This is a genomic window from Cellulomonas sp. ICMP 17802 (assembly GCF_041295535.1).
Lineage (GTDB): Bacteria > Actinomycetota > Actinomycetes > Actinomycetales > Cellulomonadaceae > Cellulomonas.
The window spans coordinates 1-57671 of the sequence record NZ_JBGFQZ010000018.1; the positions used below are offsets into that span (position 1 = coordinate 1).

General features: G+C 72.2%; 36 protein-coding genes and 1 pseudogene (1 of these 37 running past the window's edge). 17 read left to right on the forward strand and 20 right to left on the reverse strand.

All coding sequences use genetic code 11. The annotated features are described in order from the left end of the window. From AB5970_RS13335 to AB5970_RS13350, 4 genes are all read right to left on the reverse strand, one after another. A partial coding sequence (locus AB5970_RS13335) for a multicopper oxidase domain-containing protein (RefSeq protein ID WP_370504436.1) occupies positions 1 to 2394 on the reverse strand: 2394 nt, incomplete at its 3' end. Positions 2395 to 2456: 62 nt separating this feature from the next. Then, on the reverse strand, positions 2457 to 3749 hold the full coding sequence (locus AB5970_RS13340) for a multicopper oxidase domain-containing protein (RefSeq protein WP_370504437.1): 1293 nt from the start codon (positions 3747 to 3749) through the stop codon (positions 2457 to 2459). Positions 3750 to 3808: 59 nt separating this feature from the next. Beyond that, positions 3809 to 5125, reverse strand: a complete 1317-nt coding sequence (locus AB5970_RS13345) for a multicopper oxidase domain-containing protein (RefSeq protein ID WP_370504438.1) — start codon at positions 5123 to 5125, stop codon at positions 3809 to 3811. A gap of 52 nt (positions 5126 to 5177) precedes the next feature. Next, complete coding sequence (locus AB5970_RS13350; RefSeq protein ID WP_370504439.1) at positions 5178 to 11756, reverse strand: SdrD B-like domain-containing protein; 6579 nt, start codon at positions 11754 to 11756, stop codon at positions 5178 to 5180. A gap of 318 nt (positions 11757 to 12074) precedes the next feature. Here AB5970_RS13350 and AB5970_RS13355 point away from each other — a divergent pair, with 318 nt between their 5' ends. Both AB5970_RS13355 and AB5970_RS13360 read left to right on the forward strand, forming a co-directional pair. Continuing rightward, positions 12075 to 12743, forward strand: a complete 669-nt coding sequence (locus tag AB5970_RS13355; protein ID WP_370504440.1) for a response regulator transcription factor — start codon at positions 12075 to 12077, stop codon at positions 12741 to 12743. Positions 12744 to 12756: 13 nt separating this feature from the next. Then, positions 12757 to 13854 (forward strand): sensor histidine kinase, encoded by a 1098-nt coding sequence (locus AB5970_RS13360; RefSeq protein ID WP_370504441.1) that lies wholly within the window; start codon positions 12757 to 12759, stop codon positions 13852 to 13854. Between the two features lie 55 nt (positions 13855 to 13909). On the opposite strand, the gene AB5970_RS13365 is transcribed toward AB5970_RS13360, so the two are convergent. The 7 genes from AB5970_RS13365 to AB5970_RS13395 form a co-directional block, all read right to left on the reverse strand. After that, positions 13910 to 14128 (reverse strand): ferredoxin, encoded by a 219-nt coding sequence (locus tag AB5970_RS13365; protein ID WP_370504442.1) that lies wholly within the window; start codon positions 14126 to 14128, stop codon positions 13910 to 13912. Continuing rightward, entirely contained in the window at positions 14125 to 15408 is a 1284-nt protein-coding gene (locus AB5970_RS13370) for an NADH-ubiquinone oxidoreductase-F iron-sulfur binding region domain-containing protein (RefSeq protein ID WP_370504443.1), read from the reverse strand. The genes AB5970_RS13365 and AB5970_RS13370 overlap by 4 nt, the downstream gene beginning before the upstream one ends. After that, on the reverse strand, positions 15405 to 16109 hold the full coding sequence (locus AB5970_RS13375) for a hypothetical protein (RefSeq protein ID WP_370504444.1): 705 nt from the start codon (positions 16107 to 16109) through the stop codon (positions 15405 to 15407). Before AB5970_RS13375 ends, AB5970_RS13370 begins: the two co-directional genes overlap by 4 nt. Continuing rightward, the gene (locus AB5970_RS13380) at positions 16096 to 17019 is read right to left on the reverse strand and encodes an FAD:protein FMN transferase (RefSeq protein ID WP_370504445.1); all 924 of its coding nucleotides are present in this window, start codon (positions 17017 to 17019) and stop codon (positions 16096 to 16098) included. Before AB5970_RS13380 ends, AB5970_RS13375 begins: the two co-directional genes overlap by 14 nt. A 570-nt stretch (positions 17020 to 17589) precedes the next feature. Further along, positions 17590 to 18093 (reverse strand): hypothetical protein, encoded by a 504-nt coding sequence (locus tag AB5970_RS13385; RefSeq protein ID WP_370504446.1) that lies wholly within the window; start codon positions 18091 to 18093, stop codon positions 17590 to 17592. A 105-nt stretch (positions 18094 to 18198) separates the two neighbouring features. Further along, positions 18199 to 19482 (reverse strand): sensor histidine kinase, encoded by a 1284-nt coding sequence (locus AB5970_RS13390; protein WP_370504447.1) that lies wholly within the window; start codon positions 19480 to 19482, stop codon positions 18199 to 18201. Further along, positions 19479 to 20159 (reverse strand): response regulator transcription factor, encoded by a 681-nt coding sequence (locus AB5970_RS13395; RefSeq protein WP_370504448.1) that lies wholly within the window; start codon positions 20157 to 20159, stop codon positions 19479 to 19481. The genes AB5970_RS13390 and AB5970_RS13395 overlap by 4 nt, the downstream gene beginning before the upstream one ends. A gap of 964 nt (positions 20160 to 21123) precedes the next feature. Here AB5970_RS13395 and AB5970_RS13400 point away from each other — a divergent pair. Both AB5970_RS13400 and AB5970_RS13405 read left to right on the forward strand, forming a co-directional pair. Then, positions 21124 to 22113: an SDR family oxidoreductase gene (locus AB5970_RS13400; protein ID WP_370504449.1), complete on the forward strand. Its 990-nt coding sequence runs from the start codon at positions 21124 to 21126 to the stop codon at positions 22111 to 22113. Between the two features lie 147 nt (positions 22114 to 22260). Beyond that, positions 22261 to 23100 (forward strand): DUF4118 domain-containing protein, encoded by an 840-nt coding sequence (locus AB5970_RS13405; protein WP_370504450.1) that lies wholly within the window; start codon positions 22261 to 22263, stop codon positions 23098 to 23100. 45 nt (positions 23101 to 23145) lie between these two features. Here AB5970_RS13405 and AB5970_RS13410 read toward each other — a convergent pair whose 3' ends face one another. Then, on the reverse strand, positions 23146 to 24162 hold the full coding sequence (locus tag AB5970_RS13410; RefSeq protein WP_370504451.1) for a LacI family DNA-binding transcriptional regulator: 1017 nt from the start codon (positions 24160 to 24162) through the stop codon (positions 23146 to 23148). A gap of 288 nt (positions 24163 to 24450) precedes the next feature. On the opposite strand from AB5970_RS13410, the gene AB5970_RS13415 reads away from it, so the two are divergent. Together AB5970_RS13415 and AB5970_RS13420 are read left to right on the forward strand one after the other, a co-directional pair. Beyond that, the gene (locus tag AB5970_RS13415; protein ID WP_370504452.1) at positions 24451 to 27489 is read left to right on the forward strand and encodes a glycosyl hydrolase 53 family protein; all 3039 of its coding nucleotides are present in this window, start codon (positions 24451 to 24453) and stop codon (positions 27487 to 27489) included. A 171-nt stretch (positions 27490 to 27660) separates the two neighbouring features. Then, a complete protein-coding gene (locus AB5970_RS13420) occupies positions 27661 to 28356 on the forward strand; it encodes a hypothetical protein (RefSeq protein ID WP_370504453.1) in 696 nt (231 codons plus the stop codon). Between the two features lie 32 nt (positions 28357 to 28388). Here the strand turns inward: AB5970_RS13420 and AB5970_RS13425 are convergent, their stop codons facing one another. Beyond that, complete coding sequence (locus AB5970_RS13425) at positions 28389 to 30779, reverse strand: beta-galactosidase (protein ID WP_370504454.1); 2391 nt, start codon at positions 30777 to 30779, stop codon at positions 28389 to 28391. A 47-nt stretch (positions 30780 to 30826) separates the two neighbouring features. Then, positions 30827 to 31720, reverse strand: a complete 894-nt coding sequence (locus AB5970_RS13430; RefSeq protein ID WP_370504455.1) for an AraC family transcriptional regulator — start codon at positions 31718 to 31720, stop codon at positions 30827 to 30829. Between the two features lie 68 nt (positions 31721 to 31788). Between AB5970_RS13430 and AB5970_RS13435 the strand changes: the two genes are divergently transcribed. Together AB5970_RS13435 and AB5970_RS13440 are read left to right on the forward strand one after the other, a co-directional pair. Then, positions 31789 to 35187, forward strand: a complete 3399-nt coding sequence (locus AB5970_RS13435; protein ID WP_370504456.1) for a DUF5107 domain-containing protein — start codon at positions 31789 to 31791, stop codon at positions 35185 to 35187. A 47-nt stretch (positions 35188 to 35234) separates the two neighbouring features. Then, positions 35235 to 36071: a glycosyltransferase family 2 protein gene (locus tag AB5970_RS13440; protein ID WP_370504457.1), complete on the forward strand. Its 837-nt coding sequence runs from the start codon at positions 35235 to 35237 to the stop codon at positions 36069 to 36071. 135 nt (positions 36072 to 36206) lie between these two features. Here AB5970_RS13440 and AB5970_RS13445 read toward each other — a convergent pair. The 3 genes and pseudogenes from AB5970_RS13445 to AB5970_RS13455 all read right to left on the reverse strand — a co-directional run. Then, positions 36207 to 37412 (reverse strand): annotated as a pseudogene (locus tag AB5970_RS13445) (MATE family efflux transporter); the annotation flags it as partial. Further along, positions 37409 to 38395 (reverse strand): phosphotransferase family protein, encoded by a 987-nt coding sequence (locus AB5970_RS13450; RefSeq protein WP_370504458.1) that lies wholly within the window; start codon positions 38393 to 38395, stop codon positions 37409 to 37411. The pseudogene AB5970_RS13445 and the gene AB5970_RS13450, both read right to left, overlap by 4 nt. A gap of 55 nt (positions 38396 to 38450) precedes the next feature. Continuing rightward, the gene (locus AB5970_RS13455; RefSeq protein WP_370504459.1) at positions 38451 to 39482 is read right to left on the reverse strand and encodes a LacI family DNA-binding transcriptional regulator; all 1032 of its coding nucleotides are present in this window, start codon (positions 39480 to 39482) and stop codon (positions 38451 to 38453) included. Positions 39483 to 39828: 346 nt separating this feature from the next. Here AB5970_RS13455 and AB5970_RS13460 point away from each other — a divergent pair, with 346 nt between their 5' ends. The 7 genes from AB5970_RS13460 (at position 39829) to AB5970_RS13490 (ending at position 51744) form a co-directional block, all read left to right on the forward strand. Further along, positions 39829 to 41148 (forward strand): ABC transporter substrate-binding protein, encoded by a 1320-nt coding sequence (locus AB5970_RS13460; protein ID WP_370504460.1) that lies wholly within the window; start codon positions 39829 to 39831, stop codon positions 41146 to 41148. An 89-nt stretch (positions 41149 to 41237) separates the two neighbouring features. Next, a complete protein-coding gene (locus tag AB5970_RS13465) occupies positions 41238 to 42218 on the forward strand; it encodes a carbohydrate ABC transporter permease (RefSeq protein ID WP_370504461.1) in 981 nt (326 codons plus the stop codon). Continuing rightward, a complete protein-coding gene (locus AB5970_RS13470; RefSeq protein ID WP_370504462.1) occupies positions 42211 to 43023 on the forward strand; it encodes a carbohydrate ABC transporter permease in 813 nt (270 codons plus the stop codon). The genes AB5970_RS13465 and AB5970_RS13470 overlap by 8 nt, the downstream gene beginning before the upstream one ends. Next, positions 43020 to 46031: a glycoside hydrolase family 2 TIM barrel-domain containing protein gene (locus AB5970_RS13475; RefSeq protein ID WP_370504463.1), complete on the forward strand. Its 3012-nt coding sequence runs from the start codon at positions 43020 to 43022 to the stop codon at positions 46029 to 46031. Before AB5970_RS13470 ends, AB5970_RS13475 begins: the two co-directional genes overlap by 4 nt. 115 nt (positions 46032 to 46146) lie before the next feature. After that, on the forward strand, positions 46147 to 48270 hold the full coding sequence (locus AB5970_RS13480; RefSeq protein WP_370504464.1) for a beta-galactosidase: 2124 nt from the start codon (positions 46147 to 46149) through the stop codon (positions 48268 to 48270). Next, entirely contained in the window at positions 48267 to 50273 is a 2007-nt protein-coding gene (locus AB5970_RS13485; protein ID WP_370504465.1) for a beta-galactosidase, read from the forward strand. The genes AB5970_RS13480 and AB5970_RS13485 overlap by 4 nt, the downstream gene beginning before the upstream one ends. Before the next feature lie 142 nt (positions 50274 to 50415). Beyond that, positions 50416 to 51744, forward strand: a complete 1329-nt coding sequence (locus AB5970_RS13490; protein WP_370504466.1) for a M15 family metallopeptidase — start codon at positions 50416 to 50418, stop codon at positions 51742 to 51744. Positions 51745 to 51775: 31 nt separating this feature from the next. Here the strand turns inward: AB5970_RS13490 and AB5970_RS13495 are convergent, their stop codons facing one another. The 3 genes from AB5970_RS13495 to AB5970_RS13505 form a co-directional block, all read right to left on the reverse strand. Beyond that, positions 51776 to 52993 carry a cation:proton antiporter gene (locus AB5970_RS13495; protein WP_370504467.1) on the reverse strand — a complete coding sequence of 406 codons (1218 nt, stop codon included), beginning with the start codon at positions 52991 to 52993 and terminating at the stop codon, positions 51776 to 51778. A 60-nt stretch (positions 52994 to 53053) separates the two neighbouring features. Continuing rightward, positions 53054 to 55789, reverse strand: coding sequence for an ATP-binding protein (locus tag AB5970_RS13500; RefSeq protein ID WP_370504468.1), 2736 nt, complete (start codon positions 55787 to 55789; stop codon positions 53054 to 53056). Between the two features lie 65 nt (positions 55790 to 55854). After that, complete coding sequence (locus AB5970_RS13505; protein ID WP_370504469.1) at positions 55855 to 56664, reverse strand: alpha/beta hydrolase; 810 nt, start codon at positions 56662 to 56664, stop codon at positions 55855 to 55857. 165 nt (positions 56665 to 56829) lie between these two features. Between AB5970_RS13505 and AB5970_RS13510 the strand changes: the two genes are divergently transcribed. Together AB5970_RS13510 and AB5970_RS13515 are read left to right on the forward strand one after the other, a co-directional pair. Next, positions 56830 to 57081, forward strand: coding sequence for a hexameric tyrosine-coordinated heme protein (locus AB5970_RS13510; protein WP_370504470.1), 252 nt, complete (start codon positions 56830 to 56832; stop codon positions 57079 to 57081). A 13-nt stretch (positions 57082 to 57094) separates the two neighbouring features. Next, positions 57095 to 57671 carry the 5' portion of an NADP-dependent oxidoreductase gene (locus tag AB5970_RS13515; RefSeq protein WP_370504471.1) on the forward strand. The gene runs 365 nt beyond the window's last position, so only the first 577 of its 942 coding nucleotides appear in the window; the start codon lies at positions 57095 to 57097; its stop codon lies beyond the right edge, outside the window.

The following is a 57671-nucleotide window of genomic DNA, read 5'->3' on the forward strand; positions in this document are numbered from 1 at the left end:
TGTGAAGGACAGGTAGGCGTGTGTCTCGTCGACTCGCTCGAGCCCGTCCACGTTCGCCGTCGCCGGGACCGCGTGCGTGCTCGCGTCGAACGTCCGGCTGAACGCGCTGCCGCTCCAGCCGTACAGGTCGGCGTCGTCCGCGGTCCCTGCCACGCCCGGCGGGTTCGTGTTCCCGACGGTGGAGAACGTCACGGGTGCCGTGACGACGAGGTTCGTGGAGCTGGTTGGCGACCAGTTGCCGGCGGCGTCCCGCGCCCGGACCACGAGAGCAGTGGTGCCCTCGGGCCAGGTGCTCGTGTCGATCGTCGCGGTTGCGGTGAACGGTCCAGCGCCCGCGACCGTCATGGCAGTCGCGTTCCCAGCCCCCGGGTCGGCACCGCGGTACCACTCGACGCGAGTGAGCGGGCTCGTGTCGGTGACGGTGACGCTCAGGGTGACCGTCCCGGCGCCGGCTGTGGGGTTCGGCGTGGCGCCCAGCGCGCTCAGCACGGGCTTGACCTTGTCCACCACCAGCGTGGTCGTCGAGGCCGGTCCCCAGGTTCCGGCCGCATCGCGGGCGTGCACGACGACGTTGTGCGACCCGTTGCTCAGCGCGGCCACCGTCGCGAGCGGGATGTCCGCGTAGGCGGCCTCGGAGGCGCTGGACAGCGTGCCGTCGACGGCCGCCATGGCGATACCGGTTCCGTTGGCGCCGGCGGTGTCGAGGAAGACCTCGGCCGCCACCACACCGGAGCCCGCGTCCGCCAGAGAGCTGCTCACGCGTACGGACGGGGTGCCCGAGCTGTACGACAGCGTGCCATTGTTCGGAGTCGGGCTCACGCTGGATCCCGAGACCGACGGCCCGGTCTTGTCGACGACCAGGTCCGCCGTGGCGACCGGTCCCCACGCGCCGGTGGTGTCCTGTGCGTGCACGAGCACGCTGTGCGTGCCCTCCGTCAGGGCGGCGACGGTCGCGGCCGGCAGCGCGCCGCTCACGGCGCTGATGGTGGCGTCCGACCCCACCGCGAGCGGGGTGCCCGCGCCGTCGGTGCCGCTGGTGTCGACGAACATCTCTGCCGCCACCACGTGCCCGCCCGCGGCCGTGTCGTCCGCCGTCGCGCTGACCGTGACCGCCACGGAGCCGTTGGTCGCCGAGGGCGCCAGACTGATCCCCGTGGTGGTGGGTCCGGTGGTGTCACCGCCGTCCACGAGGACCGACCCGAGCACGCCCGCGTTGGTCGCGGAGTCCGCACCGCGGACGTACACGACGTGTCGTCCGGGCGCGAGAGTGAGGTCGAGGGTCACGGCCTCGGTGGCGGAGTCGAATCCCGCGTCGCCGGCCGTCATGGGCGTGCCGGCTCCCACGAGGGAGTCCACCCAGGCGGTGGCGCCGGTGACCGTCGAGCCGCCGGTGGAGGCGTCGCTGATGGTCGCGGTCAGCGTGCCGTCGGCGAGGGCGACCGAGCTCGCGACGGGTCCCGCGGTGTCGCCGGTCGTCCCGGTGCCCGCGACGTCGACGAACGTGAGCATGCCGCCGAGCCCGGCGGCGTTGCTGTTGTGGAGGAGCATGCTTCCGTCGTGCAGCACGAGCCTGCGGTCGGGCGCGGCCGTGGACGGAGTCACCAGGACGTCCGTGGTCTGACCCGGCCCGAACGTGTCCGCGGCATACCGTCGCGGCAGGTCGAGCGGGCTGCCGTCGAGCGCGATCACGGTCTGATAGGCGCCCTGCAGCTCCATCGAGTGGTACTGGAGGCCGGCGTTGACGTAGCGCAGCAGGAGCTTCCCGCCCGCGGTGGTCGGGATCGATGTCGTGTCCGGGTAGGCCTTGCCGTTCACGAGGAAGTAGCGCGGCGAGTACTTGCGCAGGTCGTAGGTCGCCCGCGCGGCCGAGTTGTTCAGCGCGGGGTCGACCTCGCTGAGCACCAGCACCTGCTCCTGGTCGAATGCCGTCGCGGCGTCGTCGTAGGCCTGCCCGGCGGTCGTGGGCCGCACGACCAGGGCGCCGTACAGGCCCATGGCGACCTGGTACTGCGCACCGGGCACGAGGCCGGCTTCGTACAGGTAGGTGCCCGGGCGGGAGGCGGTGAACGTGTACGCCTTGGTGGACGCGGCCGCGGCGCCGGTCCGGTCGGGCGCTGTGCCCTGGCCCTGGATCAGCAGGGACGTGGCAGCAGGCAGGGCGTTGTGCAGGGTGATCGTGACGACGTCACCCTGGTCCACCGTGATGGTCGGACCGCCGGGTGCGGTCGGGGCCGCACCCGTCGTGGTGTATCCCCAGACCGTGACGGGCGTGGTCGAGCCCGGGAAGGTCACCGTCCCGCTCCCGGCGTAGAGGTCGACCGCCACCGGTGCCGCGGTGGCCCCGGTGGCCGTGGTCAGCACCGCGATGGACGTCGCCAGGGCTCCGGCCACCACAAGCGCGACGGTCTTCCGTAGCGAGCTCGTTGCGCGAGTCATCGTCGTCCCCACCTCTCCGCTCAACCGCACTGGTTCGGCTGGGGCGGGTTGATCCGCATGTACGTGATCGGGCCGGTCATCGTCGCGCCCCACGACGTGATCTGGAACAGGGCGTGGTTGTGGCTGATGATGTAGTACTCGCCGCACTGGTTGAGCGTCGGGGTGCCGGCGGGCAGGGTCTGCTTGGTGCCGAGGTACGGGCTCCCGGAGTAGAAGACGCCGATCACCTGGTTCGCCATGCTGGGTACGGTGACGGGTACCGGGTTCTGCGGGGAGTAGCCCTCGGCGTCGTACCAGCGGAACAGGACGTCCCACGTCTGGCCCGGTCCGATGTTGACGTCGAACTTCTCGAACGACAGGTCCTGCCCGCTCGGTCCGGCCAGCGGCACTCCGTCGCGCCCGATGACGAGCCCGTTGTTGCCGTGCGGGTGGAACGGGAAGTCCTCGGTGCCGACGTTGAGGTAGCGCGCGACCGCAGGGGGAGTGCCCCCGCCTGGATCGGCCGGGTAGACCGACGCGAGCGCGCCGTAGGGCTGCGTCGGGAGCCAGGACGCGTCGTTGTCGGCGATGCTGTCGGGGAAGCCGCGTCCGTTGATGAGCCAGTAGCGCGGGTGGTAGGTGTTCATGTTGAACGACTTGCCCTGCTCGACCGCCTGGTGCTGGTAGGGGTCGATCTCGGAGAGCATGACCATGAACTCGTCGGCGGTGTCGAACGCGCTGTCGGGACGGTCGTAGACGTGGTCGGCGCCGAGCGCGGGCCGCACGATCAGCGCGCCGAAGAGGCCCATGTGCACCTGCTTGTCGGGGTCCGTCCCGGACTCGTACAGGAACGTGCCGGGGTGCGACGCGGTGAAGCTGTAGGTGATGGTGCCGTTGGCCGCAGCCGCGGTCGGCGCGAGCGAGGTCGCGCGGCCGCTGCCGTCCACCTCGGGCGTCGTCGGCAGGCCGTTCGCGAGCACCTGGTCCTGACCCGGGAAGACGATGGAGGACCGGTCAGGAAGCGTGTTGTGGAGGATCACCGTGACCTGGTCGTCCTCCTGCACGCAGAGCACGGGTCCCGGGTGCTGGAAGCCGTCGAACCCGTTGGAGTAGCCCCACATGAAAGCCGTGTTGCCGTCCGGCAGGCTGATGTAGCCGGTGCGGGTCGTGAGGTCGAACACGGGGCTGCCAGGAACGCCGCCCGACCCCTCCGTGCAGACGATGCCCACGCGCGGCCGATCGGCGGCTGCCGCCGGCGCCGCGTGCCCGGGGCCCACGGCGGTGGCCAGGGCCAGAGCGGCGACGGCCGACGTCGCCAGCATGAGCGTGCGCACGCGGGAGGACTTCCGGTGCCACCCACGAGCCAGGACTTCGCTTCGACTCCTCACGGCGCTCAGACTCCCCAGTCGTTGGGATAGGCCTGCGGCGCGACGCCGCCGGGGTAGACACGGATCTCGGTGGCCTGGCCGCCGAACCCGCCGGGCGCCCGGTTGTCGGAGCGCGCGTAGGCGCGGTTGTAGAGCAGGTACGTGTCGTAGGCGCCCGGGCCCTGGTACGGCGGTGCGGTCACGATGACGTCGTAGCTCTCGCCAGGACCGACGTTGATCGTGTCGGTCTCGTACGACGTGTTCGTGCCGTCCCGACCGAGCATCGGCGTGGCATCGCGGCCGACGACGCGCATGCGAAGGCCCGTCAGGGTCATCGCGGCCTCGCGGAAGCCCAGGTTGGAGAACCGCAGGGCGACCTTCTCGCCCGGGTTGCAGTTCACCAGCGACGAGTGCGGCTGGTAGCGCAGCTGCGGGAATCCCGGCGGTGCGATGAGGTCGCCTCCGGGATCCCGGACCGGGTGGAACGGGTCGATGGAGCCGTTCGGCGCGATCGTGTCCGGGTACACGCGGCCGTTGAGGAGGGCGAAGTCGGCTCGGTAGTCGCTCCACTCCGGCAGCTGGATGTGCGCGTCGGCCCAGTGGGCCTCGGCCCAGACCTCGGACAGGAACATCGCGAACTCGCGGTCGTAGCCGGTCGACCCGTCGCCGTCGTTGTACAGGTACTTGCCGCTCGGGTAGAAGGAGGTGTTCCCGTCCTGCAGCGGCCGGACGAACACCAGCCCGGTCATGCCCATGTGCACGTGCTCGACGTCCTCGACGTGGCAGTGGTACATGTACGTGCCGGGGTCGCGAGGTCGGTAGATGTAGGTGAACTCACGGCCCGCGGGCACCGACACGGACCCGGTCGGCTCGCCGTCGAAGAACGGGATGACGTTGCGGAACCCGTGCCAGTGCAGCGTGTGAGCGTCGAAGAGGTCAGGCCGCAGCTGCAGACCCAGGTTCGTCAGCTTCACCCGGAAGTCGACCGGGTGGGCCGGGTCGTACTGCTTCGTCCAGAACAGAGGCGCCGAGTGCTGAGCCTTGTTCTTCTGGGCCGACCGCTGGGCGTCGCTCAGGCCGGTCAGGTTGCGGAAGCCGAAGATGTAGGTGGTGAAAGGGCCGGGTGCCAGGACGTCGGGGTGGAACGGCGGGATGGCCGGCGTCGGCGGCAGGTAGATCCAGCCGTCCGTGCCACCCAGGAACAGGTCGGCGTCCCCCTCGGCCGCGGCCGCGATCTCCGGCATGAGCGTCCTGCCGGTCCACGCGGCGCCGCCGACCACCGCGACCGTGATGCCGGCGACGTGCAGGAACTGGCGACGGCTCAGGGCTGTCGTGTCGGTCATCGACTGGTCTCCGATCGGGTCGGGGAGGACGCGGAGCCGGCGGTCGCCGGCGTCACGGGACATCGAAGGCGTCCAGGTCCTGGTTGGCCGCGGTGAGTCCCGCCGCGGTGCCGTCGAAGAACGTCGACCAGGTCGTGCCCTGGAGCTGCACGACGTCCTCGTCCTGGACGCCGACGCCGCCGGGTGCGGTCGTGTCGCTGGCGTACGAGAGCAGGACGTGGGTCGCGTCGACCCACACGAGCCCGTCGACGTTCGCGGTCGACCAGCCGAGGGCGGAGGCGTCGGCGACCCGCGTGAACGAGCTGCCACCGTTCCACCGGTAGACGTCCGCGTCGTCGCCCGAGCCGCCCGCTCCCGGCGGCACGAACGTCGTGGCCGTCGAGAAGTAGAGCGTGCCGCCCGCATCGACGCTGATCGCGTCGAGATCGGTGGGCCCCACGCCTCGGGCGCTGCCGTCGAAGAACAGGGACCAGGTGCCCGCGTCGTATCGCACGACGTCCTCGTCCTGGACCACGAGATCCGGGCCTGGCACCGCGATCGTCACGCTCCCGTTGAAGGAGAGATAGAAGTGGGTGTCGTCGATCCGGGAGTAGCCGTCGACGTTCGCGCCTGCCGGCAGCGGCGCAGGCATCGCGCTCACGTCGACCGATCGGGCGAAGGCCGACCCGTTCCAGCTGTACACGTCGGCGTCGTCGGCGGTGCCGGTCACGCCGGGTGGGTTGGTGGACCCGAAGGTCGAGAACCACAGCACCGGCGCCGCCGGGCCGCCGCCGCCCGCCGTCGCGCCGGCTTCGTCCGCGCCCGCGTCGAAGCCGCCCAGCGCGGGCCGCGCCTGGTGGTCGATGTCGGTCGAGGGCGCTGCCAGGGTGGTGCCTGGCTGCTGGTAGGCGGGGACCGCCACGCTCGCAGCCCCGAGGTTGCAGGCCGACGAGCCGGGGCACGCCGACAGGTGGTAGTTGCCCAGCTGGTTCGCCGGGACCTCCACCGCGGACAGCGTCGCGTCGACGAACGCCGGGTTCTGCCGCCACGTGGCGAAGGAGACGGACAGGTCGTACGGGTCGACGACGCCTGGGTCGGTCGCCGTGTTGGTCCCGCTGACCGCGTACGGGTGCACGGCCGAGTCCTGCTGGACGACCGAGCTGGTCGGGGCGAGGGCGCCCGATCCGTCCGCGACCCCGAGGTCCCACTCGTCCACGGGTGCCGCATCGCCCACGAGGCCCAGACCACTGACGGTGGTGCCGCCCCGGGTGCCCGCGCGGTTGTCCCAGAAGATGTTGTTGAACAGGAGCGGCTTGCTGAACGCCGGAGAACCGGCAGGAAGCGTGGCCTGGAGCTGGTCGCTGTTCGCGCCGGTCGACAGCCCTGCGGGCGCCGGCTGGCCGTTCGACGTGACCGCCGTGGCCGTCGTGAGGTTCTTCATGATCGTGTTGTTGAACACCCGCACGTTCGGTGCGTCGTCGATGGCGATGCCACCGCCCTCGTGGGTCGAGACGTTGTTCGCGACGACGTTGTCGTAGACGTTGTCGGGGAAGTTGCCGGCCATGAGGAACCGGATGCCGCCGCCGTCGTCGTTGGCCAGGTTGGCCTGGATCTGGTTGCCGTAGATGTCCACGGGGCCGGTGCCCGGCGACAGGTCGCCGGCGGTGGCGGGCAGCTGGCCGGCGACCATGATCGCGCCGCCCTCGTCGTTCGAGGTGTTGTAGTAGATGCGGTTGTCGTGGATCTTCCCGTTGGGGCTCAGGCCGTAGACGCTCACGCCGCCGCCGTACTCGAGCGAGAAGTTGCCGCAGATGTCGTTGTCGGCGACGTCGTAGCGGTCGGCACCGGTGAACAGGCCCACGGCCCCGGCAAGGTTGGTCCCGGCGTTCGCGACGAGCCGGTTGTGCGCGATCCGGACGTCCTCGTTGTGCTGGTTGGTGTCGGGAGCCGGCAGGTCGGGCGTGCCGATCCGGATGGTGCCGTAGGCCCCGCCGTTGTTCTGCACGACGTTGTTGGTGATCTGCAGGTTGCGCACGTAGGCGTTGGCGTAGATGGCGCCGCCTTGGGTGACCACGTTCGCGGGCAGGCCGGTGGGGCCTCCGGTCACGTCGTTGATGTTGCCGGGGAAGCCCTGCTGGTCGCCGCCCCTGATGTCGAAGCCGTCGATGGACGCCGGGTAGGCCGCGGTGAACTGTCGCGCCGCGCCGGCAGCCGTCGTCGGGTTCTGGGACGCCAGCACGTACAGCGCCTGACCGTCGTAGACCGACTGGTTGCCGTCCCAGGTCAGCGTCCCGATCTTGGCGTACCACGCGGTGGCGAGGGCGGTGTCCCCGCCGAACGCGCCCGCATCGATGATCGAGCCGGGGACGAAGGTGCTGCCCTGGAAGCCCCCCGGGCCGACGCCCTGGAGCTTGATCGGCGAGGCCATGATGAGGTTCTCGTAGTACGCGCCTCGCGGGTTGCCGAACGGGTTGGCCAGGTCAGGCTGCCCGGGGTACACGACCACCAGGTCGTTGCCCGCGCTCGCGTACGCGGCGTCGATCGCCGACTGGATCGTGGCAAAGGTGCGGCCGGGCCCGACCTCGTACACGTTGGGCTGGTAGCCGGCGGCGCCGACGGTGACGTTGCCGCCGCCGAAGTCGTCGAGACGCACGTCGTTCGGGGGGGCGAAGGTGGCCGCGCCCGGGGCCACGGAGCTCAGGCCGATGCGACCGCCGGCCGCGCTCAGGGCCGCGGGCCACGGGTTGGCCGTCGTCCGGATGTTCACCGAGCCGACTGCCGTGCCGTTCTTGTACGCCGTCACGGTGCCGTCCGCGAGCACGCGGGCGCCGAGCCGGTCACCATCGGCGAACGTCACGCCTGGGAAGGTCGCCTGCGTCAGCGGCGCGAGCGCCTGGAGCGGGCTCGCCGACGTCGTCACGGTCACGGTGGAGCTCGTCGCGTTGTAGCGCACGGCGACGTAGGTCGTCGGGGCGCCCAGCACCAGCCCGCCGGCCTTGAGCAGCACACCGGCCTGCCGGTTGGCCGCGGCCGGGACGGTCTTGGTGAACGTGACGAAGGCGTCCTGGTTCGGTCCCAGCGCCGCGCCGCTGCTCAGGAACACGTTGCCTCCGCCACCGCGCAGCTGCGCCTGGTTCGCGGTCGCGGCAGGGGTGCTCGGCGTGATCCGGTAGTTGGCGTTGCTCAGAGTCAGTCCCAGGCCGCCCCATCCGCTGCCGAGCGCCTGGGTGGTGCTCGCGGTGCTGCGGTTGAAGGCGTCGAGCACGCCTCCCGCCGGGAAGGCGGGCACGGCGGGTCCGCTGAGCACGTGGAACGTCAGGCCGTTCACGGTGCTCATGCCGTTGTCGGCGCGGACCGCGAGCTGGTGCGGGCCCGGCGGTGTACCGGCGGGGACGGTGACGTCGATGTGCTTGTCGTCCCACGCCGTCGTCGGCAGCACGATCGTGCCGTCGAGGGTGACCGTGCCGGTGCCCTTGGTCGCGCCGAGCCCGGTGCCGGTGATCGTGAACGACCCGCTGCCCGAGACGTAGGGCTTCGAGACCGCCAGCAGCTGGGGCGCCACGGGATCCTGGGTGCAGAGCACTCCCTGCGGCAGGCCCGTGGAGGGTGAGGAGATGGTCGTGCCGACCTGCGTCGGCGCGAGGTCCGTGGGGATGATCAGGCCGGGGAGGGCCTCGAACTCGGTCGCGATGGTCCGATACCGCGGGTTGTAGTTCGGGTTGAGGCGCCCGGGTGCGCCGGGATCGTTGGCGACGAACCGGTACATGTTGGCGCAGACCCCGGACGGCGTGGGGCAGCTGATGTGGTTCGTCGACGGCAGGAGAACGTCGTAGATGCCGTTGAAGTCGGACTCGACGGTGTCGACGAGCCGGTTCGAGTAGTCGTAGATACCGACGGGCACGAACGGGACGCCGGCCTTCTCGCCGTACAGCGTCGTGCGGGGATCGGTCGAGTAGTTGATGTCGTCGACCACGAGTCCGCGCAGGCGGCTGGGGATCGGCACGTCGGTGAAGACGTTGAACGTCGGCACGATGGACTTGCCGTTGTTCACGCGGACGAGCTTGGTGTCGCACCGGGGCTTGGCGGTGCCCTCGAACGGGGAACCTCCGATGTCGAGGAATGTCGCGTTGTCGACCGGGTCCGACGCGGGCACGGTGACTCCCGCGGGCAGCTCGTTGGTCAGACCGCCGTCCCCGACGACGGCCGGGTAACCATCGGTGCCGTCGCCGGCGAGGTCCACGGTGTGCAGGGCGCCGGCGCAGGCCGGCGGCGGCACCTGGGGCACGATCTGGTCGCCGTTGCCGATGTTGATGTCTTCCTCGCGTGTGAACTGGTAGCTGGGGGTGCCGGACGCGTCCTCGGGGACGGACACGTGCACCAGGTAGTCGCCGACGCCCAGCGGGGTGAAGGTGCCGCCGTCGCACACCGGGGCGCTCGGGTCGGTGGCGTCGAGGGTGCCGTCGAAGCAGGCGTCGCCGAACCCGTAGTTGCCGTCCACGGCCGCGCCGAAGTTCGCATCGGGCGTGCCCTGGTCGGTCGGGTACGGGCCGAACTGGACCGACTGCAGCGGGCCGGACAGGCACACGCCGTCCGTGGACTGGTTCGGCACGAGCACGTTCTCGTCGACACCGTGGACCAGCGCGTTGCCGTCGACGTCGCGCGCGGTGCACCCCGTGGGACGGCTCCACGACTCGGTGACGTAGGTGTTCAGCAGCTTGCCCTGCGCGTACGACCCGTCGGGGGCGAGCTCGTACTGCTCGTTCGCGTCGCAGGGCGCACCGGTCGTGCCGCAGTCGACGGGCGCGAACAGCTCGACGGGAAGGTCGGAGACCCCGGGCTGCCAGTCCTCGACGGCCGCGTACTGCGGGTCCAGCTCGTTGCGCGTCGTGTCGTAGCTGACGGTTCCGACGATGCCGCCGTTCTGCGGGTCGATCCCCCCGTTGCGGCCGGTCGGGTCGTAGGCATGCACACCCCAGTCCATGCGCCCGCTCAGACCGATGATGTTGAGGACGCTGACGTCGACGCCGGCACCCTTGACGGTCGTCGGCTGCGGCTGGTTGTCCGCCTGGTAGGTGACGCCGGTCGTGTAGAACGAGTCGCTGTAGGCCTCCATGACGCTCCACTCGCCGAGCGGGTACGCCGCCTCGAACGAGTAGTGGCCCGTCGCGTCGGTGGTCGCGGACGTCTGCCCGCGGTCCATGAGCGAGTTCTCCTGGCGCCGCATGGTGAGCGTGAAGTTGGGTACACCGGGCTCACCGGGGTCCTTGGCCCCGTTCCGGTTGGTGTCGTTGAAGACGTAGCCGTCGTACGTGGTCCACCAGCCGTTGAGCGGCAGGTTCCCGAGGTCCTCGACCTGGCCGTCGTGCACGGTCACCTGCGTCATCCCCAGCAGGTAGTCCTGCGGTTCGTCCCACCAGCTCAGGGTGTAGTCGCCGTCGGGCACGCCGGCGATGTCGAAGGAGCCGTCCGCCGCGCCCCGACCGACCCACACCGCCTGGTCGCCGTTCTGCAGGTCGGAGAGGGACAGCCACGGGTACGGCATCGGCTTGTCGGCGCGGGTTCCGGTCTTCCCGCTCCAGAAGTCGAGCGAGCCGCCCTTCGGCGGGGTGTAGGCCTTGATCGTCTCGACGAGGCCCGTGATGTGCCCGCTCGCCGACGCGTTCAGCGGCTGACCGTCGTGGATCGGCTTGACGAACCCGAAGATCGGCTGCGGCACGGCCTCGCCCGCGAGGGTGAACTCGGTGTCGAAGCCGGTGGCGCCCTCCATCACCCAGGCGTCCCAGTCGTGGTTGCCCTCGAGGGTCGTCGTCTGGATCCACGTCTGGCCGTCGGGAGGCGTCACCGACAGCGCATAGCGGTTGCTGCCCAGGTGGGGGATGGTGAGCAGGCCGTCGGCGTCGCTCTCGCAGGTCCCGCCGGGGACGTCGACGACCGGCGCCATGTCGGCGTCCAGGCTGTCGAGCGGGATCTGGTGGGAGACCGGGTCCTCGCCGACGTAGGTGGTGCACAGCGGGTTGCCATAGACGTCGGTGGTGACGAGGCCGAGGTAGTCGTTGATGTGCCCGACGAAGTGCGCGAGCCCCGGGTCGCCGGCGTCGAGAGTGCCGTCCGTCGGGGAGATGTCGGCGAACACCTGGGCACGGAGCGTGCCGTCGGGGAGTGGGTCGGGCTGGAGCTCGACCACCACGGGGGCGGCGCTGTCCAGCGGCATCGTCACGTGGACGCCGTCGATCTTGTAGCCGTCGGCGAGGACCGAGATCAGGTAGCGCCCGTCGGGCAGGTCCAGCGTCGCGCCGCCGGCGAAGTCGCTCTGGTCGCCGTGCGTGTAGACCGTGCTCGCGTGCGGGACGTCCTGGATCGACGGCCACGCGCACGACGCGGGGTAGTCCGGGTCGGTGGAGGCGCAGCCGGTGCCGGGTGCGGGGGAGCGCTGCTCGGTCGTGCCGGTGTTGTCGACGCTGACCAGGTACGAGAAGGTGCTGACCTCCGCACCCTTCGCCACGCCGGTGCCGCCGAACGCCCGTGGTTCGGTGCGCGCGCTCACGACCTTCAGCGTGATGGCGTTGGTCGCCGCCGCAGCCGGTGAGGCCACCACCACTGGCGCCATGACGCCAAAGGCGACGACGAGGCCCAGGGTTGCAAGCGCCGCCACCCAACGGGTCCGCCCCCGCAAGCTGCCCCACAGTCCACGCATGATGCACTCCTTCGCGAGCCTTGTGCTCAGGGGACAAGGTGCGCCACCGCGGGGGAGGCAACGGACTTCCTTGCAACTTCTTCATCTCGCTTTCATGGAGTTGTCATGTGGAGCCCTCAGTTGGACGGTTGCCCGAACACAACGGGTGAAGTTGTCTGGATATGCGTGCATATCTCCCTGCCGGGGGAAGATGCTGACCTCGTTCCTCACAGGGAACGCGCAGACTCGCTGTCGGCGATGCGGCCGGCGCCTGCGGCGTCGGGGGCGGGGGTGTGGATGAGCACCGTCATGGTGGTCGATGACGAGGAACGGATCCGTAGCCTCGTGGCTCGGGCGCTCATGGCCGAGGGGCACGAGGTGGTGACCGCGTCCGACGGTCACTCGGCCCTGGACCGGCTTGCACGGGGCGGCGTCGACCTCGTGGTCCTCGACCTGATGATGCCCGACGGCAATGGCTTCACGGTGCTGTCGTCACTTGGCCTGCGCATGGACCTGACCCCTGTCATCGTCCTGTCCGCGGTCACCGACGTCCGGACCCGCGTCCAGGCGCTCGAGCGCGGTGCCGTCGACGTCGTCCACAAGCCGTTCTCGATCGTCGAGCTGCTGGCCCGTGCGCGACGCCACCTCGGCGTCGGTGCTACGCACGGGCCGTCGCGTTACGTCACAGCCGGCGGAGTCCGCGTCGATCTCGACCGGCGGCGTGTCCTGGTGGACGGCAAGGACGTCTCCCTCACTCAGCGGGAGGTCACACTCCTCGTCCACCTCATGCGTCGACCGGGTGAGGTCTGTCGGCGAGAGGACCTGCTGCGCGCCGTATGGGGGCTCGACATGGACCACGCCAGCAATGTCGTCGAGGTGTACGTACGTCGGCTGCGCCAAAAGCTCCAGCCCTTCCCTCCGATAGAGACGGTGAGAGGTGTCGGATACAGCTTCGAGGCCGAATGACCGGGTGGCAGGCGTGGCCGAGCGCGTTGGCGCTCGGACGCTCTTCACTGCGTGGCTCGCGATCGCGGCGGTGTGCACGTGGCTGATGTGGGTGCTGCCGGGGGACGAGACGATCCCGTACCACATCGCCTGGGCATCGTTCGCGCTGCTCTATGCGGTCGGGGACTGGCGCCTGAGCTGGGCCGTCGGAGGGCTCGTGCTCTGCACCGTGGCGACCGGCGCTGTGCTCATCAACTCGGTGCTGGATGAGCACATCGTCTGGCAGGAGGCGACCGAGATCCCGCTGATGAGCGTGCTCATGATCTTGTCCGTCTGGCATGTCCGTCGTCGGCAGCTTGCCCTGCTCACCGTCACCTCAATGGCACAGCAGGAACAGGAACAGGCGGCGAACCGTGAGCGCCTCACGCGCCTGACCTCGCACGAGATGCGCACACCGTTGACCATCGCCCGCGGTTACGTCGAGCTGCTGCACGACCGCACCGCCGACCCGGAGGAGCGTCGAGACCTCGCGGTGGTGGCCGACGAGCTGAGTCGGCTCACGCGCGTCACCGACCGCTTGCTGCGCGTGATCCGCCTCGAGGGCGGTGCGGACATGACGCGCGTGGACGTCGATGCAGTCCTGCAGGAGACCGCGGAGCGCTGGGCCCAGGTCGTGGACCGTCGTTGGGTGGTCGAGGCGGGTGCCGGTGACATCAAAGGATCGCGGGGGCGGTTGCGCGCCGCCCTCGACACTCTCGTCGAGAACGCGGTGCGATACACCGACGACGGGGACATCGTCCGGCTGACCGGCACCAGCAAGCCGGATGGGTGGGTCGAGATCGGCGTCGGCGACTCGGGACCCGGCCTGACACCGGAACTGGTGGCGGCGATCAACTCCGGCGCCGTCGAGCCGAGCCCCAACCAGGACGGCCTCTCGCAGAACGGGCTGGGCTTGGGGCTCGTGCGTGGCGTCGTCTCCGCGCGCGGGGGCCGGCTGCGGGCCGGCATCTCGCCGGACGGCGGTGCGCTGCTCGTCATGGAGGTACCGGCACGGCCTCGGTCGTTGGGCACGGTGCGAGCGTCGGACGAGGACGACGCGGGCCTCGCCGCCGCGGCCAGCCGGGGAGCGTGAGGGCGGCTCGGGTGTGTTCCCGACGGCGTCGCGAGGAGTGCGGCGGGTCGAAGGGCTAGGAGCGAGTCACCGGCTCGAGCCAGAGCGCGCGCCGAGGACACGCCCGCTGTGCACGTCTGGCAGCCCGCACATCGACGTCGCTCAGGAGAGGACCGATGACCGGATACCCCCAGCGGTCGAGCGTGACGGCGCCCGAGATCTGCGCGCACACACCGATGGCTTCGCACGCGACGGGGTCCACGCGAAGGCGCGGTTGCCTCCGGCTCTGCCTCACGGTGTGCCCTCAGGGACCGGGAAGGCGAGTGAGTGCTGGAGCGGGCAGGCGCGTCCCTGCACGTGCGCGGAGATCTCCTCACGGAACGTGGCGACTGCGGAGGCCACCAAGCGGGTCGCCCCGTCGGGGTGATGACACGCGCCGCGACCCTCGATCGCGCGCGCGTCCGCGAGCAGCCGGTCCAGCGCTCGGCGTGATGACGACCCGGCTGCCAGCGCAGCCAGGTGATCGGCCAGCGCGGGGAGCCCGAAGGTGCACGGGCCGCACTGGCGGGCGCTCATGCTCGCGAGGTAGGAGACGAGGGACGCGGTCTCCGAGATCCCGCACGTCTCGCGCGGCAGAGGGGCCAGGATCCCGGCGCCGAGGCTGAGGCCTTCGGAGCGCAGCGCGGGCTCGTCGACAGGCAGGTGGCGGATCCGGTCCCACGCGACCCACTGACCGCCGAACCCCCCGACGAGCACGGCCCGCGGCGGGGGGCCTTCGGCCCCTCCCGCGACGTCCGCGAGCACGTCCTGGACGGCCGTCGACCGCTCCACCTCGACGACGTGGCGCCCGCTCGGGAGCAGCACGGTGAGCAGCGTCGTTCCGGTCGGCGCGTGGCCGCGCGCGAGCAGCGCCACACGGGCCAACGTCTCCACGTTCTGCACCAGCGTGCGCCCGGAGTCCGCGCGGTCGGGGCGTGGGGTCGTCGGCAGCGCCGGCCCGCCGGACAGCGCCCGGGCGATCGCACTGGACTGACCGGCGAGGTAGTGACTCGGACCTCGCACGAGCTCGATCGCCGGCTCGGAGCGCTGTGTCCACCGACGCTCCGCCAGCGCATCGGCCAGCGCGCGGTGCGCGCCGCGGTCGTCGCCGTGGAGCCACACGACGACGCGCCGTGCACCCAGGGTCTCTGCCGCCAGCAGCAGCCCGTCGAGGACGAGGTGCGGGCGCTGCCGCAGCAGGATCGCGTCCTTGGCGCCGACGGGTTCACTCTCGGCACCGTTGGCCACGACGGTCAGCGGACCCTGTTCGGACAGGGTCCGCCGCCACCGCGAGGCCGTCGGCACGTGCGCGCCGCCCAGACCATGCAACGCCGCCCGCTCGACCTGGGCGAGGACCTCGGCCGAGCCCGGCGGACGCCGACCGAGTCGGGCCTCGTGCGCGAGAGCGTCCTCGACCGGTCCCTGTGGTGGGGGCTCGGCCGGGCCGGTGCGCGGCAGCGCCGCGGATGCCAGGAGCAGGTGTGGTCGGACGCTCGCAACCAGGACCGGGCGGCCCACCGTGGTGGTCGCGGTCATCGGCGCCGGCCCGCCGTGGCGCCCAGCGAGTCGGTCAGCTCAGCGAGCCGGTCGCCCGGAGTCCGGGAGGCGTAGCGCGTGAGCGCGAGGCCGAGCACCGCGCAGCCCGAGGCGAGGTAGAAGCCCCGGAGTGCGGCCAGGTCGGAGCCGGCCAGGACGCTGTGCGTCCAGATCAAGGCGAGCACGGTGGCGGACGCCTTGTGGATCGGCCACCAGGCCCGCAGGGTGAGCCGTCCGGCAAGGCGTGCGGTCAGGCCGGTCAGCAGTCCTGCCCAGAGCGCGATCACGCCGAGCGTGACGGCGACCGGTCGGTACGTCGAGGCCATCGGGAGGACGGCCCCACGCCATCCGACCTGTGCCCACGGGTCGGTCGCGAGCACCACGACGTGCAGCACGGTGAACACGAGCGTGAACGTCGCCAGGCCCGCGTGCAGGCGGAGCCGAACCGCAGGGGACGGCACGCCCAGGTGTCGCGCCCAGGGATGGGCCAGCACGAGGCCCGTGCAGACGAGTGCGACGAGCAGGACGTAGGAGGTGACCCCGCTCGCGCGCCCTAGCACCCAGGCAGCCGTGTCGCCGCCGCGCACGTCGCGCACGAGCGCCGAGACGGCGGCGACCGAGCCGATGGCCGCGAGCCCCAGGACCGCCAGTCCGACCCTCGCGAGCAGCGCGCGGTGCCGCTCGGCGTCACCCACGGTCACGACGCCAGACCACGAGCGGGTCCATGGCCCGCGACGTGCCGACCCGCCCCTCGGTCGTGACCCAGGAGGCGGCGAGGCGGTGGTCCTCGGCTTCGGCGCCGATCCTGTCGGCGCCCGTGAGGAACAGTGCCTTGGTCCACACCTCGGCCCACGCTGGGTCCGGTCCCACCACCGTCACCGCTGCCAGACCGGCACCACCGGGACCTCCCGAGCGTGGGTCGACGAGGTGGTGCACCGGCACGCCGTCGTTCGTCCACCGGCGCAGCGTCGTCGACGAGGTGGCGCAGGCGGCATCGCGGACGGCCAGCACCAGCACCAGCGTGCCGTTGTCGAGAGGGTCCTCGACCCCGACCTGCCAGCCGCGGCCCGACGGACCGGCTCCACCGAGGAACTCGTCGCCGCCCGCGTCCACCATCCAGGCGGCGCCCGACTCGGCCATCTCGATCGCCGCCCACCGGACGGCCAGGCCTTTGCCGATGCCGCCGAGGTCGATCGGCCGACCGCCGAGGTGCAGAGACGTGGTGTCGTGCTGCAGGAGGGCGGGTCGCCACGGCTCGACCAGGGGTGCGGGACGTCGCGGGGCGGACGATCGGGTGGTGGTCGTCAGGTCTCGGTCGGCGAAAGGCAGCGACCGGTCGTAGCCCATCGCGAGCAGCGTGTCGAGGACTCGCGGGTCGAAGAGGCCGCCGGTCTCCCGGTGCGCACGTTCCGCCTCGAGGACGACGTCGGCGAGCACGTCGGGCACCTCGTGCCACTCGTCGGGCGCTGCGTTGGCCTCGGACAGCGCGCTCGTCGGGTCGAACCGGCTGCAGTGGAGCTCGACCGTCCGGATCTCCTCCTCGGCACGGTCGAGGCACGCTTCGGCCTCCGGGCCGGGATCCACGACCCGCAGCTCGACCGGGCTCGCCATCGCGCGGAAGGAGCGCGTCAGAACCTCTGTTCCCGCCGGTGCCAGCGGCGTCGGCACGTTCATCCGGAGGCCTTGGTCACGGTGTCGACCGGAGGCGGGGTCGGGGGTGAGGCCGCGGGCTCTGGGACGGCCGCGACCGGCGCTGCCGGTACGGCGGGCGCCGGCGCAGCGGCCTCCGGTGCGGGTCCCGGGCCGGCGGTGCCTCCCGCGGCCCCGGGCGGGGCCGCGGCGGAGCCCGATGCCACAGAGGCCTCGGGCCTGGTCGCCGAGGTGTCCCGCGGAGACGAGCCTGTGGCTGGCGACGCCACCGCAAGAGCGTCGGCCGCCGCCTGCTCCGCACGTTGGTCCAGGACTGCCTGCAACGCCGCGACCCGCGCCTGCGCGTCGGCGACCTGGGTCTCGAGCTGCGTGACGCGAGGGTCCGTGGTCGTCGTGGGAGCCGACGGAGGTTCTGTCGTCGTTGTCGTCGTGGGGTCGTTGGCCTGCGCCCACGTCAGGCTGGCACCGAAGAGTCCCGTGGCGAGCGGGACGAGGGCCAGGGCGACCAGCCCGCGACCGGGCCGGGCCAGGTCAGTCATCGCCGCTCCCGTGGCTGGTCCCGGACCCGTCGGTCCCCGAGTCGTCCGTGCCGGAGTCGTCGCCGGAGTCGTGGGAGCCCGGGTGAGCTGCGCTGTCGGGCTCCGGTTCCAGGTCCGTCGTGTCCTCGGCCGGCTCGGCTGAGGCGGTCGGGGACGGGGTGGGGGACGGAGTCGTCTCGCCGGTGGCGGGTGTGCTGTGCCCGTCCTCGGTCAGGGTCTCGTCACCGCCGTCGTCAGGGCGCTGCCGGTGCGGGGTGGGTACCGGCGCCGGTTGCATCGTCTCCCGTGCCGAGGCGATCGCGGTCGGTGCGGCGGCGGCGGCCCGCTCGAGTGCGTCGATCTGGCCGTTCAACGAGTCGAGCGAGCGCGTGAGCTCAGCGGTGCCGGTATCCGGCACGCCGCCGACGTCGGCTGCGGGCGCTTGCGACGGCGTCGGCGCCGCAGCCACGGCCACCGTGCCCAACCCGACCAGGACGATCGCTGATGCGCTCGCCACTGCAGAGCGGACCTTCCGTGTCATCACGACTCCCCTCACCGTCGGCCCCCAGGGGCGAGGGGTCAACCGTGTCGATGCCCGCGTGAGCGTGACGGCAACCTGCGGCTAAGGCTTCGCTAAGGCCTCCGGCAGCTCGAGCGTGACGGACGCCCCGCCGGCCCCGGCTGCGGGTCGGATCATGAGCCGCCCGCCGCCCCGCTCCGCGGTGCGCCGGGCGACGTCGAGCCCGAGACCGGTCGAGCCGGCTCCGCTCCGCCCGCGCTGGGCGAGATCGCCGGTCGGGAGGCCGGGTCCGTCGTCTCCGACCTCGATGTGCACGAGGCCCCCCACGACGTTGACGGACAGGGTGAAGCCGGTGCGCGGCGGCGTGTGCCGGAACACGTTGTCGACCAGCACGTCCAGCGCCGCCCCGAGCTCGTCCGTCGCGAGGGAGACGGGTGCCGGCACGTCGGGCACCTGCACCCGGATCGTCCTGCCCTGGTCGACGGCCAGCACCCGCCAGAAGCGCCCACGGTCCTCGACAACCTGCCCGGCGTCCGACCGACCCGGTGACGAGGTGCCCCGTCGGCGCGCCGTAGCGATCGCCTCGTCGACGGCACTGACGAGGTCGTCGACGTGCGCGGCCATGCGTTCGCGCTCCTCCGGGTCGCCGAGGAGGTCGACGTCCAGGCGGAGCGCGGTGATCGGCGTGCGCAGCCGGTGGGACAGGTCGGCGACCGCCTCGCGTTCGTCGGCAAGGAGACCGGCGACCCGCTCGCCGAGGCTGTTGAGGACGACGCCCACCGAGGCGACCTCGGCTGGGCCGGAAGGGACGACGCGTGCCTCGAGGTCACCGGTGCCGAGCCGGTCGGCGACGCTGGCGAGGTCCTGCACCGACCGGGACAGCCGTGCCGCCACGCGGTCTCCGGCGACCGCCGCCCCCGCGAGCAGCGCGGCACCGACGCCGGCGAGGACGGCCCACGAGCGCAGCACACCGTCCGTGAGCATCGCGTCCGGGACGAAGGTCCGCACGACTGCGACGCCTGCCGTGCCGCCCACCGGGAGCAGGACCTCGACCCCGCCGTCCGTGCGGGCGGTCAGGGCACGCCCGAGAATGGCGAGCTCGACCGCGGGTGACGCCGCGACGTGCTCTCCGACGATCGTGCCGTCCGGCCGGAAGACGGTGGTGCGACGGTCGCCGTCGTTGACGTCCAGCACGGCCGCCGCCAGCCGGGTGTCGGACTGGCCGGGGCCGCCCGCAAACACGGCGACGCTCTGCGCGTCCTGTCGGGCGGCGGCGATTGCGCGGTCGGCGGTCAGCGAACGGGAAAGAAGGCCCAGCGGTACGAGGAAGGAGATCAGGACCACCGCGGCCATCGCGACGCCGTAGCGCACGAGCAGACCTCTCATGGCGGCGGGACGAGCTTCACGCCCACGCCGCGGACCCGGTGGAGCATGCGCGGCTGGTCGGCGTTCTCCCCGAGCTTGCGCCGGAGCCAGTGCAGGTGGACATCCACCGTCTTGTCCGCGCCCCCGTAGGGCTGGTTCCAGACCTTGGCCAGCAGCTCCCGCTTCGCCACCACCTCACCGGGTCGCTCCGCCAGATAGCACAGCAGGTCGAACTCCTTCGGCGACAGCTCGAGCAGCGCGCCGTCCAGCACGGCCGTCCGCGAACGCGAGTCGATCACGAGTGGGCCCACCACCAGGGGGACGTGTGGTCGAGACGTCTCCGAGCGGCGAAGCACCGCTCGGATGCGCGCCTCGAGCTGGTCGGCCGCGAACGGCTTGACCAGGTAGTCGTCCGCGCCGGCGTCGAGGAGCGCCACGATTTCGGGGCCGTCGTCGCGCGCGCTGACCACGATCACGGCGACGTCACTGACTGCGCGGACCATCGCGAGCAGGGATGCGCCGTCCAGGTCGGGCAGACCCAGGTCGAGGAGCACGACGTCCGGGGGATGGGCGACGAGCATCTGCAGCCCGTCGAACGCGGTCGGCGCGGTCATCGTCGAGTGCTCGCGAGCCGAGAGCGCACGCACGAGCGCCGTCCGGATGTTCGCGTCGTCCTCGATGATGAGCACATCGGCCACACCCCGGACGGTAGGCCATCACGGCAAGCCATGGGCTGGAGCGCTTCCCCTTGATCTCTCCTTAACCTCGTCTTTCCCGCTGTGTGGGGCACGATGCTGCGATGCGGACCGGGGAGACGGGACGCCCGCGCCGTCCCTCGCGCGCGGGCATCGTCGCGATGCTCGCGTGGACGCTCGCCGTCGTCGCGGGGGGCGCGATCGCGTGGCAGGCGCTGGCTGCCGTCGACGCCGGGGGACGAACGGGGGTTCTGAGCCAGTCGGAGGTCACCGCCGCCCTCGAAGCCGCACGCGCCACCGCCAGCGCCCCGCCGTCGGCACCGGCACCGACGACAGCGGCACCGAGACCGGATTCCGGCATCACTCCCACGCCGGCCGCGGACCCGGCGACAGCAACGCCGCCCCCCGCCCCCATGTCGCCCCCCGCGGCGACCCGCGCTCCCCACTCAACGTCCGAACCGGAGCCCGCCGGCACGACCGCGCCGACCGCTTCGGCCTCGACAGCGAAGGTGGTCGCGCGGACCTGGACGGTCCCCGGGGGCGTCATCGGGGTCTCCTGCAGCGGAGCAGCCATCACCCTCTTGTACGCGACGCCGTCGGACGGGTGGACCGTCGAGCTCGGCTCGACAGGTCCCCAGCACGTCGAGGTCCAGCTCCAACGGGACGGCGCCGAGACGACACTCACGGGGACCTGCGTCGCCGGGACTCCCGAGTCTCGGCTCGAGTCCGACGACGAGCGGTCCGACGACGGTTCGGGCCGTCGGAGGTCGGTCGATGCCACACCCTCCCCGAAGGGCGACAGCTGACGACGAGCCGGAAACCGCCGGGTGTGCGGGACCGACCGGCTCATCGGACGTGCCGACGTCACCGGATGGGGCCAGATCCCGCCCGGTAGTCCCAGCCGGCGTCTCGCCGAGGTCGCCACCCGAACCTCCCGCACGAGGCGCGATGCACCTAGCGTGGGCGCATGTCTGCACTCAGGGTTCTCTTCATCGGCGGCAGCGGCATCATGAGCTCGGCCTGCTCCCAGCTCGCGGTCGAGCGCGGCGTCGACCTCTACGTGCTCAACCGGGGCACCACCACCACCCGCCCCGTCCCGGAGGAGGCGACGCAGCTGCGGGGCGACATCCGCGACCCGGGCGCAGCGAAGGCGGCGCTCGGTTCACGGGAGTTCGATGTGGTGGTCGACTGGGTGGCGTTCACCCCCGACCACGTGCGGGCGGACCTCGACCTGTTCCGGGGGCGCACCGGGCAGTACGTGTTCATCAGCTCCGCCTCGGCCTACCAGACCCCGCCCGAGCGTGTCCCGGTCACTGAGTCGACTCCTCTGCGCAACCCCTACTGGCGCTACTCGCAGGACAAGATCGCGTGCGAGGACGTGCTCGTCCGCGCCTACCGCGACGAGGGCTTCCCCGCGACGATCGTGCGTCCCTCGCACACCTACGACAGGACGACGGTGCCGTTCGACGGGGGCTGGACGGCGTTGGCCCGGTTGCGCCAGGGCAAGCCGATCGTGGTCCACGGCGACGGGACGTCGTTGTGGACGTTGACCCATCACCGCGACTTCGCGCGCGGTTTCGTGCCGCTGCTGGGGCACGCTCGAACACTGGGCGAGGCGTTCCACATCACCTCGGACGACGTGCTGAGCTGGAACCAGATCGCGCGGAGCCTCGCCTCGGCGGCCGGTGTCGAGCCGCGGATCGTGCACGTCCCGTCCGACGCCATCGCAGCAGCCGACCCGCAGTGGGGTGCCGGTCTGCTCGGCGACAAGGCCCACTCCATGATCTTCGACAACACGAAGCTGCGCTCTGTCGTGCCGGACTACCGCGCGACCATCCCGTTCGAGCAGGGCGCGCGCGAGATCGTGGACTGGCACGACGCCGACCCGACGCGCCAGAACGTGGACGCCGCGCTGGATGCCGTGATGGACCGTCTCGTCGCGAAGTACCAGGTGTGACGGCGAGCTGATGGTCCGCCACGCGCGGTGGTGGAGTGGGTGCGCGCGGGGCCGTTGACGGGATCTTGACGGCGCTGCGGCAGGTCTTGGCGCGACCTTGGCGGCCGCAGCCAGTGCGGCGCGGCATGCTCGAGGAGGGCCGGTTTCGTGGCCCGAGCACGCCGGCGCGAGCGCACGATCCTCGTCGGCACCCGCATCAACGCGTCAGCCTCGGCAGGAAGAATGACGGTGGAGAACGTGTCGTACATCCAGTCGCACCGCTCCGTGGTCCTCGGCTACGCGCTGGTCGCGCCACTGGTCGTGTCAGCCGCGCTGGCCACGGTCCGTGGCGGCGTCACCAGCACGACCGCTGCGCTGGTGCTCGTGCTGGTGGTCGTCGGCGCCGCCGCAACCGGGCAGCGCGCCGCCGGGATCGTCGCCGCCCTGTCGGCCGGCGCGTGGTTCGACTTCTTCCTGACCGAGCCGTACGGCAGCTTCAAGGTCACCGACGGCAACGACATCCAGACCACGGTGCTGCTGCTGGTGGTCGGCGTCGCGGTCAGCGAGATCGCCCTGTGGGGCCGCCGCCAGCAAGCCCGAGCCAGCCGCCGCGCCGGCTACCTCGACGGCGTCCTCGGCACCGCCGACATCGTCGCCCTCCGGCAAGGATCGGCCGACACCCTCATCGACCGGGTCAGCCACCAGATCGTCGAGGTGCTCGACATCGACGCCTGCCGCTACGCCGCGCCCGGCACCGAGGTCCGCTCGGCGACGACGCTCGAGCGCGACGGCTCGGTCGCGCGCCGCGGCCGGTCGTTCGACGTCGACCGGGACGGACTGCCGACGGACGACCTCGTCACCGTGGACGTCACCCACCAGGGCACGAACCACGGCCGGTTCGTGCTGACCGCCTCGACCCGGACCGTCCGACCCACCGTCGAACAGCGCCGAGTCGTGGTCCTGCTGGCCGACCAGGTGGGGGCCGCACTTGCGAACCGTCCCGCGTGACGCCCCGGCTTGCCACCGGTGCGGGCGATCCGCCGCTCGGGGAGATCAGGCGCTGGCACGGACGACGAGCTCAGCCCGCATGGTGACGGACTTGGGCGGCGTCCCGGCGATCTGGTCGAGCAGGAGGTCCACCATCTCCGCGCTGATGCGGTCGAACGGCTGGTGCATCGTCGACAGCGGCGGGTCCAGCGTCTCGGCGAGGCCGGAGTCGTCGAAGCCGCCGACGGCGACGTCCTCGGGGACGCGCCGGCCGCTGTGGCGCAGGACGACCAGGGCACTGGCGGCCATGGTGTCGGAGGCCGCGAAGACGGCGTCGAGGTCGGGCACGCGCTCGAGCAGCTCGGTCATCGCCGCGTGTCCCGACTCGGAGCTGTAGTCGCCGTAGGCCACGTAGCGCTCGTCGTAGAGGTCGCCCAGCTCGGCGCGGTAGCCCTCGAGGCGGTAGCGGCCACCCGGGGTGTCCTGCGGGCCGGCGATCGTCGCGATGCGCCGCCGCCCGCTCTCCCGGAGGTGGCGGACCATCGTGCGGGCGCCACCTGCCTCGTCGACCGAGACCCAGGAGACCGGTCCGTCGTAGCCGAGGGGGATGCCGCAGGAGACGGTCGGGATGCCCTGGTCGCTGAGCCATCCGATGAGCGGCTCGTTCTCGTGCGACGAGATCATCAGGACGCCGTCGACGTGCCCGGCGCCGACGTACGAGGCGACGTTCTCGCGCTCGGCCGCGGTGCCCGCGACGAGGAGCAGCAGCGTCATGCCGCGGTGGGCGACCGCCGCGGCCGCACCGCGGAGCAGGATCGAGAAGTTCGGGTCGGTGAACAGCAGCCGCTGCGGCTCGGTGAGCAGGAAGGCGATCGAGTTGCTGCGGCCGGTCACCAGGCTCCGTGCGTGGTGGTTCGTGCGGTAGCCGGTGGTCCGGATCGCCTCCTCGACGGCGACCCGCGCGTCCTCGGAGACCCAGTGGCCACCGTTGATCACGCGCGAGACGGTGCCCCGGGACACCCCGGCGACGTCCGCGACCTCGCGGATGGTCGGTCGGCGACGCGGACCGGCGGAAGTGCTCACAGTCCCCGACGGTAAACCAGTCGACGGCCAAGATCGTGCAGGAACGAGCGGCGATGGACTGTGCACGGTCACAGTCCGATAACGACCGAGATGCCGGGCTTCAGCTCCACCGGTCGAGGCGCATAGCCTGTGCACGTTCACAGGCTGGGAGCGTGCACAGGTGCAGCTCCGCAGGACGCGACGAAGCGTCCCGTTCGTCTGCCTGCTCGACCGATTCGCGACACCAGCTCGACCCCCAGGTCGGCCACCACGTTCGACCGATGACGCTCGACACGAAGGGACAACGCTGTGTCTTCCTTGCCTCGTCGACTCAGGGCCGCCGCCTACCTGGCGTCCGGATCGCTCATCCTCGCGGCGGTCCCGGGAGCCGCGCTCCCGGCGGCCGCCGCCGACCGGGCCCCGGTGGACGCCGGGATCGTCGTGCAGAAGGTCGAGGGGATGCCCGAGGGCTTCATGCGAGGCGTCGACGTCTCCACCGTCCTCTCCCTGGAGGAGAGCGGGGTGACGTTCCGGGACACCCACGGCCAGGTCGCCGACCTGTTCGACGTGCTGGCCGAGTCCGGCGTCACCGACGTGCGCGTGCGCGTCTGGAACGACCCGTGGGACGCGCAGGGCCACGGGTACGGAGCCGGGAACGTCGACGTCGACCGGGCCGTGCAGATCGGCAAGCGGGCGACCGCTGCGGGCCTGGGCGTGCTGGTCGACTTCCACTACTCCGACTTCTGGGCGGACCCGAGCAAGCAGCAGGCCCCGAAGGCGTGGGCCGGGCTCTCGGTCGCCGACAAGGCCGCCGCCGTCGAGACCTGGACGGCGGACAGCCTGCAGGAGTTCGAGGACGCCGGGGTCGACGTCGACATGGTGCAGGTGGGCAACGAGACGAACAACGGCATCGCGGGCGTGACCGGCTGGGACGACATGGCCCAGATCTTCTCCGCGGGCAGCGCCGCCGTCCGGGACGTGCTCCCGGACGCCCTCGTCGCGCTGCACTTCACCAACCCCGAGTCGGCGGGCCGGTACGCCGGGTACGCGGCCGAGCTCGACGCGCGGCACGTGGACTACGACGTCTTCGCGTCGTCGTACTACCCGTTCTGGCACGGCACCCTGGGCAACCTGACGGCGGTGCTGAGCAACGTCGCGACGACGTACGGCAAGAAGGTCATGGTCGCGGAGACGTCGTGGGCGCGGACCCTCGAGGACGGCGACGGACAGCCCAACGTGATCCGCGAGGGCTCGGTCACCAACCCCGCCTACCCGTACTCGGTGCAGGGGCAGGCGAACGAGGTGCGTGACGTGATGCAGGCCGTCGCGGACGTGCCGGGCGACGCCGGGATCGGCGTCTTCTACTGGGAGCCCGCGTGGCTCCCCGTCGGCCCCCCGAGCGCGCTCGAGGCGAACAAGGTGCTGTGGGAGCGGGACGGCTCCGGCTGGGCCACGAGCTACTCCGCGGAGTACGACCCCGCCGACGCCGGCGCCCGCTACGGCGGCTCCGAGTGGGACAACCAGGCGCTCTTCGACGCCGCGGGCAACCCGCTCGAGTCCCTGCAGGTGTTCCGGTACGTGCTGACCGGTGCGGTCGCGCCGCGGGCGGTCTACTCGATCGAGTCGCCCAGCGTGACGGTCACCGACGGCGACCCCGTGGTGCTCCCGGGCACGGTCGCGGTCACGTACAACGACCTGACGGCCGTCGACGTCGCGGTGACGTGGAGCGACTCCGTCTCGTGGATCCGCGGCCCGGGGACCTACACGATCGGCGGGGTCACGTCCGACGGCGACGCCGTCACGGCAACCGTGCGTGTGCTGCCGGTCAACGTCGTGCCCAACGGCAGTTTCGAGAACTGGGGCGAGGGCTGGTCGCTCGACTGGAACGTCGCCAAGGTCAAGGACGAGGCGGCGAACGTGCACAGCGGCGCGATGGCCGTGAACTTCTGGAGCGGGACCGACGCCACGTTCTCCGTGAGCCGCCAGGTCACCGGGGTCGCACCCGGCGCGTACGCGCTCTCGGTGTGGAACCACGGTGCGCCCGAGGTCGGCGGCGTCAGCCTCTCGGCCGTGACGTCGGCGGGCTCCTGGTCCGTGCCGATGCCGCAGACCGGCTGGGCGCTCTGGGCGAACCCGACGGTCGACGACGTCGTCGTCGGGGCCGACGGTGTCGTCACCGTCGCCGTCGGCGGATCCGTCCCGGCGAACGGCTGGGGCTGGTTCGACGACGTCGTGCTGACCCCGAGCACCGGCACCGTCGCCCCCGACACCTCCGCGCTCGACGCCGCGCTCGCGGCGGCGGGTGCCGTCCACCGGGCCTGGTACACGGACGCCTCGCTCGCGGCGCTCGACCACGCGGTGGAGGTCGGGCACGTCGTGCTCGCCGGGAGCTTCGTCACCGCCGACGACGTCGCCGCGGCGACGGCGCTGGTGAACGACGCCGTCGCGGGGCTCCAGGTCAGCGCTCCCGCGGCCCCGACCGTCACAGCCACGCTGGCAGCGACCACGGTGAACACCGTGACGGCCGCGTCGGTCAAGGTGACGGTGCGCGCGGGCGCGTCGGCCGCACCGACCGGCCAGGTCACCGTGCACTACGGTCCGCAGTCCGTCGTGGCGACCCTCACGGCGGCGGACGCGGGTCAGGTCACCGTGCCGCTGCCCGTCCTGGCGGCCGGCACCTACGCGGTCTCCGTGGACTACTCCGGTGACGCGCTCGTCGCGCCCGGGACTGCCTCGGCCGGCACCCTCAGGGTGGTCAAGGTCGCGTCGAAGGTCATCGCGCACGTGCGCAGCGCCATCGTCACGACGAGCACCGCAGCCGTCGTCGACGTGACGGTCGGCTCGGTGCCGACGGGGACGGTCCCGACGGGGACGGTCACGGTCACCTACGGCACCGCGACCAAGGAGGTCGCGCTGACGCCGGCGGACGCGGGTCGGCTCGCGGTCGAGCTGCCCCGTCTGGCGATCGGCCTCTACCCGGTCAAGGTGGCCTACTCCGGCGACGCGGTCGTCGCCGGGTCCTCGGCCACGGCCGGGTTCGTCGCGGTCGTCCGGACACCGCCGGTCGTGAAGGCGCAGCTGGCGAGCGCCACTGTCACCCCGTCGCAGACGGCGAAGGTCGCCGTCACGGTGCAGGCGGCGGACTTCACGTCACCGACGGGGACGATCTGGGTCACCTACGGGTCGAGGTCGACGTCCGTGCCCCTGCGGGCGAGTGACAACGGGTCCGTGACGGTCACGCTCGCGAAGCTGCCCAAGGGGACGTACACCGTGCGCGTCGTCTACGTGAGCAGCGACAGCAGGGTCGGCAGCGGAGGCGCGGCACCGCTGTCGCTGACCGTGCGCTGACCCTGTCGGGACGACCGCTGGGGTGGCCTGACGATCCGGGCCACCCCAGCACGGTCGCCCCGACAACGGGTCGAACGGACGACCCGCCGAGAGTTTCCTCGGGGCAGGGGGTGGCGGCGAGCGCACGGCCGACGGACACTGAACGGACCCTTCCGGTCGGAGGTGATCGACGTGCGCAACGAGTCCACGTTCCCCGACGTTCTCCCGGTGCTGGCCGCCGGGAATCATCGGGACCCCCGCGAGGGGGGCTGTCTGATGGAGTGGGTGAGCCTGCTCGCCGGTGAGCGCTGGAGCGACCACCCCGCGTGCACCCATCCGCTGCTCGCCCACCTCGCTCGCTCGGTCAACGATCGAGTCAGCGACGCGTCCCGGCGTGCGCTCATCCACCTGCTGCCGACGCTCACCGGCCTGCGGAGCGACGACCGGTCGTGGTCTCTGGAGATCGCCGCGGTCACCGTGCGGCACGCCCTCCGCCGGGCGGGGGCGCAGGACGGGCCGGAGCTCGCTGTCGCCCTGCTGACGCTCGACCGGCTGCTCGGTCCGACGGACGGTCGCGCACCGGACGAGCGACGCGCGACGACCACCGAGGCGCTCGCGGCTGTCCCCGCCGCTGCCGCGTGGGCCACGGAGTTCACGCAGGCGATGGGCGCGCCGCACCACGTCCGCGGCCTGACCCGCGGGATGGTCGACGCCGCGGTCGCGACCGTCTCCGCGTCGTCCGACGCCGACGACGCGCTCGTCGCGATGCTCACCGACGCCGTCCTCACGTGCCAGGAGCTCGCGGTCGCCGCTGCGGCTGACACCTCTCGCGAGGCGGCGCCTGCGCGGTTCGATCGGACGTCGTCCCTGGCGGGCGCCACGGGCTGAGGCCTGCCCGCAGCGCCGTGAGGCGCGCCTCCCTAGTGCCTCTCGCTCGCGGTCAGCCGAATCGTGCCGACGCGGACGAGATCGACCGCCGCGACGTGCAGCCCGTCGGGGACCTCCCGCACCGTCGGGTCGACCCAGACACCGGTGCTGCGCTGCCACGGCAGGAGCTCGAACCGCACCCCGTGCCGGGCGACCGCGTCCGCCCACGGCGTGAGGTCGACGTCCCACTCGCGACCGTGCCAGAAGTGGTCGCTGATCAGCTGGTCGCCCACGTACGCGCGGCCGACGTCACCGGTCCAACGCACCCGCAGCAGCGCGCGGTCGACGCCGTCGAGCAGCTCGCGGGGGACCTCGAGCTGCACGATGGCGGCACCGGAGAAGTCGGTGGGAGCGCTGAGCCGGTTCAGCGGGCCGCCGCGCCGAGGGCGTGGGGCGGTCGCGTCGGGGCGGAGCCCGGAGACGAGCGTGCGGCGGCCGACCCGCGGCGCGCTCGCCCGCCACGACCGCCAGGGGCCGTCGTCGGACGGCTCGCCCAGGTCGGCGCCCTCGGCCCGGAGGGCGTCGGGAGCGGGGAGGAGCGAGACGGTGACGTCGGGGCTCTCCGTCTGCACGACGAGCTCGCCGTCCCGCGCGTAGAGCGGCGCCGAGGACAGCACGAGCCGTTCCCGGCCGTCGACCTCGAGCAGGTAGAGCCGGTCGATGCGCTCCTGGTCCAGGACGATGATCCGCGCACCCGTGAGCTCGACGACGCACGTCGGGCCGGCGGGTGCGGCGAGGGAGACGATCGTCGCGCCCTCGCGGTGCACGGCGACACCCGCACCGCCGACCTCGTGGTCACCGTCGAGGACGAGCTCGACGGGGATGCCGTCGTAGGCGCCCAGCACGACGACCTCGCGGTCGTCGACGGTGATGCGAGCCAGGACCCGTGCGGTGGCGCTCCGGAGGACGACGCCCGGAGCGAGCGGGTACCGCAGCGGCCACACCACCGAGACACCGGCCGGGATCGTGACGGGCCGGGTGGGCACCGTGACGTCCTCGCCGTCGAGGGTCACCGTGAGCCGCACGTCCCTCTGCTCCGGCAGCGCCGCCTTCGCGGGCTGGTACGTCGAGGCGAACAGGTAGCCGCTGCGCCCGTCGGACCGCACGGCCCACCGCAGGATCTCGGGGTCGACGCTGCCGCCCCCGACCGTCGTGGCCATGGTGGCGAGGCGGTGCCCGTCCTGCTGGAGCCACAGGTGCTGCGCCCGCAGGTAGTGGTGGTGGGGGCGGATCTGGCCGTGCTCGCCGATCGGGGCCGCGAAGTCGTAGGTCACGCGGGGGACGTCGTTGGGGTACCCGGTCGCGTGGGACTCCTGCTCGGAGCCGTGGGCGCCCGTGCGCTGCGTCCCGCCGGCGTACATGTAGTAGCCCTGCCAGATCGAGCCGCTGCCGAGCTTGGCGAGCGCGAGCGCGGCGACGTCGGCGGGCGCGACGATCGGCCGGCGGTGGTACGCGACGTGCATCCCTCCGCCGAGCTCGCACGTCGCGAAGGGCACGGCGTCGTCGTCCTTCAACGGCAGCGCGTCGGGGTCGAGGGTGATCCCGTCGAGAGCCTCGCGCAGGTCCGCCCCGACGGACAGGTCGTCGCGCACGGGGCTGTAGCGGAAGTGGAACGCGGAGAACTCGGGCCACTCGGTCTGCTCGTCGTCCCAGAAGCCGTCGCCGTAGGCGCTGTACACGGGCAGCAGCGTGTCGGGGACCTGCGCGCCGCCCCAGCCGGTCGCCGTCCAGATCGGGACCCGCAGCCCGAGCTCCTCGGCGAGCTCGCGCAGGCGTGCGAGGTGCTGCGGCTGGTCGTAGAGCTCGTTGTCCACCTGTGCGCCGACGATGGGCCCGCCGTCGGCGTGGGCCAGACCCTGGAGCTGCGCGATGGTCTGCGCGTAGAAGGCGTGCACGAGGTCGAGGTACCCCGGGTCGTTGGTGCGGGTGGCGAGCTTCCGCTCGACGAGCCAGTCGGGGAAGCCGCCGTACCGGGCCTCGCCGTGGGCCCACGGGCCGAGCCGGACGACGACGTCCAGTCCGTGCATCGCCGCTTCCTCGATGAACGCGCGCAGGTCGAGCTGGCCGTCCCAGCGGAAGACGCCGGGCTCCGGCTCGTGGGCCTGCCAGAACACGTAGGTCGCCACGGAGGTGAGACCGCCGGCCCGGGCGTGGCCCAGGACGTCCCGCCAGCGATCGCGCGGGACCCGCGAGTAGTGGATCTCGCCCGTGACGGGGAACCACGGGACGCCACCCCGCTCGACCCAGCGGCTGGTCACCTCGATCCGGTCGTCGCCCGCCGGCGGCTCGCCGACGCTCAGGTGGCCGCGGCGCGGGGCCGCCGGAGCCACGACGGTGAGGTGGTGCGGCGCCACGAGGGTTCCCGGGCGGACGGCGCTGGTCATGAGTCTCCTTGGAGCAATCCTGGATGCGTCGCTGAGCATGTCACTGCTCAGCCCTTGTCGTGCGAGCGGTACTCGGTCGGGCTCATGCCGTGGATCCGGTGGAACTGGCGGGAGAAGTAGAGGGGATCGCTGAACCCGACCTCGGCCGCGACGGACGCGATGGGGCGGTCGGTGGTGTCGAGGAGCTCGCGCGCCGTGCCCATGCGCAGACGGGTCTGGAACTCCAGGGCGCCGTAGCCCGTGGCCCGCCGGAACAGTGCGGCGTAGTGCGAGACGCTCAGCCCTGCCATGCCCGCGAGATCGGCCAGGGAGATGCGGGTGGCGACGTTCGCGCGAAGGTGCTCGATCGTCGCCGCGATCGGGTCCGACTGCTGCCTGCCGATCGTCGGCCGGTCGGCCGCCAGGAGCGCCATCGCGTGCCACGCGGCGCCGGCGGACGCCAGGAGGCTCGCCGTCGTCTCGTCGCGCTCCATGCGCCGGAGGATCGTGTCGACGAGGGAGATGACGCGGGCCGGGTCGCCGAGGCCGACCACCGGCTGGTCCGGCGTGGCGCCGGTCGCCGCCAGCAGGTCGGGCACCTGCTGGCCCACCAGGTGCATCCACCAGATCGTCCAGGGCTCGTCGGCGTCCGCCTCGTACCGGTGGGGCAGGCCGGCCGGGATCACGAGCGCCTGGCCCGCGTGCACCGGGTGCACGCCCGACGGCAGCGTGCAGGTCCCTCGGCCCGCAGCGCACACGATCACGATGTGCTCCGGGGCACCGTGCGCGCGGGAGCGCCCGTGGGTCGATGCCCGCGGGAAGTACCCGACGTCGGTGACGAGCAGCGGGGACAGGGGCCGCGTCCGGCGGGCCTCCGCGACGAGCGGGCGGGGGAGCACGCGCATGCGCTGCCCGGGGAAGCCCTCACGTCGGAGGGTCGGCGTCGCAGGCGCGAGGATCATCGATTCATCCATGTGTCTCGGAAGAATGCCCATTCTGCAGCATGACGACAGGACCGTAGCGTCAGCACATGCTCGATGACGAGTCCCGCCTCGACCTCCCCGCCGTGCCCGCCCACCTCGTGGGTCAGGCGGTCGCCGCGTGGCGCCAGCCGGTCACGATCGACACGTACCTGCCGGACCCGGCGGACCGCTACCCGGCGTTCCTGGAGAGCCGCGTGTACCAGGGCTCGTCGGGCCGGGTGTACCCGCTGCCGTTCCACGACCGCATCAGCCCCACCAAGGCGCCCCGCGCCTGGGACGCGATCCACCTCGAGAACCCCTGGATCCGGCTGATGATCCTGCCGGAGCTCGGGGGCCGCATCCACGTCGGGATGGACACCGCCAACGGGTACGACTTCTTCTACCGCAACAACGTCATCAAGCCGGCCCTCGTCGGGCTCGCGGGGCCGTGGATCTCGGGCGGCGTCGAGCTCAACTGGCCGCAGCACCACCGCCCGGCGACGTTTCTCCCGGTGGAGGCGACGATCGAGCACGAGGCCGACGGAGCCGTCACCGTCTGGTGCTCGGACCACGACCCGTTCGCCCGGATGAAGGGCATGCACGGGATCCGCCTGCGCCCGGACTCCTCGGTGATCGAGCTGCGCGTCAGGCTGTTCAACCGCACCGACGAGGTGCAGACGTTCCTCTGGTGGGCGAACGTCGCGGCGGCCGTCAACAACGACTACCAGTCGTTCTTCCCGACCGACGTGCACGCCGTCGCCGACCACGCCAAGCGCGCCGTGACGGCGTTCCCCGCGGCCGATCGCCCGTACTACGGGATCGACTACCCGGCCCGGAAGGCTGAGGCGCACCCCGACAGTGCTCCCGACCCTGACCGGATCGACTGGTACCGCAACATCCCGGTGCCCACGTCGTACATGGCGCTCGGGACGCAGGACGACTTCTTCGGCGGCTACGACCACGGCCGCCGGGCGGGCTTCGTGCACTGGGCCGACCACCAGGTGGCACCCGGCAAGAAGCAGTGGACCTGGGGCAACGGCGCGTTCGGCCGGGCCTGGGACGCGAACCTCACCGACACCGACGGGCCCTACGTCGAGCTGATGGCCGGCGTCTTCACGGACAACCAGCCGGACTTCTCGTTCCTGGCACCGGGGGAGACCAAGACCTTCAGCCAGTACTGGTACCCCATCCAGGAGACCGGTCCCGTCCACCAGGCCAACCTCGAGGCGGCCGTCCGCCTGGACGTGACGCCCGGCGCCGCAGGCACCGCCGTCCGGGTCGCGGTCGCGACGACGAGGGAACGCGCGGGAGTCGCGGTGCGCCTGACCGGCCCGGAGGGCGCGACGCTGTGGCAGGTCGACGCGGACTCGGGCCCCGACCGTCCGATCGTGCAGCACCTGACCCTCGACGCCGCCTGGGCTCCCGAGGACCTGACGCTCGTGGTCGAGCACGACGGTGCCGAGGTCATCTCGTGGCGACCCCGTGTGGCGCACGGCTCCCCGACGATGCCCGAGCCCGCGCAGGAGCCCGCGGCGCCCGCCGACGTCCCGTCCGTCGACGAGCTGTACCTGATCGGCGTGCACCTCGACCAGTACCGGCACGCGACCCGGTCGCCCGAGCCGTACTGGCTCGAAGCCCTGCGTCGGGACGAGGCCGACTACCGCTCGAACCTCGCGCTCGCCGCACGTCGCTACACGGAGGGCCGGTACGCCGAGGCCGAGCAGCACCTGCGGGTGGCGCTCGCCCGGCAGACCCGGCTGAACACCAACCCGGGCGACGGCGAGGCGAGCTTCCGCCTCGGCCAGGTGCTCGCGCGCACCGGCCGCCCGGACGAGGCGTACGAGGCGTGGGGCAAGGCGCGGTGGAACCAGGCGTGGCGCGGTCCGGCGCTCCTCGCGATGGCGCGGCTCGACGCCGCCCGCGGCAGGGACCGGTCCGCCCTGGACCACGCCCGCGAGGCCGCCGCCGACGCGGACAACCTGCAGGCCCAGGCGGTGCTCGCCGTCCTGCTGCGGCGCGCCGGCCGCGACGCCGACGCGGACGCCGTGCTGGCGCGGGCGCTGGACCGCGACCCGCTCGACGTGTGGACGCGTGACCTGGTCGGTCACGACGTCGCGACGGACGCCCCGACGCTGCTCGACGTCGCGCTGGAGTACGACTCGCTCGGCGCGTGGCCCGACGCGGTCCGGCTGCTCGAGGCCGCGGCCGGGATCGAGCCTGCCCTCGGCCAGGTGGAGGTCCGACCGCTCCTGCACCTGCACGCCGCACGGATCCTGGAGGCGGCCGGCGAGCACGACGACGCCGACCGGCACCGCGCCCTGGCGCGGACGGTGCCCGCGGTGCACTGCCTCGCCTCACGCCTCGACGACGCGGACATGCTCCAGGCGCACGTCGAGCGGCACCCCGACGACGCCCGGGCCTGGGCGATCCTCGGCCACTGGCTGTACTTCCAGCGCCGTCACCTCGACGCGATCGCCGCGTGGCGCACGTCGACCGCGCTGGACCCGAGCGACCCGGTCGTGTGGCGCAACCGAGCGGTCGCGGCGTTCAACGTCCTGGCCGACCCCGACGCCGCTCGGCAGCACTACGAGAGCGCGCTCGCGGTCGCCCCCGGCGACCCCCGCCTGGTCTATGAGCGCGACCAGCTGGCCAAGCGGTCCGGCGCCACGCCCGAGGAGCGCCTCGCGGTGCTCGAGGGCGAGCGCCCGGCGGTCGACGCCCGCGACGACCTCACCGTCGAGCTGGCCCAGCTGCACACCGCGACGGGTCGGCCCGAGGGTGCGCTGAACCTTCTCCTCGCCCGTCGGTTCCAGCCGTGGGAGGGCGGCGAGGGACAGGTGCTCTCGGCGTGGGACGAGGCACTGCTCGCGCTGGCCCGACGCGCGCTCGCCGCCGGCGACGGGCAGCTCGCCCTCGAGCACGCCGGCGCGGCCCTCGAGCCCGTGGCGAGCCTCGGCGAGGCCCGGCACCCGCTGGCCACCACCGCCCAGCTGCACCTCATGCTCGGCGACGCCCTCGCCGCGACGGGTGACGACGCCGGCGCCTCCGCCGCCTGGTCGCTGGCCGCCGGCTCGACGGGCGACTTCCGGAGCATGGCCCCGGTCGCGCTCTCCGAGCTGACCTACTACGCCGTGCTGGGCTCGCGCCGTCTCGGCGACGACGCCCGCGCCGACGCCCTGGTCGATGCCCTCGCCGCGCACGCGGTGACGCTCCGCGCGACGCCGGCGACGGTGGACTACTTCGCGACCTCGCTGCCGACCCTGCTGCTCTTCCAGGACGACCTCCAGGCCGCGCAGACGACGACGGCGATGCTCCTGGAGGCCCAGGTCGCTGCCCTGCGCGGTGATGTCGGCACCGCGGCCGCACGCCTCGACGACGTCCTCGCCCGGGAGCCCGGCCGGCTGCGGGCCCTCGACCTCCGGCGGGAGCTCTCCGGGCTCCCGATCCGGAGCGAGCCCGGTCTCTGATCCGGCCCGCCGTGGGGATGCGCGTGCCAGCATGGGGCGTGCTGAGCGTGAGCGTGATCGTCACCGCGTTCGACCAGGGCGGACTGGTCGCCGACGCCGTCGAGTCGGCCCTGCGCCAGACCCGTGTCCCGGAGGCCGTCATCGTGGTCGACGACGGCTCGACCGACGGCGAGTCGGTCGAGGTCGTCGAGCAGCTCCGGGGCGACCCTCGGGTCACGGTGCTGCGTCAGCCCAACCGCGGGGTCGGCGCGGCCCGGAACGCGGGGATCGCCGCTGCGGAGACCGACCTCGTGGCCGTGCTGGACGGCGACGACCGCCTCGCGCCGACGTTCCTCGAGCGGACGACCGCGGTCCTGGAGGGCGACCCCGACGCCCGTGCCGCCTCGTCGTGGCTGCGTGCGCACGGCGTGATCGACGCGGTCGTGCGGCCCGGCGGAGGGTCGGCCGTCGACTTCCTGCACCGCAACGCCTGCCCGGCGACCGCGGTGATCCGCCGCGACGCCTGGCGCGCGTGCGGCGGGTACGACGAGGACATGCGCGGCGGGTTCGAGGACTGGGACTTCTTCCTGTCACTCGTCGGCGACGGCGGGCACGTCATCGTCGTGCCGGAGCCGCTCGTCGAGTACCGGACGGCGCCCGCGTCCGCGAACGTCCGCTCGATGGACGCCCGGCTCGAGCTCTACGGGCAGCTCGTCGACAAGCACCGCGCCGTCTTCGAGCGGCACCTGCGGGAGGTGCTGCTGGCGCTCGAGGCCCGCGCCATCGACGCCGCCGGACGGTGGGAGGACCTCGTGGCCGCGGACCGATCCCTGCCGGTCGGGGAGGTCACGTACGGCGACGGCGGCATGGCCGCGGCCGTCCGGATCGCCGTCCGCCGGGGCTGACCCGCGGCTGGCGGGGACGTCGAGGCGGCGCAGCACCAGGAGCGCGATGCCCGCGGACAGGACCTCGCCCGCGGCCAGGCCGGTCCAGGTGCCGGTGGGCCCGGTGTGGCCGAGGGCGAGCACGAGCGGGACCTTGATCAGAAGGAGGGTCCCGACGGACAGGACGTAGGACGGTCGTGGTCTGCCGAGGGCCTGGAAGTAGGCGGAGACCAGGGGAGTCACGCCGGCGGCGGCGAACCCGACCGCCAGGATGCGCAGGGCGTCGACGGACGCGGAGCGGACGGCGGCGTCGTCGACGAAGGCGGCGGTGATGGGCCCGGCGAGCAGCGCGACGGTGCCCGCGGCGAGGGTGCTGTAGACGAGGGTGGCGCGCAGCGACAGGGTCCGGGTGCGTCGGACGCGGACGGCGAGTCGGCGACCGGCGTTGTACCCGACGATCGGCTGCATCCCCTGGCTGATGCCGAGCTGGGGCATCGCGACGAACGTCTGGATGCGGGAGCAGATCGCGAACGCGGCGAGCACTGCGGTGGCGGCGGCCACCCGGGTCAGCGTGGTGTTGACCACCACGACGAGCAGGGTGGCGCCGAAGCCGGCGAGGAACGAGGGGGCGCCGATGCCCACCAGGGTGCGGACCGTCGGGAGGTGGGGACGCAGGTCGGACCGCCGGACGCGGTAGGGACGGTGCCGCTGGACGAAGAAGAACCACATGCTCATGGCGGCGGACACGGCCTGGCCGCCGACCGTTCCCAGCGCGGCTCCGCGGACGCCGAGGTCCAGCCCGAAGATGAGCAGCGGGTCGAGGGTGATCTGCACGGCGACCGGGACGACCCACAGCATCGTGGCGAACCGCATCCGCCCCTCGGCGCGCACCAGGCTGGAGAACCCGGTCGAGACGATCGCGCCACCCAGGATCACCACGGCGTAGTCGCGCGCGTAGTCGAGGGTCGGGCCGTGGGCGCCGAGCAGCCGCAGGAGCGGCTCGAGCCCGGTCAGCCCGAGCACGGTGATCGTGACGGCCGCGGCCCAGAACGCGGTGAAGGCGTTCCCGGCGGCGCGGGCGGCGGTGCTCGTGTCGCCGGCGCCGAGGTGCCGGGAGACGACCGAGGCTGCTCCGACTCCCACGGCGGTCGAGACCGCGCCCAGCGCCAGGAGCACCGGGGCGACGAGGTTGACCGCCGCCATCGCCGTCGTCCCGACGCCGCGGGCGACGAACCAGGCGTTGGTCAGGGCGTAGATCCCGTAGACCCCGACCGCGAGGGTGGTCTGGGTGCAGGCGTGCCACAGCAGCGGCCCGACCGGCCGCTCGCCGAGCGCGGCGGCGTCGAGCGTGCGGGTGCTCACGGCTCGGTGAGCAGGCTCATCATCGTGTCGATCTGCTTGCGCGCCCAGTCGTACTGGGTGGGTGTCGTGTGCCCGCGGTAGACGGTCTCGATCGCCATGATCACGACCAGGTGCAGGCAGTACAGGCCCCGGCGCACCTGCTCCCTCGGGGTGAGCTCCTCCTGGCCGTAGCCGCGCATGAACGCGCTGGGGTCGCCGAAGTCCTGCAGATAGGTGCCGGCGAAGCCGGCCTCCATCAGCGGGTCCCCGTACAGGGCGCGCTCGTGGTCGATGATCGAGACGATCCGACCGTCGCGGACCATGACGTTGGAGTCCCAGAGGTCCCACTCGACGAACCGCGGCTCGACGACGTCGTCGAGGACGTCGGCGTGCAGGGCGACGACCTTGCGGATCTCGTCGTAGTCCCGGCCGATGTCGACGTTGCGGGCCTCCCCGTCGGCGAGATTGGCCTCGACGATGCCGGTGAAGACGGTTCGCCAGGAGCGGTCGCCCGGGCCGGCGAGCGGTCCGAACCAGTCCCCACGGATCGAGTTCAGCTCGCGGTTGGCGGCGCCGAGCGCCTCGTTGTACGCGTCGCGCTGCTCGCTGCTCAGGCTCTCGGTGATGATGCCGAAGTTGTCGGCGTCGACGAACGGCATGAAGAAGTAGTCGGCGTCGACGAGCTCGTGGCTCAGGTCGGCGTGGTCGACGTGCGGGACCGGGACGTCGGTGCGTGCCGCGATCAGCGCCAGGGAGTCGAGCTCGATGCGCATCGCGCCGCGCTCGGCGGTCATCACGGCCACGTCCCGCGGCGGCGCGATCTTCACGACCACGGCCCGGCCGTCGCGCAGCACGATCCGGTAGGCGACGTTGAACCAGCCGTGCCCCAGCTCCTCGAGCCAGGTCTCGGGCTCGCCCGTGGGCACCTGCTCGGCGCCGTAGGCACGCTCGACCATCGCCCGCAGCGTCGCGGGCGTCTGGCGGTTCTTCGTGATGCTCTCCATCGAGTCCTCATCGTCCGTCGGCGGGATGTGCGGCCCTGGGGTGCCGGGCCGAGAGTCAGTGCGGAGGGGGTGCGGTGCTCGCCCGGACGATGAGCTCCGTGGGCACGACCGTCAGGGCCGGCGGTGGGACGGTCCGTGACCGGAGCTGGCCGACGACGAGGGTGATGAGGGCGCGGCCGATGGCGTGGAAGTCCTGCCGGACGGTCGTCAGGGGCGGCGAGGTCCAGCCGGCGACGGCGATGTCGTCGAAGCCCACCACGGACACGTCGTCAGGCACGCGGCGGCCGGCCTCGTGCAGCGCCCGCACCAGGCCGAGCGCCATCTCGTCGTTGGCGCAGAACACGGCGGTGACGTCGGGGTCGGCCGCGAACCGCTTCCCTGCCTCGTAGCCGTCGTGAGCGCTCCAGTCCCCGTACACCGGCTCGGGCGGACGGATCCCGGCCTCCAGCAGGCAGCGGCGCCACGTGCCGCTGCGCACGAGGGCGTGCTCCGAGTCGCGCGGCCCGGCGAGGTGGTGCACGGTGCGGTGTCCCAGGCCGAGCAGGTGGCGCATCGCGTCCTCGCTGCCCTGGACCTGGTCGGCGGTGACGGTGGGGTAGTGGCCCGCGAACTTGGAGAAGGACACGGCGACCGGCATGCCCGCGGGGAGCACCAGCGACGCCGGTGACGCCTGCTCGGCACGCATGATGACGAGGCCGTCGATGGCCTGGTGCGAGATGCGGTGCGCCGCGTTGTCCCAGCCGTCCCGAGCGGGGTTGCGCACGTGCAGGAGCGTGACCGAGTAGTCCTCGAGCGCGGCGGCCTCGACCAGGGCCTCGGCGGTGAGGGCCTCGCCGGTGCGCTGGAAGCCGGTCGAGAGCACGCCGATGGCGCCGAACGTGCCGTTCCGCAGCGCCTGGGCCGCGCGGTTCGGCGAGTACCCGAGCTGGTCCATCGCGTGCACGACCTTGGCGCGGGTGCTCGGCCGGACCGAGTCGGCGCCGGTCGAGACGCGTGAGACCGTCTGCGGTGAGACACCGGCGAGGCGGGCGACGTCGCCGATCGAGGGGCCCGATCGGCGGCGGCCGGGCGCTGGCGCGGTGGTCATGGCCAGATGGTAGTGGCGAATCGGGATGGTGACGTCAACATCGGCCGAACTTCCACAGCAGACCGTTACCAAAGTGTCATGAAAGGAAGTACCGAGGCGCTGCTATGGTGACGTCACCAATTGCCGGAGGGGTGGAGTGACGCCGTCGTCGCTCGTGGTCGAAGGTGACCGGACCCCTGCGGCGCGGACCTGCTAGCCGCCTGACCCACAGCACGGCGCACGACCTCCACACAGCAGTCGACCTGTCCCGCTCATCCGCCGCGACGTCGCGGGGGCACGCGGGAGCCGGCGGCTCGGCGAGAGCCGGCGGTCAACGGGACGACCAACAGCACGAAGGGATCACCCGATGAAGAAGACACGCACGCTCGGCGCGCTGGGCGCCGTCCTGTCGCTGAGCCTCGCGCTCGCCGCTTGCAGCGGTGGGAACGGCGGCTCGGGCGGGGACGAGACGACTGGCGCGAGCGGTGGGACGGGCGACAACACCCTGTCGGTCTGGGCCTGGGACCCGGCGTTCAACATCTACGCCCTCCAGGAGGCCGAGAAGGTCTACCAGAAGGACCACCCGGACTTCAAGCTCGACATCGTCGAGACGCCGTGGGACGACCTGCAGACCAAGCTGACCACGCTGGCCCAGTCGGGCGAGACCGACCAGCTGCCCGACATCTTCCTCATGCAGAACAACGCGTTCCAGAAGAACGTCATCAACTACCCGGACATCTTCGCCGACTTCTCCGACTCGGACGTGGACTTCAGCCAGTTCCCCGACTCCGTGGTGGCGTACTCCACGGTCGACGACACCCACTACGGCGTGCCGTTCGACAACGGGGCCGCGATCGGCGCGTACCGGACGGACATCCTCGAGCAGGCCGGCTACACGATCGACGACTTCACCGACATCACGTGGGACCAGTTCCTCACGCTCGGCAAGGACGTGCTGGCCAAGACGGGCAAGCCGCTGCTCACCGGCCAGGCCAACTCGGCCGACACGATCATGATGATGCTGCAGAGCGCCGGCGCCAGCCTCTTCGACGACCAGGGCAAGCCGACCATCACCGACAACGACGCGCTGCTGGCCGCCATCGACATGTACGGGCAGCTGGTCAAGTCCGGCGTCTTCGTCGAGGTCAACTCGTGGGACGAGTACATCAACACGATCGTGAACTCGAACACGGCCGGCGTCGTCAACGGCGTGTGGATCTCCGGCTCCATCCAGTCGGCCGCCGACCAGTCCGGCAAGTGGGCCGTCACCAACGTCCCGAAGCTCGACGGCGTCGACGGCGCGACGAACTACACCGCGAACGGCGGCTCGTCGTGGGCGATCACCCCGAACGGCAACGAGGCGCTCGCCGCCGACTTCCTGAACTCGACCTTCGCCGGCTCGACCGAGTTCTACGACACGATCCTCCCGAAGTCCGGTGCGCTCGCCAACTGGCTCCCTGCGGGTGACTCGGACGTCTACAACGAGCCGCAGGCGTTCTTCGGCGGGCAGCCGATCTACGCCGACGTGCTGAAGTTCGCCGCGAAGGTGCCCAGCAACAACACGGGTGCCTACTACTACGAGGGTCGCGACGCCGTGAGCGTCGCCATCACCAACATCCTCAACGGCGCGGACCCGAAGGCCGAGCTCGACCAGGCGCAGCAGACCGTCGAGTTCGCCATGGGGTGACCTGAGGCCGGGCGGCGGAGGCCAGAACACGTCTCCGCCGCCCGCTTCTGTGCCACGTCCGTCGTCAGCGAAGAAGAGGTGAGCCTCTCGTGTCCGCTCCCACCGCACCGACCGAGGGCCGCGCGCCGAGCGCGCCCCTGCCAGGGACGAAGAAGTCCCGTCCGTCCAGGCCGCCCAAGGCGGCACCCCTGTCGGCGATCCAACGCCGCCGCAGCCTGACCGGGTGGACGTTCATCATCCCCGCCGCGGCCATCATCGTGCTGGTCAACTTCTGGCCGATGATCCAGGCGCTCTTCCTGTCGATGAAGACGGGACGCGGGACCAAGCTCCACTGGGCAGAGCCGCTGTGGCTGAACTACCAGCGGTTGTTCCAGGACGACCAGTTCCGGCTGACGCTGAGCACCACGTTCATCTACCTGATCATCCAGGTGCCGATCATGCTCTTCCTCGCCATGGTGCTGGCGAACCTGCTCAACGCGCCGTGGCTGCGGTGGAAGGGCTTCTTCCGGACGGCGATCTTCCTGCCGTGCGCGGTGGGCCTCGTGTCGTACTCGCTGGTGTTCCGGCAGATCTTCGCGACCGACGGCCTCGCCAACGACCTGCTCACGCAGTTCGGGATACTCGACGGTCCCGTCAACTGGCTCGGCCAGACGGGCACCGCACGGATGGTGATCATCCTCGGCCTGCTGTGGCGCTGGACCGGCTACAACATGATCTTCTTCCTGGCCGCCCTGCAGAACATCGACCGCTCGACCCTGGAAGCGGCCCGCGTCGACGGCGCGAACGGCTTCAAGACCTTCTGGTACGTGACCATGCCGCAGCTCAAGCCGATCATCCTGCTGTGCGCGATCCTGTCGACGAACGGGACGTTGCAGATGTTCGACGAGTCGTTCAACCTCACCGCCGGTGGCCCGGGCAACACGACGATGTCGGTCTCGCACTACCTGTACAACGTGTCGTTCCGCAACAGCCCGAACTTCGGGTACGCGGCCGCCATCTCCTACGCGATCCTCATCATCGTGGCCATCCTGGCCGCCATCCAGCTGAAGGTGGGCGACAAGCGTGACTAGGACAACCCTTCGCCGGATCCCCGCATACCTGTTCCTGTCGGTCGCCGTGGTCCTGTCGGTCTTCCCGCTCTACTTCATGACCGTCTCCGCGACGAACACGAGCAACGAGGTCCTGGCGTCCAAGCTGCTGCCCGGTAGCCACCTCGTCGAGAACTTCCAGGCGCTCGTCGACGCCCAGCCCCTGTGGTCGGCGGCCTACCACTCGTCGGTCAATGCCATCGCGACGACCCTGCTCGCCCTGGTCCTGTGCTCGATCGCCGGGTACGCGTTCGAGATCTACCACTCGCGGGCGAAGGACGCCGTCATGGGCCTCCTGCTGCTGGCGATCATGATCCCGTTCGCGGCGACGATGATCCCGCTGTTCCGCCTCTTCGCTCAGCTGGGACTGGTGAACTCGACGATCGCGGTCATCCTGCCCCTGATCGCGACGCCGTTCCTGATCCTGCTGTTCCGGCAGGCCTCGCGGACGTTCCCGCACGAGATCATCGAGGCGGCGCGCCTCGACGGGCTGGGCGAGGTGAGCATCTTCGGGCGCATCTACCTGCCGACGATGAAGCCCACGCTCGCTGCCGCGGGGGTCATCACCTTCCTGTTCTCGTGGAACAACTTCCTGTGGCCGAAGGTGATCCTGGTCGACAACGCGTACCAGACCTTGCCCATGCTGCTCTCGAACATGCGCGCCGGGTACGTCACCGACTACGGGAGCCTCATGCTCGCCGTGCTCATCGTCTCGGTGCCGACGGTGGTCGTCTTCCTCCTGCTGCAGCGCAGCTTTGCCGAGGGCGTCACGGGGGCCATCAAGTGACCTTCGACCTCACGAGGATCGCCGACCCCGAGCTCGTCAAGGAGAACCGGCTCGGCGCGCACTCCGACCACCGGTGGTTCGCCTCCCCGCAGGAGGCGGCCACCGGGACGAGCTCCTTCGAGCAGTCGCTCAACGGGCTGTGGAAGCTGCACTACGCGAAGAGCCCCGCCCTCGTCGTCCCCGGCTTCGAGCGGGTGGACGTCGACGACTCCGGCTGGGACGACGTGCCGGTGCCGGCCCACGTGCAGCTGCTCGGCTACGACCGCCCGCAGTACACCAACGTGCAGTATCCGTGGGACGGCTACGAGCAGGTCGAGCCGGGGGAGGTTCCGCAGCGGTACAACCCCGTCGCGACGTATCGCCGGACGTTCACCTTGGAGCACCCGCTCGAGGCCGGCGAACGGCTGAGCGTGAGCTTCCACGGCGCGGAGAGCGCGGTCGCCGTGTGGCTGAACGGCAGCTACGTGGGCTATGGGACGGACTCGTTCACCCCGTCGGAGTTCGACCTCACGGACGCCCTGGTCGACGGTGAGAACCTCATCGTCGCGCAGGTGGTCCGGTGGAGCGCCGGGTCGTGGATCGAGGACCAGGACTTCTTCCGGTTCTCGGGGCTGTTCCGCGACGTCGTCCTGTACCGACGGCCCGCCGTGCACGTCGAGGACGTCCGCGTGGTGACCGACGTCGCCGACGACCTCTCCGAGGCGACGGTGCGCGTGCGCGTCGTGCTGGCCGGCGACGGCAGCGTGCACGCGGCGATCGCCGGCGCCGGGCCGCTCGACGGCAACGACGAGCTCGTGGTCCGCATCGAGAACCCCCGGCTGTGGAGCGCGGAGGACCCTCACCTGTACGACCTCACGCTCGACGTGCACGACGAGTCGGGCCGCCTGACCGAGCACGTCCCCGTGCGCGTGGGCGTGCGCCGGTTCGGCATCGAGGGCGGACTGCTCCAGGTCAACGGGTCCCGCGTGGTCTTCAACGGGGTCAACCGGCACGACTTCGGCCTCCAGGGCCGCGTGATGACCCGGGAGCAGACCGAGGCCGACATCCGGCTGATGAAGCGGCTGAACATCAACGCGGTGCGGACCAGCCACTACCCGAACAACTCGTACTTCTACGAGCTGTGCGACCAGTACGGCCTGTACGTCGTCGACGAGATGAACCTCGAGTCGCACGGCATGTGGGACCTGATCAGGTACGCCGGGGCCGGCGACGACGTGGCGTTGCCCGGGGACCGCCCCGAGTGGCTGCCCACGTTGCTCGACCGCGCCGAGAGCATGCTCGAGCGGGACAAGAACCACGCGAGCATCGTCATGTGGTCGTGCGGCAACGAGTCGTACGGCGGGACGACGATCCTCGAGGTCTCGGAGTACTTCCGGCGCCAGGACTCCCGGCCGGTGCACTACGAGGGCGTCCACTGGGACCCGCGGTACCCGCAGACGACCGACGTCGTCTCGCGCATGTATGCGCCGGCCGCCGAGATCGAGGAGTTCCTCGCGACGCACCGCGACAAGCCCTACGTGCTGTGCGAGTACGCCCACGCGATGGGCAACTCGTTCGGGGCGGTCCACAAGTACGTCGACCTCGCCTACCGCGAGCCGCTGTTCCAGGGCGGCTTCATCTGGGACTTCGCCGACCAGGCGCTGCGGCGCACCGACCCCGCGGGCCGCGAGTACTTCGGGTACGGCGGGGACTTCGGTGACGCGCCGCACGACTCCGACTTCAGCGGCAACGGCATCGTCTTCGCCGATCGCACCCTCAAGCCGCTGGCCCAGGAGGTGCGCTACCTCTACCAGGGCTACCGGCTCGCGGTGGAGGGCGACAAGGTGACGGTCGAGAACCGTCACCTCGCCACGCCGTCGTCGGCGCACGAGTGCGTGGTCACGGTCGCCCGGGAGGGTCGGGTGCTCCAGGAGGAGGTGCTCGAGACCGCCGTCGCGCCGGGGGAGTCGCAGCTCTACGCGCTCCCCGTCACGGTGCCGTCCGCACCCGGGGAGTACACGGTCGACGTGTCGTTCCGGCTGCGTCGCACCACCCGCTGGGCGTCGGCCGGGTACGAGGTCGCGCACGAGCAGGCGGTCGTGGTCGTCCCGGCCTCGGTCGTGGCCCCGACCCGCCGGGTCGCCGCGCCGGAGGTCGTCCACGGCATCCACAACGTGGGCGTCCGCGGCCGGCACTTCACCGCCCTGTTCTCGCGGCTGCACGGGGGGCTGCAGTCCTACCGCTACGGGCTGACGGGCGACGGTGGCCGCGAGCTGCTGCGCTCGGTGCCGCAGCCGTCGTTCTGGCACGCACCCACCTCCAACGAGCACGGGTGGGGCGCCCCGGCGCAGGACGGCGCGTGGCTGATCGCCAGCCGGTACGCGACGGCCGTCCGAGGCGCCGACCAGCCCGCCGTCGAGCAGACGGACGCGGGGGTGCTCGTCCGCTTCCGGTACGAGCTGCCCACCTCGCCCGCGGGGGAGTGCGAGCTCTCCTACCTCGTGGACGGTGACGGTCGCGTCGAGGTGACCCTCACGGTGCGGCCCGGTGCCGGGCTGTCGGACATGCCCGAGCTCGGTCTCCTCCTGCTCACCGATCCCGCGTTCCGGCACCTGCGCTGGTACGGGGACGGGCCCGAGGAGTCCTACGTCGACCGTCGGGCGGGCTCGCGGCTCGGGGTGTGGGACGCGGACGTGCGCACCGCGCTCACTCCCTACCTGCGCCCGCAGGAGGCGGGCAGCCGCACGGGCGTGCGCTGGGCGACCGTGACGGACGAGCGAGGGTCCGGCCTGCGGTTGGAGTCGGAGCACGGCATGGAGCTGTCGGCCCTGCCGTGGACGCCGTTCGAGATCGAGAACGCCGCTCACCACACCGAGCTGCCCCCGATCTACCAGACGGTCCTGCGGCCGGCGCTCCAGCGTCGCGGCGTCGGCGGCGACGACTCCTGGGGTGCGCAGACCCATCCCGAGTACCGGCTGCCCACGGACACCGAGCTGACGTTCCGGTTCGCCTTCCAGGGGCTCCTCTAGGCCGGAGGTGGACGGGACGTCGCCGACGGGAGTGCCTGCACTCCCGTCGGCGACCGGTTCCTGTTCCCCTGAGCCGGGCCGGCCTCGCAGCTTCCACCACCACGGAGAGACCACCATGGCTGTGCAGCACGACCGAGTCCGCCTCGGCGCGGCGTACTACTACGAGTACGCGGGCCCGGGACAGGACCCGAAGCCGGAGACGCTGGAGCGTGACCTCGACCTCATGCAGGCCGCGGGGTTCTCGGTGATCCGGGTGGGGGAGTCGGTCTGGTCCACGTGGGAGCCGGACGAGGGCAGGTTCGAGCTGGACTGGCTCGAGCCCGTCCTCGACGGGGCCCTGGCGCGCGGCGTCGACGTGGTGATCGGCACGCCGACCTACGCGCTGCCCCCGTGGCTGGTCCGGCGCTACCCCGAGGTGGCGGGCGAGGACCGCACGGGCAGCCCGATGGGGTGGGGAGCGCGGCAGGAGGCGGACTTCACGCACCCCGTGTTCCGGTTCTACGCCGACCGGATCCTGCGGGCGATCGTCGAGCGCTACCGCGACCACCCCGCCGTGATCGGCTACCAGGTGGACAACGAGCCCGGGCTGCACCTCCTGCACAACCACGGGGTGTTCCAGCGGTTCGTCGACCACCTCCGGCACACGTACGGCGACGTCGAGACCCTGAACCGGGAGTGGGGGCTCGTCTACTGGTCGCACCGGCTGTCGTCGTGGGCGGACCTGTGGACCCCGGACGGCAACGCCCAGCCGCAGTACGACCTGGCCTGGCGCGAGTTCCAGGCGGCCCTGACCACCGAGATGATCGACTGGCAGGCCCGAGCGGTCCGCGAGCTCGCCCGGTCCGACCAGTTCGTCACCACCTGCATCTCCTACGAGCGACCCGCCCTCGAGGACGCCGATCTCGCCGCCGTGCTCGACGTCACGAGCGGGAACCCCTACTACCGCATGCAGGACGGGCTCGCGCACCCCAGCACGGCCGTCGTGCCGCAGTACTGGACGTCCGAGGGCACCTGGGCGCTGTTCCAGATCGCCGACGTGATGTTCTCGAGCCGCGGCGAGCCGTTCCTGGTGACCGAGACGGACGCCCAGGCGATCGGTGGGCCGAGCACCAACTACCCGGCGTACCCGGGCCAGTGGCGTCAGGCGGCCTGGGCGCTGGTCGCGCGCGGCGCGCGGATGGTCGAGTACTGGCACTGGCACACGCTGCACTACGGCGCCGAGACGTACTGGGGCGGCGTGCTGCCGCACAGCGGACGTCCGGGTCGGGCCTACGACGAGATCGCCCGCCTGGGTGCTGAGCTCTCCCGCGCGGGCGGCGCGATCGCCGACGCCACGCCCGACGCCGACATCGCGATCCTGAGCTCGACGAAGGCGCGGTTCGCGCTCGCGGCCCAGCCGCCGCTGCAGCTCGGCGACGGCACCGGGGACCGCAACAGCTACCCGAGGATCGTCGCGGCCTTCTACCGGGGCGCCTTCGACGCCGGGCTCCAGGCGCGCGTGGTGCGCCCGCGCTACCTCTTCGACGAGGCGCCGGCGCAGGCCGCCGGCACGCACCCGGTCCTCGTGGCGGCCGGGTACTACCCGGCCTCCGACCGCGACCTCGACTGGCTCCGCCGGTACGCCGAGGCCGGCGGGCACCTGGTCGTCGGGCCGCGGACGGGGTATGCGGACGACGAGGGACGCGCTCGGGCCGAGACCCAGCCCGCGCGCCTGTCCGAGCCGGCCGGAGCCTGGTACGACGAGTTCTCCAACCTCGACGAGCCGGTCCCGGTGCGCGGGTCCGCCGAGCTCCCGCTCGACGAGGGCGCGGCGGCGACGGCCTGGGCCGAGTGCCTCGTCGCGGACGGCGCCGACGTCCTCGCCACCTACGTCCACCCGCACCTGGGAGCCTGGGCGGCAGTCACCACCCGGGTGTACGGCGCCGGCCGGGTGACGGTCGTCGGCACCGTCCCGGACCTGACGCTCGCCCGCAGCCTCGCGCGCTGGTTGGTGCCGAGCCCGCTGGCCGGCTGGTCCGACCTGCCACCGAGCGTCACCGTCCACAGCTCGACCCGACCCGACGGCGCGCGCGTGCACGTCGTCCACAACTGGTCCTGGGAGGCCACCGTGATCACCGTCCCTACCGACCTCGACGTCCTCGCGTCGCCGCACGGCGCGTCGCCGACCCCGACGCGGTTCACCGCGGGTGACACCGTCAACCTCGGCGCGTGGGACGTGCTCGTGGCGGTGACCCGGTGAGCCGCTGGACGGGAACCTGGCCCACCGACGGCATCGCGTTCGGCGCGGACTACAACCCCGAGCAGTGGCCCGAGGAGGTGTGGGCCGACGACGTCGCGCTCATGCGGGAGGCCGGCGTGACGCTCGTGAGCGTCGGCATCTTCTCGTGGGGCCAGCTGGAGCCCGAGGAGGGCCGGTTCGAGTTCGGCTGGCTCGACCGGATCCTGGACCTGCTGCACGAGGCCGGCATCGGCGTCGACCTGGCCACCCCCAGCGCGGCGCCGCCGGTGTGGTTGCACCTGGCCCACCCGGAGATGCTTCCCGTCGACGCCGACGGGGTCCGGTACACGCACGGCAGCCGCGAGTCGTGGTGCGTCTCGTCGCCCGTGATCCGGCACCACGCGAGGCGGATCGCCCGCGTGCTCGCCGAGCGCTACGGGCACCACCCCGCGGTGAAGATGTGGCACGTCTCGAACGAGCTCGCCTGCCACAACGGGCGCTGCTACTGCGACGTGTCGGCGGCCGCGTTCCAGGACTGGCTGGGCAAGCAGTACGCGGATGTCGACGCCCTCAACCTGGCGTGGGGGACCGCGTTCTGGGGCCAGCGGTACACGAGCTTCGCGCAGATCCTGCCGCCGCGGCGGACGACGACGATCCCCAACCCGGGTCAGCGGCTCGACTTCGAGCGGTTCTCGTCCGACGCCTTCGTCGCGCACCTGGAGGCCGAGGCCGCCGTGCTGCGCGAGGTCGCGCCGCACCTGCCCGTGACGACGAACTACATGGTCATGGGCGGCTTCAACCAGATCGACTACACGCAGACGACCCCGCTGGTCGACATCGTCTCGAACGACCACTACCTGTGGGGCGAGGACCCGCGCGGGTGGGCGGAGCTCGCCTTCAGCGCGGACCGGACCCGCGGGCTGGCCGGGGGGAGCCCGTGGATGCTCATGGAGCACTCCACGAGCGCGGTGAACTGGCAGCCGCGCAACATCGCCAAGGAGCCCGGGCAGATGCTGCGGAACTCGCTGCAGCACGTCGCCCGCGGCTCCGACGGGGTGCTGTTCTTCCAGTGGCGCCAGTCCCGCGCCGGTGCCGAGAAGTTCCACTCCGGGATGGTCCCGCACGCCGGGCGGGACTCCGACCTCTTCCGGGACGTCGTCGAGCTCGGTGCCACCCTGGGCCGCCTGGGCGAGGTGCGGGGGAGCCGGGTCGAGCGTGCGCGGGTGGCGCTCCTGTGGGACACGCAGGCGTGGTGGGCCGCCGAGCTCGAGGCCCACCCCACCGTCGACCTGCGCTACCTCGACCTCGCGCAGCGCATGCACGGCGCGCTGCTCGACGCGGGTGTCGCGGTGGACGTCCTGCCGGCCGGGTCGTCGCTCGACGGCTACGACGTCGTCCTGGTGCCCACGCTGTACCTCGCGCCGGAGGATCTCGCGGACCGCTTGACCGCCGTCGTGGCTCGCGGCGGGCAGGTGCTCGTCTCGTACTTCTCGGGCATCGTCGACGGCTCCGACCGGGTCATCCTGGGTGGGTACCCCGGGGCGTTCCGGGACCTGCTGGGGGTGCGCGTGGAGGAGCTCGCGCCCCTGGTGGCCGAGGGGACCACGACGCTGAGCGACGGGAGCACCGGGGAGGTCTGGACCGAGCGGATGACGGTGACCGGCGCCGAGGTCCTGGCGACCTACGTCGACGGTCCGGCGGCGGGCGGCCCGGCGGTCACGCGCCGAGACACACGGTCCGGCGGTGCCGCGTGGTACCTGTCGACCCGGCTCGACGAGCCGTCCCTCTCCGACCTGCTCGGGCGCGTCGTCGCCGGGGCCGGCGTGCCGTCCGTCGTGCCGTCTCCCGGTGGCCTGGAGGTCGTCCGACGGACGAGCGCCACCGGTAGCTGGCTGTTCGCGATCAACCACTCCGGCACGGACCTGCCTCTGCACGTCTCCGGGCACGACCTCGTGGCCGACCGCCGTCACGAGGCGGGGGCGGTCGTCCCCGCACGGGGGGTCGTCGTCGTCCGAGAGGACTGAGCCGGCAGACCCGGGCGTCGTCGGCCTGATCCCCCCGTCTGGCGGGTCGACGCGCCCGGTGTCGCGGTGGGATCGTCGGACGACGCATCGCGGAGGACAACCAGTGCTCGGACCACGACGGACGACCCAGGGTCGTCATTCGGTGCGCCTGCGTGAGGGTCGCCGGCTGTGGGAGTCGGTCGTGATCCTCGCGTCGATGGTGTTCCTCACCGCTGTCCTGGCCGCGCCGCCGGGCGACGCCTCCCACGCCGTCGACGCCGCGCAGGCGGCGTCCGGCGGCGAGGCGCTGGCCGCGCGGCAGCCGACCGGACCGGCGTACACGCAGGCGCTGACGCAGCTCGACGACCGCGTGGCGGCGGTGGAGGCGGCGACCGTCACGCTCGTCGGCCACCCGCTGGTGGACACCACGAAGGCGGCCTCGCGGACGATGTCGCGTGCCGACCTGGTGGACGCGGCGCCCGTGCCCGTCACCGTGGGGCTGACCGCCGAGCAGCTGCCGGACCGGGTGCTGGGCGCCCGAGAGCAGGTGGCCTCGGGCGACGTCGCCGAGGCCACGCGCGTGGTCGAGGGGGTCGAGACCGACGTCCTGCTGGTCGCGCTCGACCTGGGCGACCAGTCGGCGCAGAACGCCGCGATGACGCGCCTGCTGGTCGCCGCCGACCCGCAGGTCGCGCTGCTCGACTCGGCCGTCGCGGCCACCCACGCCGCCGCCGAGGTCCGGGACGTCGTCGCGGCCGCCACGTCCGCGGTCCAGGCCCGGGACGCCGCCGCCGGCATCACGGTCGTGGCGCAGCAGATCGCGGTGACCGGGGACGAGGACGCCAAGGCGGCCGTGGCCAAGGTGGAGGAGCAGGCCCGGTCGACCGACGGGTACACCAACGGCAACATCCCGCTGAAGGTGCTCTGCGCGGTCGCGTTCGCGCCGAGCCAGCACCTGCGGTGCGACGCGGCGGAGGCGCTGGCGCGCCTGAACGCGGCCTACCGCCTGGACTTCGGCCACGACCTCAGGATCACGGGCTCGTACCGCACGCTCGAGGAGCAGATCAGCACCCGGGCGGCCAAGGGGACCATGGCCGCGGTGCCCGGCACGTCCAACCACGGCTGGGGCCTGGCGGTCGACCTCGACCAGGCCAGCGGGTACCGGTCCGCGCAGTACGCCTGGCTCAAGGCCAACGCCATGACCTACGGCTGGCACCACCCCACCTACATGGACGAGGGTGGCCGCGGACCCCACGAGCCGTGGCACTGGGAGTTCGGCACGTCGGACGACGCCGGAACCGGCACGTCGGTGCCGATCACGGTGGGCGTCCCGGCGCCCACCACCCCGCCCGCGACCGCGCCCGCGCCGCCCGTCGTCGAGCAGCCCAGCGTCGCTCCGGTCGCGCCGGCGGCGACCCCGAGCGCCACGCCGACCCCGACGCCGGCGCCGAGCAGCAGTCCGACCGCCTCCGCGGCGCCGTCCGCTCCGTGACGCCGCCGTACCGTCGTGCTGCGCGTGGGACCTAGCGTTCCCGATCGCGGGTGATCACGGGTCGGTCGTCCTCGCTGAGGGGGACGGCCGTGCTCGACCGCCGCAGGAGCGGAACCCCGAGTGCCGGGAAGAGCAGGACGCCGATCAGTCCGGCGGTCGTCATCGCCGCCGCCGTCGAAGTACCGAGCCGGCCGTCGGAGACCCCGAGCTGTGCGGCGGTGACGATGAACGGCAACGAGGTCGCGCACAGCAGGCCGGCCCCGAGGCGGCGGGTGGCGGTGTCCCCGGCGCGCAGGACGAGGGCGGGCGCCCCGCGGGAGACCAGCAGCGTGAGGGTGAGCAGGGGGACCACGAGCAGCGCATCAGGCCACAGCGAGAGCGCCGAGAAGTCGAGGCGGGCTCCGCTGGTCACGAAGAACAGGGGCACGAGGAAGCCGTACCCGAGGCCGTCCAGCTGAGCGCGGAACACGGGATCGGACATGGAGCCGTCGAGGACGTTGAGGATGCCGCCGGCCAAGAACGCGCCCAGGACCACCTCCAGCCCGCCGAGCTGCGCCAGGGCGGCGAACCCGATGACGAGCGCGACGCTGAGTCGGACCCTCAGCTGGACGGTGCCGCCGGAGAGCGCATCGATCGCGGTGGTCACGCGGCGGAACCGGCGGAGGCGTTCTCCCAGCAGCGTGACCAGCACGGCGAGCGCGGCCAGGGAGACGAGCAGGATGACGGTGCCCACGGGCGTGCTGCCGCTGCTGAACGCGAGGGCGAGCACGACGACGGCGGCGAACTCCGCCACGCTCGCGAGGGCGATGACCTGCACACCGTCCGGCGTCCGAGCCAGGCCCGCGTTGCGCAGGATCGGCACGACGAGCCCCAGGCCGGTCGCGGACAAGGCGATCGCCACGAGGGCGGGAGCGTCCAGCAGCCCTGCGGCGCTGAGCGCGAGGGCCAGGCCGAACGCGATGGCCAGGCCGAGCGCGTAGGCGGCGAGGGAGCGGCCCAGGAGCGCGCCGCGGATCTTGCCGAGATCCACGTCGAGACCGGCGAGGAAGAACAGGAACGTGACGCCGAGCAGGGCGAGCACGCCGACCGCGCCGTCGACCTCGACCCAGCCGAGTCCACGGGGTCCCGCAGCGATGCCCAGCAGGATCTCGATGACGATGACCGGGACCGCGGCGCGACGGAAGGCGCGAGCCAGCACGGGGGCGCCGACCGCCAGCAGGCTGATGAGGGCGACGTTCGTGAGCGTCATGCCGTGACGCTAGGCGCGGAGGCGGGGCCGGTCTTGAGTCAGTCGACTGCGGGCCACCCGTCAGACCAGCTGCTCCAGCGCGGGCCTCAGCTGGACCCGGGTGGTGATGCCCAGCTTCGGGTAGACGCGGTACAGGTGCGACGCGACCGTCCGGTGCGAGAGGTAGAGGCGGGTGCCGATCTCCCGGTTCGACAGCCCGTCGGCCGCCAGCTGCGCGATCTGCAGCTCCTGCGGCGACAGGCGCTGCCAGGCATGAGTCTCGGCACCCTGGCTGCGCTCGCCGGCGGCCCGCAGCTCGGCACGAGCCTGCTCGGCGAAGGCGCGCGCGCCGAGGGCGTCGAACGCCTCCCGCGCGGAGCGCAACGGAGCGCGGGACTCGGCCGCACGGCGTTGGCGACGAAGCCACCGGCCGTAGCCGAGCAGCAGGCGGGCGCGGTAGAGCGGCCAGGTGGACAGGTCGGCGTGCAGGGCGCCGCGGAACGCGGCCTCGGCACGGTCGTCGTCGACCAGCAGGGGACGGGCGTAGAGCAGCGCCACCTGGGTCCAGGTCGACTCCCCGGTCTGCGCGTGCTGGGCGAAGCTGTCCAGGTGCGCGCGTGCGGCCTCGACGTTGCCGGTGTGGGCGGCAGCCTCGGCGAGGTCACCGAGCGCCCAGGCGCTCTGGAAGTGGTGGTACGCCGGGTCGTGCGGGTCGAACAGGCGGTGCAGCTGCTCGTAGGCCTCGTCGTAGCTGCTGGCGCCGATCGCCGCGAGCCCGCGAGTCAGCTGCAGGCCGCAGAGCATGGCGTTGGCCCCCATGGGCAGGGCGATCGCCTCGGCGGCGCCGACCAGCGCGGCGCTCTCGTCGAACTCACCGCGGACACCGGCCAGCATGGCCTGCACGATGAGCGCGCTGGCTTCCCAGAGCGGCTGGCCCGTCTCGCGGGCGAGGCGCAGGGTCTCGTCCGCGGCGGGGACGGCCACCGCCCAGTCCAGCGGGGGGAACGCGCTCCACGCCTGCTGAGCCGACACCACGACGAGCTGTCGGAGCCGGCCCTCGGCGCGCAGCGTGGTCGCGGCGGCGGACGAGAACGGTGCGGAGAGTGCGAACGCTCCGGCGAAGTTGAGGGCCGTCGCGACGAGGTGCGCGGTGTGTGCGTCGATGTCGTGCGGCACCAGGTCACCGGAGCGCGCGATCAGCACCTTGTTGTGCCCGATGGGGTCGGTCAGGCTGTAGACGGAGAGCAGCACGGGGTCCGTGGTGGAGGGCGCGACGCGCTCGGCGGTGGCCAGGACCGCGCTGCGGAGCTCCTGCCCGACGTCGGTCACCCAGGTCTGCTGGGCCGCGAGGTGCGCGAACCGCAGGGCGAGGTCGGCGTCGCCCTGCGCGAACAGCACGTCGGCCACGTCGATGAGCTCGTCGGCCTTGGCGGCGACGCCGGCGGTGCTCGACGGGCTCGGGCTCAGCATCTCCGACAGCAGCCGGAGCCGAGCACGCGACCGGGGGCTGAGGGCGTCGGCCTGGGCCAGCCGGCTGAGTCGGGTGGCAGCCTCCGGGTCACCGAGCTCGAGGGCGAGCTCCGCCGCACGCAGGAACCTCTCGGCTCGCCTGCCGAGGTCGGGCGTCAGGACGGCGGAGCGTTCGAGCGCCTCGAGCGTGACCGTCTGGCCGCCGCGTGCCTCGGCCCGGTCCGCCGCGGCCTCGATCTCCGCCGCGACGTCCTCGTCGGGTCCGAGGGTTGCCGCAGCCCGGTGCCAGACTCGACGGTCGGGAGAGGCCTCGAGCGAGGTCGCGAGCGCGGTGTGCACGGCGACCCGCTGGGCGGTGCCCGCGCCCTGGTAGATCGCCGAGCGCACGAGCGGGTGCCGGAACTCGACGCGGTGCTCCCACACCGTCACCAGCTGCGCGTCGACGGCCGGCTTCCAGAGGTCGGGGTCGGCGGCGGTGCCGGGCAGCAGCAGATCGGCGGCGACGACCAGCTCGCGCAGGTCGTTCGTGTCGCCCGCCGCAGCCACCAGCAGGAGCGTGCGGACCGCCTCCGGGAGCTCGACGTAGCGAGAGGTGAACGCCCGCTCGAGCCGAGCGGTCATCGCCACCTCGGCACCGGTGCCGTGCTGGCTCCCGTGCTGCGGGCGTGCGGACGCCAGCTCGGTGAGAGCCAAGGGGTTGCCCCGGGCGAGGTTCAGCACGCGTGCGCGCAGGCGCTCGTCGAGGTGGGGTGCGCGCTGGTCGAGCAGCGCCGCCGAGCGTTCGTGGTCGAGCGGGCCGAGCTCGATGACCGGGAGGCCCAGCGTGTCGAAGGGTGTCTCGTACCCGTCCCGGGCGCAGACGACGAACGCGACCCGGTCGTCGCCGAGCCGCCGCACGACGAAGGCGAGCGCGTCGGCAGTCGGGCGGTCGAGCCACTGGGCGTCGTCGACGATCGCCAGGACCGGCGCGCGGGTCGCGGTCAGCGCGAGGAGCTCGAGGACGGCGAGGGCGATCAGGTACGGATCCGGCGCGAGGACGTCGGTCATGCCGAAGGCGGACAGCAGCGCGTCGCGTTGTCGCGGGGGCAGGTCGGTCGCGCGGTCGAGCACGGGTCGCACGAGCTGGTGCAGGCCGGCGAAGGCGAGCCGCGCCTCGGACTGGATCCCGGAGATCGTCAGCTGGTGGAACCCGTGCGAACGGGCCTGGTCGCTCAGGGCCGCGAGCACGAACGACTTGCCGATGCCTGCCGGTCCGCGCAGCAGGAGTCCGCCGCCGCGGTCCTGGGCGGCGAGCGCGAACGCGGTCAGCTGATCGAGCTCGCGCTCGCGCCCGACCAGGAGTTCCACGACGCCATCATGCCCGCCGCGAACGTCGTCCCGCCCGGTATGTCGACCTGCGTGGCAGCCGGCCTCTAGACGGGGCCGAGGCCGTGCTCGGCCAGCCAGGACAGGGATCGGTCGGCCACGTGTCGCCAGCCGCCGTCGATGGTCAGGGAGTGGCCGCGATCCTCGAACTCGAGGAGGTCCGTGACGGCGTCCGAGTGCCGGTACTGCTTGAGCGTCGACTTCGTGATCGCCTCCGGGACCGTGTGGTCCTGCCCGCCCATGACCAGCAGCAGGGGGCCGCGCCCGACGTTCCTGGTCTCGACCTCCGCAGGGGAGTGGGGCGCGAAGTTGGCTGCGGCGGCCTCGAACAGAGGCTTCCCCGGGGCCGGGATGGTCCACCGGTCGAACAGCTGCTGCGACTCCTCGTCGGACAGCGCGTTGCCGAAGCTGTAGCGGAACTGCTCGGCCGTCAGCGACACGGCCCGGTGCTTGTTCGCCGGGTTCTTGAACACGGGCAGGGTCGACCGCAACGAGGACAGCGGCAGGGGGAGGACGCCCTTGATCTGCGCCGCGTCGATGGCCACGGCGCCGATCGCCTTGTCGAGGCCGAGCAGCTTCTCCGCGATCATCCCGCCGAAGGAGTGGCCGACGAGGATGGGGGCCGAGGGAAGGGCGTCGATGATCGCTGAGTAGTGCGCGACGACGTCGTCGATGCCGTGGTCGGCGATGCTCTCCGGGTCCGCGCGCGCGGCCTCGACGGTGTCGGGGATGCCGGGCCAGCCCGGTGCGACGGTCGCGTAGCCGGCCTCCTCGAACAGCGCGGCCCACGGCGCCCACGAGGTCGCGTGCAGCCACAGTCCGTGGATGAAGACGACGGTCTTCGAGGTCTCGCTCATCTGGTCCTCCGATGGTGTGGACGGACCTCCGATCGTGCTCACCCCCGCTGTGCCCGGCATCGGTCAGCTGACTGTGGTGTCGACGTGAGTCAGGTGACTGAAGCCAGCGCGCGGCAGGGCGCGGAGAGTGGGCGTCGACATCTCCACGCGACCCAGGAGCAGACCATGAACCGCGTTCCCGACTCCGAGCTCGAGCTCGTTCCCGGAGGCACCCTGATCACGCCGGACGCCACCGCCGGTCGGGCGCTGGCCTTCACCCTGGCCCGCCACTCCATCCACAACCTCCAGCCGGACCTGGACGTCCTCAAGGGCGGGCGGCCGAACTACTCGACGAACCCGGACAGCCTCATCGCGGCGAGCCAGGTGGTCGCCATCGAGTTCGCCACGATCGCCGCGGCCAACGGCTACTGGCGGTAGTGCCGTGCCGGAGATGACCGCGCTGCGCGCGCACCACCGGGGTGGTCCCGAGCAGCTCCGGGTGGAGCGGGCACCACGACCCGCGGCGCAGGACTCGCTCGTCCTGGTCAAGGTGCACGCGGCCGCCATCACGTTCAACGAGCTGCTGTGGGACGAGACGTGGACACGCGACGGCGAGGACCGGACCCCGATCATCCCGTCCCACGAGTGGTCGGGCGTCGTCGAGTCGGCCGTTGCGTCGACCGGCCTGCGACCCGGCGACGCGGTCTTCGGGATGGTGCCGTTCGACCGCGACGGCGCCGCGGCCGAGTACGTGAACGTCCCCCCGGACTTCGTCGCGAAGAAGCCCGCCTCGCTCTCGCACGTGGAGTCCGCGGCCCTGCCGCTCGCCGGCCTGACCGCGTCGCAGGCCCTCACCGACCATGCCCACGTGGCCGCCGGGGACCGGGTGCTCGTCCTCGGCGCGGCCGGAGGTGTGGGGTCGTTCGCCGTGCAGCTCGCTGTCCGGCTCGGGGCGCAGGTCACCGCGACGGCGATGCCCCGCGACCGCGAGTTCGTGCAGTCGCTCGGGCCGGTCGAGGTGGTCGTGG

What these genes read in the sequence shown, in the direction of transcription:
- AB5970_RS13345 (WP_370504438.1), bottom strand. Translation starts at nt 5,125, where the DNA reads ATGACCGACACGACAGCCCTGAGCCGTCGCCAGTTCCTGCACGTCGCC.
- AB5970_RS13355 (WP_370504440.1), top strand. Translation starts at nt 12,075, where the DNA reads ATGAGCACCGTCATGGTGGTCGATGACGAGGAACGGATCCGTAGCCTC.
- AB5970_RS13370 (WP_370504443.1), bottom strand. Translation starts at nt 15,408, where the DNA reads ATGACCGCGACCACCACGGTGGGCCGCCCGGTCCTGGTTGCGAGCGTC.
- AB5970_RS13380 (WP_370504445.1), bottom strand. Translation starts at nt 17,019, where the DNA reads ATGGCGAGCCCGGTCGAGCTGCGGGTCGTGGATCCCGGCCCGGAGGCC.
- AB5970_RS13390 (WP_370504447.1), bottom strand. Translation starts at nt 19,482, where the DNA reads ATGAGAGGTCTGCTCGTGCGCTACGGCGTCGCGATGGCCGCGGTGGTC.
- AB5970_RS13400 (WP_370504449.1), top strand. Translation starts at nt 21,124, where the DNA reads ATGTCTGCACTCAGGGTTCTCTTCATCGGCGGCAGCGGCATCATGAGC.
- AB5970_RS13425 (WP_370504454.1), bottom strand. Translation starts at nt 30,779, where the DNA reads ATGACCAGCGCCGTCCGCCCGGGAACCCTCGTGGCGCCGCACCACCTC.
- AB5970_RS13430 (WP_370504455.1), bottom strand. Translation starts at nt 31,720, where the DNA reads ATGATCCTCGCGCCTGCGACGCCGACCCTCCGACGTGAGGGCTTCCCC.
- AB5970_RS13435 (WP_370504456.1), top strand. Translation starts at nt 31,789, where the DNA reads ATGCTCGATGACGAGTCCCGCCTCGACCTCCCCGCCGTGCCCGCCCAC.
- AB5970_RS13450 (WP_370504458.1), bottom strand. Translation starts at nt 38,395, where the DNA reads ATGGAGAGCATCACGAAGAACCGCCAGACGCCCGCGACGCTGCGGGCG.
- AB5970_RS13455 (WP_370504459.1), bottom strand. Translation starts at nt 39,482, where the DNA reads ATGACCACCGCGCCAGCGCCCGGCCGCCGCCGATCGGGCCCCTCGATC.
- AB5970_RS13460 (WP_370504460.1), top strand. Translation starts at nt 39,829, where the DNA reads ATGAAGAAGACACGCACGCTCGGCGCGCTGGGCGCCGTCCTGTCGCTG.
- AB5970_RS13480 (WP_370504464.1), top strand. Translation starts at nt 46,147, where the DNA reads ATGGCTGTGCAGCACGACCGAGTCCGCCTCGGCGCGGCGTACTACTAC.
- AB5970_RS13495 (WP_370504467.1), bottom strand. Translation starts at nt 52,993, where the DNA reads ATGACGCTCACGAACGTCGCCCTCATCAGCCTGCTGGCGGTCGGCGCC.
- AB5970_RS13505 (WP_370504469.1), bottom strand. Translation starts at nt 56,664, where the DNA reads ATGAGCGAGACCTCGAAGACCGTCGTCTTCATCCACGGACTGTGGCTG.
- AB5970_RS13510 (WP_370504470.1), top strand. Translation starts at nt 56,830, where the DNA reads ATGAACCGCGTTCCCGACTCCGAGCTCGAGCTCGTTCCCGGAGGCACC.